A 57164-nucleotide genomic window follows, 5' to 3' on the forward strand; every position below is an offset into this window, starting at 1 on the left:
GGACCGCTCGGATCATCCGTGATCCATGTCTCCGTATTCAAGGACGCATTCACCATGAAGCAGTCTGCTGCCAAGACCCTCGGTGTCGCCGCCCTCGGGGCCGCTTTCGCCGCCGCCGGCGCGGGCGCGGCCGAGGCGGCTCCGCTCGCCCCGGACGCCCTGCCCGTCGTGGGTTCCGTCGCCCACACGCTGCCGGCCGCGAACGTCACCCAGGTGCTGCCCGGCGCCGCCGAGGCCGTCTCCCAGGGGCAGGGTGTGATCGGCGGCGGGCTGAACACCGCGCGCCCCGCCGTGCAGAAGGTGCTCGCCCAGGGGCCGACCGCGCCCGTCGCCGGACTGCTCGGCGGTCTGCCGGTGCAGGGCCTGCCCACCCACGGCCTGGGCCTCAACGGCATCCCGCTCGGCTGACACCCGCCCCGCGCGCCGCTCCCCACGCGCGAGGGCCACACACGACGCCGCCGAGGCCGTCCGGTGCTCTCCGGGACGACCTCGGCGGCGTTTCGCGTGCGCGGAACGCGGCCGGGTGGCTCGCTCACCAAGCGGTGGTGTGGGCCTTGTCCTCGGAGGGCAGCAGGATCCACAGGGCTATGTAGAGCAGGAACTGCGGGCCGGGCAGCAGGCAGGACACCAGGAAGATCACCCGCATCGTCCCCGCCGACATACCGAAACGCCGGGCCAGCGCGGCGCACACGCCGCCGATCATGCGGCCGTGGGTGGGGCGGGCAAGGGCGGTCATGGCGGGCTCCTCCGTCGTCGTCGGCCCGCGACCGGGCCGCCTGCCGGGACGGGCCGATTGCCGCGCCCCCGTCTGTCGTCGTATGCCCAACGGTACGGAGACGAAGGGGGAGAAGCATCACTCTAAGGGGCGATACCGACCCTGGGAATCGTCGGGGTCCGCCCCTGAGAGAACTCCCCGCGCACGCTCGACCCGGCCCCGGCCGGACCCGCGACGCCGGCCCCGGCGACCCGGTCGGCCCCGCGCGCCCCACCGGCCGGATACCCCTCGCGACCACCGGACAGGCCACCCAAGACGGCGTCGGGGACACCCCCGAGGCCGCCGCGCCCGCCCCGGTGTCCGTACCCCTCCTGCGGTACACCGCCGACGCCCAGCCGCCTCCGCAGCCAGGCCCGCCCCGCGGGGACCACCGTCAGGTGGGCCAGCGACACGCCCACCGTGTTCAGCAGCAGCACGTCCACATCCACCACCCGCCCCGGCACCCCCGTCTGCAACAGGGCGATCCCCAGCGAGATCAGGGCACCGGCGGCAGCCGTACGGAACAGGGAAGCGAAAGCGGACACGCTGAGCCGGCCGTCGGCCATGGGCAGCAGGACGCCCAGCGGAGCCAGCAGGGCCAGGCCCTCACCGATGTGGAGCCCCGCCTCGGGCCAGCCCAGCGCCAGGTCGGCGCGCAGCCCGGCCAGCGGGCGGAGGTTGGCGGGGCGCACCCACGGCACGTCCAGGGGCCGCAGCGTCAGCCAGGCGACGAGCGCGAGATGCGCGACGAGGAGGATTGCCCCGGTCACTCGGATGCGGTTCGCGGCGCTGCCGCCGATGGAGCCTTGACGCTGCACGTCCCCCAAGACGCCACGCCGTGCTCGAACGGTTCCGCCTCCGCGCCCCCCGCCCCGGTGAGGCGTGCGCCACACGGGCACCGGGCGGAGCCTCGCCTCAGTTCGACGCGACGGACCCGGACGGGGGCCGGACCCTGCCCGGCTGGTCGCGCACGCCCTCCGTGCACTCGTACCGGCGCGGCGCGGCCGGGGCCGGACCCGCCAGGACCACCGAGCCGTCGCCCTCCGCCGCAGCCGAGTCGGAGAAGGTGCACACCACCTGGGCGAGCGCGGGGGAGCCCAGCCTGTCCGGGGCGGTGCTCAGGCGCAGCGCCTCCTCGGGCTCCGCGCGGCCCGGCCCGGTGACGGTGATGCCGCCCGGTACCCGCGTCTGGTAGCCCGCGGCGCGTTCCCCGGCGGAGGGCGCCGCGGCGAGCTGGTCCAGCAGACCCTGCGCGACCATGACCCGGCGCCGGGCGTCCGGCGTGCCCTCCGGCACCCGCACCGACCGGTCCACGGTCACCAGCGAGGCCCCGCAGAGCAGGAACACCTGCACCGGCACCCCCTCCGGCGACTGGGTGGCCTGCCCGGACCCGGCCGGCGAACAGGGCACCCGCGACGGCGCCCCGCCGAAGTCGGTCGGCACCTCCGTCGGCCGGATGCCACAGCCGGTGAGCAGCGCGCCCAGCAGGGGCAGCGCCAGCAGCCCTCGTACCGCCCGCCCGCTCACGCGCCCTCCCCGCCGCCGCCCCCGGCCAGGGAGTCGCCCTTCTCGTCGCCGCCGGACTCCTCCGTCAGGCGGGAGGCGTCGCGCGGCAGCCGGAGCGTGAAGACCGCGCCGCCGTCGGGGGAGTTGGCGGCCGTGATCTTCCCGCCGTGGATGTGGGCGTTCTCCAGCGCGATGGAGAGGCCGAGCCCGCTGCCCTCCGAACGCGGCCGGGAGGCGCTGGCCTTGTAGAAGCGGTCGAAGACGTGCGGCAGCACCTCCTCGGGGATGCCGGGACCGTGGTCGCGTACCGCGATCAGCAGGTCGTCGCCGTCGATGCGCACCGAGACCCGCACCGGGGAACCGCCGTGCTTGAGGGCGTTGCCGATCAGGTTGGCGAGGATGACGTCCAGGCGGCGCGGGTCGAGCCGGGAGTGGATGCCGCGCTCGGCGTCCAGCTCGACGGCGTCCAGCCAGGCGCGGGCGTCGATGCAGGCGGTGATCTGGTCCGCGATGTCGACGTCGTCCAGGACCAGCCGGGCGGTGCCCGCGTCGAACCGGGTGACCTCCATCAGGTTCTCGACCAGGTCGTTCAGCCGCTTGGTCTCGCTGACCACCAGGCGTACCGCGGGCTCGACCATGGGGTCGATGCCGCCGCCCTCGAACTCCAGCTCGTCCTCCAGCACTTCCGTCACGGCGGTGATGGCGGTCAGCGGGGTGCGCAGTTCGTGCGACATGTCGGCGACGAAGCGGCGGGAGGCCTCGTCACGGGCGGCCATGTCCGCGACCCGCTTCTCCAGCGCCTCGGCCGCGTTGTTGAACGTCCGTGACAGATCGGCGAGTTCGTCGGTGCCGGTGACCCGCAGCCGGGTGTCGAGCCGCCCCTCGCCGAGCCTTCGCGCGGCGACTCCGAGGCGGTGCACGGGTTTCAGTACGGTCGTGGCGGCGGCCTGTGCGAGCAGGGCCGAGCCGATCAGGGCGAGCGCGGTGGCGATACCCAGCGACCAGGCGAGGGAGTTGAGGTCCTTGGCCTCCGGCTCCAGCGACTTCGCCATGTAGCCGGTCGAGCCGCCGTCGACCACCTTCGTCCCGGCCACGAGGAAGGGCGTGCCGTGTTCGGTGACGCGTTGCCAGTACAGGTGGTAGGGCGACTTGTTGGAGCCGGTCGTCTTCTGCCGCTTGTTCACCGCCGCGCGCAGCGACGGGGGCACGTCCTTCAGCGAGAAGCCGCTCAGGCCGCCCGAACCGCCGTACACCGTGCGGCCGTCGGGGTCCCGGGCCACCAGCAGCACGCTGAAGCGCTGGCTGCTGCCCGCCATCTGCCCCGCGGCACGCTGGAGTTCGTCCTGCGTGGGGCGGGTGGGCAGCGCGCCCGCCCGGTTCTGCATCTCCTGCCGGAAGTCGCGCAGCACCGCGTCCTGGGCGCGGGTGAGCACCGCCTCCCGGTTGAGCCAGTACGCGATGCCCGACGCGGAGACGGCGGCCGTCAGCGCGACCAGCCCGAAGACCAGCACCAGCCGCAGCCGCAGACTGGTGAACCGCAGTCCGGCCAGCTTCCTCCCCCGTTCGGCCGTCCAGCGGCCGAATCCCCCGCGCTCGCTCACTGAGGGGCGTCCAGGCGGTAGCCGACACCACGGACCGTGCGGATCAGGGTCGGGGAGGACGGCACGTCCTCCACCTTCGCCCGCAGCCGCTGCACACACGCGTCCACCAGACGTGAGTCGCCCAGGTAGTCGTGCTCCCACACCAGCCGCAGCAACTGCTGCCGGGACAGCGCCTGCCCCGGCCGGCGGCTCAGCTCCAGCAGCAGCCGCAGCTCGGTCGGGGTGAGCTGGAGGTCCTCGCCGTTCTTGGTCACGGTCATCGCGGACCGGTCGATGACGACGCTGCCGAAGGTCGCCGAGTCACTGGACTCGCGCTCCCCGCGCCGCAGCACGGCCCGGATACGGGCGTCCAGCACGCGGCCCTGCACCGGCTTGACCACGTAGTCGTCGGCGCCGGACTCCAGCCCGACCACCACGTCGATGTCGTCGTTGCGCGCGGTCAGCAGGATGATCGGCAACTGGTCGGTGCGCCGGATACGGCGGCACACCTCGAACCCGTCGATGCCCGGCAGCATCACGTCCAGCACGATCAGGTCGGGGCGCTGCTCACGCAGCAGCTTCAGGCCGTCCTCGCCGCTCGCGGCGGTGGCGACCCGGTGCCCCTGGCGCGTCAGGGACAGCTCAAGGGCCGTACGGATGGCGTCGTCGTCCTCGATCAGCAACAGGGAAGGCACGGGCTCATTCTGGCCCATGCACCGCCTGTCGTACGACCCGTGCCACCCCGGGTTCTTCGGCGGCGGACGCGAGCCGGACACGGCGTACCAAAACGGCCCCTTGCCAGCTCCCGCCCGCCGGGAGCGGGTCCGACCCGCCCGCTCCGCCCCCTGTGACAGGTCTGTGACAGTCGGCGGACACGGTGATGAAGGACGGTCGGCAAGCTTTTCGGCAGGCGGGAAAGCACCACCGGCCACGGAGAGCACCGGAAGTCCACGACGGGGAGCGCGAGATGAACACGCCGCACGGCATGAGCACCAGCGCAGTGGTCACGCGTCTGCACGACGCACACCGGGGGGCGGAGAATTCCGGGAAGTCCGGTGCCGGGACCACGCTGCCGGTACGCGGCCGCGAGTCCCAGGGAGTACGGGGGTGCGCCCGCGGCACCGGGCGTCAGCACACCGGTTACATCACGGTGCTCGACGCCCGCACGGGGGAGGGGCACGGGGGAAGCGCGCACGGGGAGGAACCGGGGGAGCGTCGCTCGCTGACGGAGGCGGAGTTCACCGCCTACGTCCAGGAGCGCCGCGCCTCCCTGTACGCGACCGCCTACCACCTGACCGGCGACCGCTTCGAGGCCGAGGACCTGCTGCAGAGCGCGCTGTTCTCGACCTACCGGGCGTGGGAGCGGATCAGCGACAAGGCCGCGGTCGGCGGGTACCTCCGCCGCACCATGACCAACCTGCACATCAGCGCGTGGCGCCGCCGCAAGCTGAACGAGTACCCGACCGAGGAACTGCCGGAGACGCCCGCCGGCACGGACGCGATGCGCGGCACCGAGCTGCGCGCCGTCCTGTGGCAGGCGCTCGCCCGGCTGCCCGAGCCGCAGCGCACCATGCTGGTGCTGCGGTACTACGAGGGCCGTACCGACCCGGAGATCGCCGACATACTCGGCATCAGCGTCGGCACGGTGAAGTCCAGCATCTGGCGCTCGCTGCGGCGCCTGCGCGAGGACGAGGTCCTGAGCTTCGGCCGGGACCACGAGGACGCCTTCGGCGAGCTGGTGGCCTGAAGGACGGGTCCGTCGGGGGACGGACCCACGGGGGAACGGGGGGAACGAGCCGTCACGGCTCGGCCCGAGGGGAAACGGGGAATCGCGGGGGCCCACCGGGGGGAGGGTCCGCGCGGGAACCCGTAAGGGGAGACACGGGGGAACCACGGGGGAAACGGGGGATCACCCGGAGGCGGGGCTGGACGGCTGGGGGGCCGCACAGTCCCGCTTCCGCATGTCCGCGTCCGTCACGCCGCCGTCTGCTGCCGTACCTGCCGGCCCGCGGCGGCCGCCGCCATCCGGCTCAGCGCCTCGTCCCGGCCGCAGGCGTGGGCGCCCAGGGCCACCTGGCGGGACACGATCGAGCGTTCCGCGCGCAGCAGCCGCCAGCCCCGGCGCAGCAGGAACGGCACCGACTTGCGCCCCTCCTTCAGATCGCGCAGGAAGCGGCGCCGGAAGGTGGTGACCGGACCCCGGGTCAGGCACAGCGCGTCCGCCAGCAGTCCGAGTTCACGGCAGCGCTCGACGATCTCCGCGGCGAAGATGCCCTCGGCGATGAACAGCGGGGTACGGCCGATGCTCAGGGTGTCCTCGCCGGTACGGGCGCTCAGCGAGATGTCGTACACCGGCACCGGGGTCGCGCCGGACGCGCACAGGCGGGCGATCGCCGCCAGGGCCACGTCGGCGTCCCAGGACTCCGGATGGTCCCAGTCGATGTCCGAGCTTCCGTCCACCAGCGGCAGGGTGGGGTCGTCGCCCTCCTTGTAGAAGTCGTCGAGGCGCAGCACAGGCAGCCCGGAGAGGGCGGCGACGAGTGACTTGCCCGAACCGGAGGGGCCGCACAGCAGCACCACACGGGCGGGGGACGGGGGATGGATGCTCACGGAACACCAGTTTGACGCATGGTGGCCGTCCTGCCGACCCCGCGGGTCCGCATTGGAGCGCGCGTCACATCTCAACTACCCTACGTGTCGACCGTATTACCCTGCGCACCAGAAGGCGGCACCACCGATGGCCCGACATTCCGCACCCCGGTCCCCCCGTCAGCCCGCCGCACGGCGCGCCCTGATCGCCCTCGCCTCGGCCGGAGCCGCCCTGGCGGCGGGCGCGAGCACGGCCCACGCCGGGACGGCCGCACCGCTGGTGGACGTGCCGCCGCTGCGCTCCGCCGACATCGGCGACATCAACCCGCAGTCCGGGGTGAACGCGCTGTCCACGTCCGTCGGTTACGCCACCGGCACCATCGCCGGCCTCAAGCCCAACCCGCTGGCCGGCACCGGCACCGACCCGCTGAACAACGGCATCGGCACCACCATCGCCGACTTCAAGCCGCTCAACACCCTGGCGCTGACCGCCCCGATCGCCCAGGCCCCGTCCTTCGGCGCGGTCCCGGTCGTCGGGCAGGCCCTGGGGCTCCTCACCCCCAAGGGCTGACCCACGCGAAACCGCGCCGCCCCTTCGAGGTGAAGGGACGGCGCGGCTCTCGTGTGTGCTCAGTACGACGAGCCCGACGCGCCCAGCGCCCCGGTGGGGTGCCAGACCGTCTTGGTCTCCAGGAACGCGGTCATGCGGTCGATGCCGGGAGTCGCCGAGTAATCCACAGGCTGTGGACGCAGGACGCGCTTCAGGTTGTCCGCCGCCGCGATCTCCAGCTCCTTCGCCAGCTCGGCGCCGGCGCCCGCGAGGTCGATCGCGTTGACGTCCTGGTGCGCGGCGAGCGGCGCGCCCAGCTCGGCCGTCGCGCCGGACAGGATGTTGACGACACCGCCCGGCACGTCGGAGGTGGCCAGTACCTCGCCGAGCGACAGGGCGGGCAGCGGGGCCTTCGCGGAGGCGACGACGACCGCGGTGTTGCCGGTGGCGATCACCGGGGCCAGCACCGAGACCAGGCCCAGGAAGGACGAGTCCTGCGGGGCCAGCACGGCGACCACGCCGGTCGGCTCGGGCGAGGAGAGGTTGAAGTACGGGCCCGCGACCGGGTTGGCGCCGCCCACGATCTGGGCGATCTTGTCGGTCCAGCCGGCGTACCAGACCCAGCGGTCGACGGCCGCGTCCACGACGGCGGCGGCCTTCGCCCGGGACAGGCCCTCGGCCTCGGCGACCTCGCGGACGAACTGCTCCTTGCGGCCCTCCAGCATCTCGGCCACCCGGTACAGCACCTGACCGCGGTTGTACGCGGTCGCGCCCGACCAGCCGCCGAAGGCCTTGCGGGCGGCGACGACCGCGTCACGGGCGTCCTTGCGGGACGACTGGGGGGCGTTGGCCAGCCAGTTGCCCTTGGAGTCGGTCACCTCGTACACCCGGCCGCTCTCCGAACGCGGGAACTTCCCGCCGACGTACAGCTTGTAGGTCTTGAAGACCGACAGCCGCGGCTCGGTCTTTTCGGTCTTCTCAGACATCGAGGTACGCCTCCAGGCCGTGGCGGCCGCCCTCGCGGCCGAAGCCCGACTCCTTGTAACCGCCGAAGGGCGAGGTCGGGTCGAACTTGTTGAACGTGTTGGACCAGACGACCCCGGCGCGCAGCTTGCCGGCGACGGCCAGGATGCGGGAGCCCTTCTCGGTCCAGATGCCGGCCGACAGCCCGTACTGGGTGTTGTTGGCCTTGGCTACGGCCTCGTCCGGAGTGCGGAAGGAGAGGACCGACAGCACCGGGCCGAAGATCTCGTCGCGGGCGATGGTGTGCGCCTGGGTGACGTTCGTGAACAGCGTCGGGGCGAACCAGTAACCGGACGACGGGAGCTCGCACGCCGGGGACCAGCGCTCGGCGCCCTCCGCCTCGCCCTGCTCCGCCAGCGCGGTGATCCGGGCCAGCTGCTCGGCGGAGTTGATCGCGCCGATGTCGGTGTTCTTGTCCAGCGGGTCGCCGAGGCGCAGCGTGGACAGGCGGCGCTTGAGCGCGTCGAGCAGCTCGTCCTGGACCGACTCCTGGACCAGCAGCCGCGAGCCCGCGCAGCAGACCTGGCCCTGGTTGAAGAAGATGCCGGTGACGATGCCCTCGACGGCCTGGTCGATCGGGGCGTCGTCGAAGACGATGTTGGCGCCCTTGCCGCCCAGCTCCAGCGTGAGCTTCTTGTCCGTGCCCGCGACCGTGCGGGCGATCTCCTTGCCGACGGCCGTGGAGCCGGTGAAGGCGACCTTGTTCACGTCGGGGTGTCCGACCAGCGCCGCGCCCGCGTCGCCGTAGCCCGGCAGGATGTTGACGACACCCTTGGGCAGGCCCGCCTGGCGGCAGATGTCCGCGAAGAACAGGGCGGACAGCGGGGTGGTCTCGGCCGGCTTGAGGACGACCGTGTTGCCGGTGGCCAGCGCCGGGGCGATCTTCCACGCCAGCATCAGCAGGGGGAAGTTCCAGGGGATGACCTGGCCGGCGACGCCCAGCGGGCGGGGGCTGGCCCCGAAGCCGGCGTGGTCGAGCTTGTCGGCCCAGCCCGCGTAGTAGAAGAAGTGGGCGGCGACCAGGGGGAGGTCCGCGTCGCGGGTCTCCTTGATCGGCTTGCCGTTGTCCAGCGTCTCCAGCACGGCCAGCTCGCGGCTGCGCTCCTGGATGATGCGGGCGATGCGGAACAGGTACTTGGCGCGCTCGGAGCCGGGCAGCGCCGACCACGTGGCGAACGCCTTGCGGGCCGCCTTGACCGCGCGGTCCACGTCCGCCTCGCCGGCCTGGGCGACCTCGGAGAGGACCTCCTCGGTGGCGGGGGAGACGGTCTTGAAGACCTTGCCGTCGGCGGAGTCGGTGAACTCGCCGTCGATGAAGAGGCCGTAGGAGGGGGCGATGTCGACGACGGCGCGGGACTCAGGCGCCGGTGCGTACTCGAAGAGGGAACCCATGGTGATCAGTCCACCGTCACGTAGTCGGGGCCGGAGTAGCGGCCGGTGGCCAGCTTCTGGCGCTGCATCAGCAGGTCGTTCAGCAGCGAGGAGGCGCCGAAGCGGAACCAGTGCTTGTCCAGCCAGTCCTCGCCCGCGGTCTCGTGGACCATGACCAGGAACTTGATCGCGTCCTTGGTCGTCCTGATCCCGCCCGCGGGCTTCACGCCGACCTGGACGCCGGTCCGGTCACGGAAGTCGCGGACCGCCTCCAGCATCAGCAGGGTGTTGGCGGGGGTGGCGTTCACCGCCACCTTGCCGGTGGACGTCTTGATGAAGTCCCCGCCGGCCATCATGCCCAGCCAGCTCGCCCGGCGGATGTTGTCGTACGTCGAGAGCTCGCCGGTCTCCAGGATGACCTTCAGCCGGGCGCTCGTCCCGCAGGCTTCCTTCACGGCCCTGATCTGCTCGTACACCGTGAGGTAGTCACCCGCGAGGAACGCTCCCCGGTCGATGACCATGTCGATCTCGTCGGCCCCGGCGGCGACCGCTTCGCGCACGTCGGCCAGCTTCACGCCGAGGGCGGCGCGGCCGGCCGGGAAGGCGGTGGCGACCGAGGCGACCTTGACGCCGGAACCGGCGACGGCCTCCTTGGCGACGGCCACCATGTCCGGATAGACGCAGACGGCCGCGGTCGTCGGGGTCGTCCGGTCCGTGGGGTCCGGATGGACCGCCTTGGCGCCGAGCGCCCGGACCTTGCCGGGGGTGTCCGCGCCTTCCAGCGTGGTCAGGTCGACCATCGAGATGGCGAGGTCGATGGCGTACGCCTTCGCGGTGGTCTTGATCGAACGGGTACCGAGCGACGCGGCACGCGCCTCCAGGCCGACCGCGTCGACGCCGGGCAGCCCGTGGAGGAAGCTGCGCAGCGTGCTGTCGGACGCGGTGACGTCGGCCAGAGACTGTGCGGGGGACGCGAGGGGGGCACCGCCCTGTTCGAGCGAAGCCGAGGACTTGGGGGAGGGCATGGTCACCAGACGAGCATATCTACGCGCGTAGCGGCTGTATAGCCCCAGGGGTGGGGTTGTGGGGGGTCACACCCGCCCAGGTCACGGATGCGTTCCTGTCTTGGGGCAGGTGGTGGTGGTCGCGTCCCCTTCGTGCAGAATCGGGGCCATGACGACCCCGGACCACCAGTCACCCGCCTCGCGGCCCGTGGTGCCCGCCACCAGGGACCGGATCTACCGTTCGCCGATGGGAATCGCGGGCGGTGTGCTCGTGCTGGCCCTCGTCGTCTGGCTCGGCTGCGACGCGCTGTTCCGCGGCCACGGCCGGGTGCCGTGGCTCGCGCTGGCCGTGATGATCCTGGTCGTGCCACTGGTGACGGCGTTCACCCTGCGCCCGGCGGTCTTCGCCGACCAGGAGCGCCTCCGGGTCCGCAACCCCTTCCGGGTGATCGTCCTGCCCTGGGGCGAAGTGGCCACCCTGCGCTCGGGCTACTCCAACGAGGCGCTGGCCACCTCCGGCGCCAAGGTCCAGCTCTGGGCGATCCCGGTCTCGCTGCGCGCCCGCAAGCGCGCGGCCAACAAGCGGGCGAAGGCGGCGGCACAGGCGGCCCGCGGGGGCGGCGGCCCCTTCGCCGGACCCCGCTTCGGCCTGTTCGGCGGGGACGCGTCCGTCCCCGACGTCGCGGGCGCCCTGGCCCGCGCCGAGACCGACAAGATCATGGACGACCTCCGCGACCTCCACGAACGCCACGGCGAGGCGGACCACGCCCAGGGCGAGATCACCACCCGCTGGTCCTACGAGATCCTGATCCCGGCCCTGGCGGGCGCCGTACTCCTGGCGGTCCTGCTGATCACGGGCTGACCCCGGTCGCGGTCGGCGGCGGACGGAGAGACTCCGGCCGCCGCCGATTTTTGTGCCCCGCTCGCTCCGCGCCCTCCCGTGCGCACCCCATCCGACACCCGAAGGACAGAGGAAGACGGCAGTGAAGACCCGGCGCGGTTGGCGCGCGAACAAGAAGGCGCCGGAGAACCGGTACAGGCTGGGCCTCCTGCGCGCGATGACGGCCGCGGCCCGGCTGTCGCGCGACCGGAGGGCGTGGATCGCCGCCGGTGCCGTCCTGCTGGTCGCGGTGGCGGCCGTCACATGGGTCCGGCTCACCGGACGGCAGGACGGCCCGCCGGACACCCGCGCCCGCCAGTACAAGGAGTTCGACGCCTGCCTGCTGACCGGTGACAAGGGCATCGCGCAGGGCACCGACGCCGCCTCGGCATGGCGCGGCATGCAGCGGGCGTCGCTTCAGACGCGTGCCCGGATCAACTACGTGCCGGTGACGGGCGCCCAGTCGGAGGCCAACACCCAGCCCTTCCTCAACAGCCTGATGCAGCGCCACTGCGGCGTCCTGGTCGCGGTCGGCGCCCCACAGGCGCGAGTCGCCCGAGCGGCGGCCGCCGAACACCCCGAGGTGCGGTTCGTCCTGATCGACGGGGCGTCAACCGCAGCCGGAGGCAAGGCCGGCAACGTCACCGCGGTCGAGCCGGGCGCCTCGCTCCCGGCGGCGGTGGCCGACGCGATCACACAGGCCGTCCGCGCGTCCGGGCAGTGACACCGGCGTGTCGAAGTAAAGATCAGCTAAAGGTGAGAGCCTCGTGTAGATCAGATGATCGATGGTGAGAAAAGCTTACGAAGTTTTGCTGACTTCTTAAGTTAAGGCTCTCCCATGCGTGTTCGCTGGGTCCGTAGCCCTCGCTTGTTCCCGCCGGGCGGTTCCGGCAGACGTCGAGCGAGGGCTACGGCTCTTTCTGTACTTGTCTCTCTCACCTTCATGCTCACCACCGAGACAGCGGCGGCCACCGGCGCCACCCTGCCGGCGCTGAGCATGCCCGAACTCTCCTTCGCCGGCCTGGTGAAGTGGGCCCACAGCTCCCCCCTCGACACACCCGACCAGCAGGGCGGCACCGCGCGGGGCAAGAGCCACCACGCCTCGGCGGCGGCCACCAGCTCCCACCGCGCGGCCGGGCACAAGCCGGGCCGCGGCAAGGGCGAACTCGGCGCCTACCGGCGTCATGTGAGCCAGCCCCAGAAGGCCACCACCAAAGCCCTGGCCTCGGCCAGGAGCTTCGACCCCCGGACCAGCAAGCGGGACGCCAGGAAGTCCACCGCCACCTCGGACTACTTCGTCAACGCCGACGGCTCGACCACCGTCCGCCACTACGACGTACGGGCCAACTTCAAATCGGCGGACGGCACCTGGAAGCCGATCGACACCAGCCTGAAGAAGAGCGGCGACGGCCGGTTCGAGCAGACCGCCAACTCCGTCGACGTCGGCTTCGCCCCGGACGCGGCCGACGACCGGCTGGCCTCGCTCGGCCTCGGCGGCGGCCGTTCGGTCGCGTACTCCCTCGTCGGCGCCCGCGAGACCGAGGCGTTGGAGGACGAGAACGGCACCCTGCTGTACGCGGACGCCCTGCCGGGCACCGACGTGCAGCTGGCGCCGATCGCGGACGGCTTCAAGGAGAACCTCGTCCTGCGCTCCAAGGACGCGGACAACTCCTGGCTGTTCACGCTGGACGCGAAGGGCCTGACCCCGCGGATCGGCAAGAACGGCGACGTCGAGTTCACCGGCGCCGACGGCAAGGTCGCCGCGACCGTCCCGCACGCCTACATGGAGGACTCCCGCGTCGACCGGCGCTCCGGTGACGGTGCCCGGTCCCGGGAGGTCAGGTACGAACTGGCCACCGTGGACGGCGAGCCCGCGCTGCGGATGACCGCCGACCGGGACTGGCTGGACGACCCCGAGCGGGTCTACCCCGTCACCGTCGACCCCACCACGGTCGTGGGTGCCAGCCAGGCGACCTACGTCCAGAACGACTACAGCTCCAACCGCTCGGCGGAGAACCAGATCAAGGTCGGTTCGTACGACTCGGGCACCACCAAGGCGAACTCGTTCCTCCAGTTCTCGTCGCTGGGTTCGACGATCGCCGGCCGGCAGGTCTCCGCCGCCACGCTCAACGTCTGGGCGCTGTGGTCGGCCACCTGCACCCCGGAGGCGTTCTCCGTCTATCCGGTGACCCAGTCGTGGTCCCCGTCGACGACCACCGCCTACCCGGGCCCGGCCTACGGCTCGGCCATCGGCTCCGCCACGCCCGACCCGGGGGCCTCCTGCTCCAACAGCTCCGGCAGCACCGGTGTCGGTGTGAAGATGCCGGTGCCGCTGTCGACGTCCTGGTTCACCCAGGTCGCCGCGGGCGGGCTCAACTACGGCCTGGCGCTGGCCGCGCCGACCGGTGACGGCCTGCACTGGAAGAAGTTCCACTCGGACGACTCGGCGACCTCCGCCTGGCGTCCCTCGCTCGACCTGACCTACGGCACCAATGTCGAGCCGCAGGTCAACGCCTCCTACCCGCCGGAGAACTTCCAGGCCAACACCCTCCAGCCGGAGTTGCTCGTCTACGCGAGCGACGCGGACAAGGCGCCCAACGCGGCGCTGTCCTACAGCTTCGAGGTGTACGACGCCGACTCCGGCAGCACCACGCCCGTCGCCACCTCCGGCGCCCTGACCAAGGGAAGCTGGAAGATACCGGCGGGCAAGCTCAAGTGGTCCAAGAACTACGCCTGGTACGCGGGGGTGAGCGACGGACTCGCCGAGACGACGTACTCCAGCCGCTTCACCACCGCCGTGCCCCAGCCGCCGGTCACCTCGGGCCTCGCCCAGAACACCGACGGCCACGACTTCGACCCGAGCGACGCCAACTACACCACCGACGACTCCGACGCGGACGTCGAGGTGGTCGGCCCCTCGCTGCAGATCGACCGCTCGTACAACAGCATCGACCCCCGGGTCGACGGTGCCTTCGGCGCCGGCTGGTCGACGGTCGCCGACATGAAGGCCGCCGAGGTCAAGAACCCCTCCGGCACCGTCACCAGCGTGATCATCACCTACCCCGGTGGTGAGCAGGTCGCCTTCGGCCGCAACACCGACGGCACCTTCCAGCCCCCGCTCGGCCGGTACGCGCGCCTCCAGCCGGCCACCGGCGGCTACGCGCTGACGGACAAGGACTTCACCGAGTACGCCTTCACCCAGCCCACCGCCAAGGCGGGCACGACGGCGATATCCAGCATCAAGGACTACGCGGGCCGCACGGAGACGTTCACCTACAACACCTCCAAGCAGCTCACGAAGATCACCAACCAGAAGTCGCAGCGCTCGCTCGCGCTGACCTGGGTCACGCCGTCCGGCGCCACCACGGCACACGTCGCCTCGGTGGCGACCGACGCGGCGGTCGCGACGGACTCCTCCACGATCCAGACCTGGAACTACGGCTACAGCGGCGACCAGCTCACCTCGGTCTGCCCGCCCGGCACCCCCACCAAGTGCACCGGCTACGGCTACGCCACCGGCAACCACTACCGCACCACGGTGCTGGACGCCGACCCGTACGCCTACTGGCGGCTCGGTGAGGCGTCCGGTGCCACCGTCGCGGCGGACTCCGTCGACAACAACCAGGGCCGGTACAACGGTCTCTACCACAACGTGACGCTGGGCGGGGCGTCCGTCCTCGCGGGCTCCACCCAGAAGACGGCCGGCTTCAACGGCACCTCCTCCTACGTGGAGATGCCGAGCGCGCCGGGCGCCACGCCGTCCTACATGACCGTCTCGCTGTGGTTCAAGACCACCACCGCGGGCGGTGTCCTCTTCTACTACGGCGACAAGCCGCTGAGCGACTCCGACCCGGTCGCCAACACCAAGAAGAACACGCCCGCCGTGTACGTGGGCACCGACGGCAAGCTGCGCGGCTGCCTGGCCATGACGCCGGGATGCATGTCCACCATCACCTCGACGGCCTCCGTCACCGACGGCCAGTGGCACAACGCCGTGCTCACCGGCATGGCCACCAGCCAGACGCTGTACCTCGACGGGGTCTCCCAGGGTTCGCTGAGCGGCACCATCAACGACTGGGAGCAGCCCTACCTCTCCCTCGGCGCCGGTGTGAACACCGACGGCTGGCCCTCGATGAACCCGAACGACAAGCTCGGGCACTACACGGGCCAGATGGCCGAGGCCGCCGTCTACTCCGAGCCGCTCGACCCCTCGGTGATCACCGCGCAGTACCAGGCCGCCAAGCGGTCCGCCGGTCTGCTGAACAAGATCACCACGCCCGGCGGGAAGACCCAGGCGTCGGTCGTCTACGGCACCACCGACGACCTGGTCAAGCAGGCCACGGACGCCGAGGGCGGCACCTGGAAGCTCAACCCGCCCGTCGTCACCGGCTCCTCGCAGGTCTACCGCTCGGCGGTGATGGGCTCGGCCCCGGCCGGCTACTGGCGGCTCTCCGACACCCTCGGCGCGCAGCAGGCGGCCAACGAGGTGCACACCGGGTTCGGCACCTACAACACCGTCACGCAGGGCGTGGCCGGTCCGTTCGGTGCCGGTGACGTGACCGCGGCGTCCTTCGACGGCACGTCGTCGTATGCCGAGATCCCGTACGCCCCCTGGCACCGCTCGGGCGACCGCGCCGTCGAGCTGTGGTTCAGGACCAGCGCCCCCGGTGTGATCCTCTCCGACCAGGCCAAGGCGCCGTCCGGTACCCCGTCCGGGTCCTGGAACCCGCTGCTGTACGTGGGTACCGACGGCAAGCTGCACGGCCACTGGTGGAGCGCCACCGGTTCCGGCGCCTTCGGCTCCACGGCCGCCGTCACCGACGGCGGCTGGCACCACGCGGTGCTGTCGGCCTCCGGCACCACCCAGACGATGTACCTGGACGGCGCCAAGCAGGCCGACTACACCGGCGCGGTGGGCGACCAGAGCAACACGCGCTCGTTCGTCGGCGCGGGCTTCGCCCGGTCCTGGGACGTCTCTCCCGGTGACCTGAGCTTCTTCGACGGCTCCATCGCGGAGGTCGCCACCTACGGCCACCCGCTGACCGAGGACCAGGTCGAGCAGCACTGGTCGGCGTACAAGGCGTCGTCCGGTGTCGCCCCGGTCCGCACGGTCACGCTGACCGACCCGGCCGACAAGACGCTCAAGTACGTCTACGACGCGGAGATGGGCAACCGTCTGCTGGCCGCGATCGACACCGACGGCAACCGCACGACCTACGGCTACGACACGGGCGGCTTCCTGCACACCGTGACCGACGCCAACGGCAACCGGAGCACGACGGGCTACGACGTGCGCGGCAACACGGTCTCGCGGACCAGTTGCCAGGACACGACGGCGGACAAGTGCGCCACCGAGTACTACACGTACTACCCGGACGCCACGACCGCCTTCCCGGCGATGGACCCGCGCAACGACCTGCTGCTCACCGAGCGGGACGGCCGTTCCTCGAGCCCCACCGACAACACCTACCTCACCAGCTACTCCTACGACACCGGCGGCAACCTGCTGTCGGTCACCGGCCCCCCGGTCCCCGGTAATCCGGGCGGCCGTACCGCCGCCACCACCTACACCACGGCGTCCACCCCGGCCGCCGAGGGCGGCGGAGCCCTGGCACCGGCCGGCCTGACGGACACGGTCACCACACCGGGCGGGCGGACGACGAAGTACACCTACTTCGCCACCGGCGACCTCGCCACGGTCACCGACGCGGCCGGCGCGACGATCGTGTACACCTACGACAAGCTGGGCCGGCAGCTCTCCCGCACGGAGACCTCCGACGCCCAGCCGGCCGGTCTCACCACGACCCAGACGTACGACAAGAACGACCAGGTCGTCACCGAGACCAGCCCCGCCGTCACCAACCGCGTCACCGGCGCGGTGCACCAGGCGAAGACCACCACGGGCTTCGACGACGACGGCAACGTGCTCTCCCAGACGGTGGCCGACGTCCGGGGCGGTGACGCCACCCGGTCGACGTCCATGACGTACGACGCCTACAACCGGCTCGCCTCGCGGACGGACCCCGGCGGCGGCACCACGTCGTTCGAGTACGACGCCTACGGCAACAAGGTGAAGGAGACCGACCCGCTGGGGACGGTCAACACCTACACCTACGACGCCCAGCAGCGGCCGCTCACCACCAGCCTGCTCGACTACACCGGCGACCCGAACAACCCGTCGGCGCCGACCACCCTGGTCCAGGAGTCACGGGCGTACGACCCGGCCGGACGGCTCGCGTCGATCACCGACGCCATGGGCTGGGTGACCGCGTACACCTACACCGACGACGGCCTGTCCGCCTCGGTCACCCGCAAGGACCCGGGAAGCGGCAAGCAGTTCGTCGAGGAGGCCAACACCTACGACCTCGCGGGGAACCTGACCAAGCAGGTCACCGACGACGGCCGGACGACCTCCACCTTCCAGGTGGACGCCGCCGACCGCGTCGCGTCCTCCGTGCTGGACCCGGCCGGAGCCAACCGCAGCACCCAGGTGTCCTACGACCCGGACGACAACGTGGTGTCGCGGACCGAGACCGATCCGGCCACCGGAGACGTCGACCGCACCGACAACCGCTACGACAGCCTGGGCAACATCACGGGCGCCACCACGCACGACGGCACCACGGCGCCGGTCGGCCGGTGGAAGCTGTCGGAGACCAGCGGCCTCGCCGCCCAGGACTCCTCCGGCGGCAACAACAAGGTGACACTGGGCAGTTCGGTCACCCGCTCCACCGACAAGGGCGGTTCCGCCGTCCTCAACGGCACCACCACCGCCTACGGGCAGGCGGACGGCCCGGCGGTCAACACCAGCGGCGACTTCACCGTCTCCGCCTGGGTCAAGCTCGGCTCCACCGCCGCCAACAGCACCTTCCTCGCCCAGGACGGCCAGTTCAACAGCGGTTTCCAGCTCTACTACTCCACGGGCTACGGCTGGACCTTCAACCGCCACTCCACGGACGCCGCCGGCGCCGCGACCGTCCGGACCAACTCCGGCACCGCCGCGGTCAAGACCGGCACCTGGACCCACCTCACGGGTGTGTACGACCAGGCGTCCGCCTCGCTGAAGCTGTACGTCAACGGCACCCAGTCGGGCACCACGACGTCCTTCACCTCACCCTGGGAGGCCACCGGCCCGCTCCAGATCGGCCGGCGCCTGTACAACGGCACCTACGCCGAGAACGCGCAGGGCTCCATCGCCGACGTACAGGTCTACGGCGAGGCGCTGAGCGCCTCCCAGGTGTCCGCCCTTGCGGGCGGCACGCTCCCGGCGGCGGGCAGCTCGGTGCGCTCGACCACCTGGAAGCTGGACCAGCGGGGTCTGCCGACGTCGATGACCGACGCGTCGGGCAACACCACCGACTACGCCTACGACGAGGCGGCTCAGCAGACCACGGTCACCGAGCCCGTCGTCAACGCCGAGAAGAACGGCGGCGCGGCCAGTGCGGTCCGCCCCATCTCGATGACCGGCTACAACACCTTCGGCGAGACGACCGAGACGTCCGACCCGCTCGGCAACGTCACGACCACCGCCTACGACGCGGAGGGCCAGGAGACCTCCACCAAGCTGCCCGACTACACCGCGCCGGGTGCCTCGGCGCCGGTCACCGCCACGTCCTGGAACGAGTACAACAAGCTCGGCCAGGTCACGGCGGAGGTCGACCCGCTGGGCAACCGCAGGACGTACACGTACAGCCAGCTCGGCGACATCGCGTCCGTCACGGACCCGGGCGGCGGCACGTCGACCATGGTCTACGACGCCAACGGCGACCTGCTGTCGTCGCAGACGGCGGGCGGCGCCCGTCAGGAGTCCACCTGGGACTACCTGGGCAACGAGCTGACCAGCACGGACGTCGTGCGTCAGCCGGCCCAGCGGGCGTACACGGCGATCAACGAGTACAACGCGCCGGGCGGTGAGCTCTCCCGGAGGGTGAGCCCGAGCGGGGTCTCGGAGTCGTACAAGTACAACGCCCTCGGCGACGTCACCGAGATGACCGACGGCGCGGGCAACGTCTCCAAGTACACCTACACCATGGACGGCGACGTCCTCACCCAGACGGACGCCGACAACACCAGTACCCGCAACACCTACGACGGGTACGGCCAGCTGGTCGCCACCAGCGACCTGGACGCGAGCGGCGCCGTGCTGCGCACCAGCCGCACGAGCTACGACCGGGCCGGCAACCCGGTGTCGGTGACCGACGCGCGGGGCCACACCACCACCTTCACCATGGACGCCACGAACCTGGTGACCAAGGCGGTGGAGCCGGTCTCCGCGACCGAGTCGATCACCACGTCCTTCGGCTACGACGTGGCGGGCAACCGCACGCGCTACACCGACGGCCGCGGCAACCCGTTCATCACCACCTACAACACCTGGGGTCTGCCCGAGTCCGTCATCGAGCCCTCCACCCCCGACCAGCCGGACGCGGCGGACCGCACCTTCACCACGGTGTACGACGCCAACGGACGGGCGAAGGAGGAGCGTTCACCGGGTGGCGTCGTCGTCACCGACGAGTACGACGCCAAGAGCCGGCTGGTGAAGCAGACCGGTTCCGGCGCCGAGGCCGCGACGGCCGACCACACCTACGCCTACGACTCCGACGACCGCGTCACGGCCGTCGCCGGGGCGGGAGAGGACCGCGACACCTTCACCTACGACGACCGGGGGGCGCTGCTCACGGCGTCCGGACCGTCGGGCAGCTCGTCGTTCGCCTACAACGGCGACGGCGCGATGACGTCCCGCACGGACGCCTCGGGCACGTCGACCTACGGGTACGACACGGCGGGCCGGCTGAAGACGGTCGACGACGGCGTGACCGGATCGACGTCGACGTACAGCTACAACGTCGACAATGCCGTCACCCAGATCGACTACGGCACGGGCAAGTCCAAGCGCACCTTCAGCTACGACTCGCTCCAGCGGCTGACCGGCGACAAGCTCACCTCGCCCAGCGGCAAGGTGCTCGCCTCGCTCACCTTCGGGTGGGACGACAACGACAACCTGACGTCGAAGACGACGACCGGGGTCGCCGGGGCGTCCACCAACACCTACGGCTACGACTGGTCGGACCGGCTGACGTCCTGGAACAACGGGACGACGACCGAGGTCTACGGCTACGACGCCTCGGGCAACCGCACACGCGTCGGCGGTGACACGTACACCTACGACGCCCGCAACCGGCTCACCTCGGACGGCCACAGCACCTACGCGTACACCACGCGGGGCACGCTGCGGACCGTCACCGACGAGGGGGGCACCAACACCCAGGTGAAGTCGGACGCGTTCGGCCGCGTCATCAACGAGGGCGACCGGACGTACACGTACGACGGTCTGGACCGGGTGCTCGACGCGAAGGACGCGGCCGGGTCGAGCGTCTACTCGTTCCGGTACAGCGGTCTGGGCAACGAGGTGGCCTCCGACGGCAGCACCTCCTACAGCCGCAACCCGGACGGTTCGGTGCTCGGGGTGAAGTCGGGCGCGGCAGCCGCGCTCGCCCTGACCGACCTGCACGACGACATGGTGGCGCAGTTCACCGACTCCGGTGAGGCGCTGGCGGGTTCGAGCACGTACACGCCGTTCGGCAAGGTCTCCGCCACGGCGGGGATGCTGGGCAACCTCGGCTACCAGTCCGGCTGGACCGACCCGGCCACGGCCGAGGTCAACATGGCCGCGCGCTGGTACTCGCCGGAGACGGGCCAGTTCAACAGCCGGGACACGGTCGGCAACGACCCGCTGCCGGACTCGGTGAACGCCAACGCCTACGCCTACGCCAACCAGAACCCGATGACGGGCACGGACCCGACGGGGCACTGGTTCAGCTTCCTGAAGAAGGCGTACCACAAGTACAAGAAGAAGGTCGTCAAGAAGGTCAAGTCGGGCTGGAAGAAGGTCACCAAGGCGGTCAAGCACTACAAGGCCGCGGCCAAGAAGCGCCTCAAGCCGTACATCCGCAAGGCGCGCAAGGTGGTCCGGATCGTCCACGACCACTACCAGCGGGTGAAGACCTACGTCAAACGCAAGCTCAAGCCCTACAGACGCTATGCCCACCGGGTCATACAGACCGTCAAACGGAAGGGCCGTGAACTCCACAAGGCAGCGGTCAGCGCGAAGAACAAGCTGGTCGCCAAGGGCAAGAGCGCGCTGAAGAAGGCCGGTCGCGCGGCCACGAGTGCCTACAAGGCGACGAGCAAGTTCGTCAAACAGCATGCGGCGACCATCGCCTCGGTGGCTGTCGGCGTCGCGGTCTTCGCCGGGTGCACGGCGGCCACGTGGGGTGTCGGCGCGGTCGGCTGCGCCGCCCTGGCGGGCGCCGCGGCCAACGGGGTCGGCTACATGCTGAGCGACGGCCCCAAGACCGTCGGCGGGTTCCTCGGTTCGGTGGCCATCGGTGCCGCGACCGGCGCCCTGGGTGGTGCCGCGGGCGGCGCGGCCTCCGGCGCGGTGGGCCGTCTGCTCGCCAACGCCGGCGGCAAGGCGCTCCAGGGCGCGGCCATGGGCGCCGCGGGCGGCGCCGCCGAAGGCGCGGTCGGCTACGGCGTCTCCTGCGCCTCCAGCGAGGAGGGCTGCAGCGCGAGCGGCGCGGCCAAGGCCTCGGCGGTCGGCGCGGTGACGGGCGGCGTCTTCGGCGCGGTGGCGGGCAAGTACGGCCGGAAGTCGGAAGGGGGCGGGGAGAAGCCCAAGGCCACGGGCTGCCCGACCAAGCACAGCTTCACCGGTGCGACCGGCGTCCTCATGGCGAACGCCCTCACGAAGCCGATCTCCCAGGTCAAGGCCGGTGACTACGTCCTGACGGCGGAGCCCGGCAAGAAGGGACTCGAGAAGCACAAGGTCAAGAAGTCGATCGTCACCAAGACCGACCGTGACTACGTCGATGTCGTCATCGCCACCAAGTCGGGTCCGAAGACGATCCAGACGACCAAGCACCACCAGTTCTACGAGGCCGGCCACAACGCCTGGACCCAGGCGGGCAAGCTGAGGCCGGGCCAGAAGCTCCAGAGCGCGGCCGGCAGCCTGGTCACGATCGTCCGCACCAAGGCGTACACCGCGCACCGCGTCACGTACGACCTCAGCGTGGACGGGCTGCACACGTACTATGTGCAGGCGGGGGCAACTCCGATATTGGTGCACAATGCTGACGCAGGTTGTGCCAACAAGCTCAGGAACGCCCTCAATGCTGCCGGTGACATGGAACCGGCAACGCCTCACTCTCCGCACCACATCGTGGCAGGCAATTCACCGAAGGCCGCTGCCGCAAGGGCGCAGCTGGATAAATTCGGAATCGGTGTCAACGATGCCGAGAACGGCGTCTGGCTGCCGCGAAGCAGTTCTTCTCCCAACCCGCAGGGACTCTCGGTACACTCGAAGATTCACACGAATGAGTACTACACATACGTGAATGACTTGATGAGTGGAGCCCGGAACAGGAGTGAAGCGCTTGACGTCATAGGTCACGTCAGACGACAACTGCAAGGTGGCCACTGGCCGTAGGTCGGAGGGTGCCCGCCCGTCGGAGGTCGGCGGGCGGGCACATGTAAGCGTGTGTACCGCTGGACTCGAAAGGTGATCATGTCCGGGAAGCAGCAGGTGGAGTCGGCGGAGGGCGTTGCGCGCCAACTCGTCGAGGGGATGAGTGGCTTCGACCGGTCGCCCTCGGGGCTGACTCGGGTGGTGAGGAAATTCTCGGCGATCGAGTTCGACGTTCCGGATCTCCCCGACGTGGACGGATATCTGTTCCAGTATGGGAACGTCAACTGGTTTCCGGAGCCCACCTTCGCTCTCAGTATCGTCCGACAGCTTGAAGTCGTTGACGCTGCCGGTGAGCACGAGTCCTACATTCAGGTGCAGTTCGAACTCAGGTACCCCTCGGACGACGACCTCGATTCTGTAGGCAGTCATTCGGAGTGGTGGTTCCCCGGTGGTGAGGTGTCGTTCGACACCTGGCTGAATTCAGTGGAGCGAGCTGAGGTTTCGACTCGCCTCGCTGGGAAAACACCTCGCGAATTTGCGATCTGGCAAGAGATGGTTTAGCTGGATCGTTAGGCGCCCCGAGAACGGGAGGCCTCATCGGTTTGATTCCGGTGGGGCCTCTCGGCGTACTTGGCGGTGGCGTCGATGCGGGCGTGGCCGAGGAGTTCTCTGATCAGTAAGAAGCCCTGCCGGGTCAGTTCCGGCAGGGCTTCTCGTACTTCTTATCCACCTGCGAGTGGTCGGCTCAGACCTTGTAATACAGGTCGAACTGCCGGTTGCTGCCCGAGTTGTTCGTGATGCCGAAGCACAGGCGGGGGGCGCCGGCGCCGGTGTAGATGGCCATTCCTTCCGGTTCGCGGGGGTCCGCTGCCGCGTCCGCCTCCGAGTGGGTGCTGGCGATGTAGCCCGTCGTGGGGTTGTTCGCCGTGCCGTTGAGGTCGAAGGACGTGGTGTGGATGGCCCACTTGTCGACGCCGGTCAGGGTGCTGGACGGGGTCGTGGTGCGGGGGTCGCCGTCGAGCATGTAGACGTACTGGCCGTAGGACGTGAAGCCCTGGAAGGTGGCCGGGGTGGTGGGGTCCGGGGTGCCGTCGGCCTTGTACTTGTAGAGCGGGGGCTGCTGGATGCGGGCCAGGGGGGCCGGGAGGGTGCCGGTGCCTGCCGTGGCCGACGCCGCGGCGAGGTCGTACGCCGCGAACCAGTGCGCGGAGCCCAGCGCGTAGCGGATCAGCAGGATGTTGTGGTCCGCGTCCACCGAGGGCGTCATGGAGGTCGCCGCCGGGTCGGGTGAGCCGAAGCGCTGCACGGACGGGTGGCTCGTCCACAGCACGGTCTTGGTGGCGAAGGGGAAGCGGACGAACTCCTGCCCGTACCCGCTGCGCCCCGACCCCGCCTCGGTCCACACGTACGCCGGGTTCCCGCCGCTCGCGGGCTGCACCCCGAGGGACACCCCGTGGCCGAAGCCCAGCAGGTACATGTACCCGTTGACCGCGCCGGTGGCGATGTCGTGCCGGGTCAGACAGAGGTCGCCGGACTCCGCGTGGTCGTCCCCGCCGATGGACGCCGTCACCGCGACCTGGCTGCCCGAGCGGAGGTAGGCGATCTGGCTCGCCCCGGCCACCTGGAGCGTGTAGAAGTGCCCGGCCGCCGAGTCGAAGGCGATGCCCTGGAGCGTGGTCGAACTGTCCTGGTTGGCGACACCGGACAGCCAGCGCGTGGAGCCGGCGGCGACGTCGATCAGCGCGGTCCCGCCCGGCACGCTCGCGGGGTTGTCCACGGGCGCGGCCTCCGCCGCCTGGGCGGGCAGCCCCAGCCCGGCGGCGGCACCGGCGGCGAGGCCGGTGCCGCCCCGGATCAGACTGCGACGCGTCATGTTCATGGTCATGACGCGGACCCTAGCGGCCGGAGAGGTTCCCCCGTCAGATCCCCGCGGCCTCCGACAGATCCCGCTTGATCGCAGCCAGCAGTTCCGCCGCCCGCGCCCGCGAAGCCGGAAGAGCGGAACGGTCCGCGACCGGGACCACCACCTCCAGGTAGCACTTCAGCTTGGGCTCGGTGCCGCTCGGGCGGACGATGACGCGGGCGCCGTCGAGGGCGTAGCGCAGGCCGTCCGTGGGCGGGAGAGCGGCCGTACCGCGGGTGAGGTCCTCCGCCGAGGTGACCGGGAGGCCCGCCAGGGAGGCCGGCGGGTGCTCGCGCAGCCGGCGCATCGCGTCCGCGATGACCGACAGGTCCTCCACCCGTACCGAGAGCTGGTCCGTGGCGTGCAGACCGTGCTCCAGCGCGAGGTCGTCGAGGAGGTCGAGCAGGGTCCGCCCGGACTCCTTCAGCTCCGACGCCAGCTCGGTGACGAGCAGGGCCGCCGTGATGCCGTCCTTGTCCCGCACGCCCTCGGGGTCCACGCAGTAGCCGAGCGCCTCCTCGTACCCGTACCGCAGGCCCTCCACGCGGGCGATCCACTTGAAGCCCGTCAGGGTCTCCTCGTGGCCGAGCCCGGCCTTCCCGGCGATCCGGCCCAGCAGGGACGAGGAGACGATGGACTCCGCGAAGGTGCCCGTGACGCCCCGGCCCACCAGGTGCGCGGCGAGCAGCGCGCCCACCTCGTCACCGCGCAGCATCCGCCAGTCGCCGCCGTCGCGTACGGCCACCGCGCAGCGGTCCGCGTCCGGGTCGTTGGCGATCACGAGGTCGGGCTCGGTGACGGTCGCCCGCTCGAAGGCGAGGTCCATCGCGCCGGGCTCCTCCGGGTTGGGGAAGGCCACGGTCGGGAAGTCCGGGTCGGGCTCGCCCTGTTCGGCCACGAGCACCGGCTCCGGGAACCCGGCCCGCGCGAACGCCGCGAGCAGCACGTCCTTGCCGACGCCGTGCATCGCCGTGTAGACGGTACGGGCCGTGCGGGCCGACCCCTCGGCCAGCACCGCGTCCGTACGCGCCAGATACGCGTCCAGTACCTCGTCGCCCAGCACCTCCCAGCCCGCCTCGGGCCGGGGCACGTCGGCGAGCGAGCGCACCGCGTCGATCTCGGCGGCGATCTCCGCGTCCGCGGGCGGCACGATCTGGGAGCCGTCGCCGAGGTACACCTTGTAGCCGTTGTCGCGCGGCGGATTGTGGCTTGCGGTGACCTCCACACCCGCGACCGCGCCCAGGTGCCGTATGGCGAAGGCGAGGACCGGGGTGGGCAGCGGGCGGGGCAGCACGGCGGCGCGCAGTCCGGCACCGGTGATCACGGCGGCGGTGTCCCGCGCGAAGTCGGCCGACTTGTGCCGGGCGTCGTAGCCGACGACCACCAGGCCGCCCGTCTCGCCCTTGGCCTTCAGGTACGCGGCGAGGCCGGCGGCGGCGCGGATGACGACGGCGCGGTTCATCCGCATCGGGCCCGCGCCCAGCTCGCCGCGCAGCCCGGCGGTGCCGAACTGGAGCGTGCCGCTGAACCGGGCGGTCAGTTCCGCCGTGTCCCCGGCTTCGATGAGCTTCGCCAGCTCCTCGCGGGTCTCGGCGTCGGGGTCCTCGGCCAGCCACGTCTGGGCCCGTGCGATCACTTCGTCCTGCACCTCGGGTGAACCTCTCTCTCGATTCCGTCCGCTGCCGCCGTCGGGCTACAGCCGGTTCAGCACCTGGCCGAGCAGCTGGCCCATGCGCGCCGCCGAGTCGCGGCCCGCCTGGAGGACCTCCTCGTGGTTCAGCGGCTCGCCGGTCATGCCGGCGGCGAGGTTGGTGACCAGGGAGATGCCCAGCACCTCGGCACCGGCCTCGCGCGCGGCGATGGCCTCCAGCACCGTGGACATGCCGACCAGATCCGCGCCGATCACGCGGGCCATGCGGATCTCGGCCGGGGTCTCGTAGTGCGGGCCGGGGAACTGCGCGTAGACGCCCTCCTCCAGGGAGGGGTCGATCTCCTTGCACAGGGCGCGCAGGCGCGGCGAGTACAGGTCGGTGAGGTCGACGAAGTTGGCGCCGACGATCGGGGAGGTGGCCGTCAGGTTCAGGTGGTCGCTGATCAGCACCGGCTGGCCGGGGCGCATGCCCTCGCGCAGGCCGCCGCAGCCGTTGGTCAGCACGATGGTCTTGCAGCCGGCGGCGACGGCGGTGCGCACCCCGTGCGCGACGGCGGCGACGCCACGGCCCTCGTAGTAGTGGGTGCGGCCCAGGAAGACCAGGGCGCGCTTGTCACCGAAGGTGTACGAGCGGATCTTGCCGCCGTGCCCCTCGACGGCCGGCGGCGGGAAGCCGGGCAGCTCGGTGACCTGGAACTCGGCGTCGGGCTCGCCCAGGGCGTCCACGGCCGGTGCCCAGCCGGAGCCCATCACGAGGGCGACGTCGTGGGTCTCGGCGCCGGTGAGTTCGCGCAGGCGCGCGGCGGCGGCGTCGGCGGCGGCGTGCGGGTCGCCCTGGCGGTCGTCCGGAAGGAGAGATGCGTTCACGCGGACGAGGGTAGCCGGTGTTCTCCTACGCGCGTAGATGACAGAGCCCACAGGAATGCGATCGTTGTCATGCCGATTTCGACAAAGGGTGGGCAAAACGGCTGCGCCTGGTTGACCTGGGGTGCCTCACACGCCGTGCGGCGCTGTGAAAACTCCGCTCCCACCAGCCCGTATCGGCGCATGTGCCCCCGCCGCGCCCGCTTCCGGCCGGGTGCGGGACAATGGGGTACGTGACTCGGATCGTGATCATCGGTGGCGGACCCGGCGGATACGAGGCGGCGCTGACGGCCGCCCAGCTCGGCGCGGAGGTGACCGTCGTGGACTGCGACGGTCTGGGCGGGGCGTCGGTGCTGACCGACTGCGTGCCCTCGAAGACCCTCATCGCCACGGCCGAGGTGATGACCACCTTCGACTCCTCCTACGAGGAGCTGGGCATCATCGTCGCCGACGACACCCCGCACATCGAGCAGGCGGCCCGCGTGGTCGGCGTGGACCTCGGCAAGGTCAACCGCCGGGTGAAGCGGCTCGCGCTCGCCCAGTCCCACGACATCACCGCCTCCGTCACCCGCGCCGGTGCCCGTGTCATGCGCGGCCGGGGCCGCCTGGAGGGCATGCAGGCCCTCGACGGCTCCCGCAAGGTCGTCGTCACCGCCGCCGACGGCACCGAGGAGACCCTCACCGCCGACGCCGTGCTCATCGCCACCGGCGGCCACCCGCGCGAGCTGCCCGACGCCCAGCCGGACGGCGAGCGCATCCTGAACTGGACCCAGGTCTACGACCTCACCGAGCTGCCCGAAGAGCTGATCGTGGTCGGCTCCGGCGTCACCGGTGCCGAGTTCGCCGGTGCCTACCAGGCGCTCGGCTCCAAGGTCACCCTGGTCTCCTCGCGCGACCGCGTGCTGCCCGGCGAGGACCCGGACGCCGCCGCCGTGCTGGAGGACGTCTTCCGCCGCCGGGGCATGAACGTGATGGCCCGCTCCCGCGCCCAGTCCGCCAAGCGGGTCGGCGACCGGGTCGAGGTCACCCTCGCCGACGGCCGCGTGATCACCGGCACGCACTGCCTGATGGCGGTCGGCGCGATCCCGAACAGCGCGGGCCTGGGCCTGGAGGAGGCCGGGGTCAAGCTGCGCGACTCCGGGCACATCTGGACCGACAGGGTCTCCCGCACCAGCGCGCCCGGCGTGTACGCGGCCGGCGACGTGACCGGCGTCTTCGCGCTGGCCTCCGTCGCGGCGATGCAGGGCCGGATCGCGGTCTACCACTTCCTCGGCGACGCGGTGGCCCCGCTCGACCTCAAGACGGTCTCCTCCAACGTCTTCACCGACCCCGAGATCGCCACCGTCGGCTACAGCCAGGCGGACGTGGACGCGGGCAAGATCGACGCGCGGGTGGTGAAGCTGCCGCTGCTGCGCAACCCGCGCGCGAAGATGCAGGGCATCCGGGACGGCTTCGTCAAGATCTTCTGCCGGCCGGGCACCGGGATCGTGGTCGGCGGTGTGGTCGTCGCGCCGCGCGCCTCGGAACTCATCCACCCCATCTCGATCGCGGTCGACAACAACCTGACGGTCGAGCAGATCGCCAAGGCGTTCACGGTCTACCCGTCGCTGTCCGGCTCGATCGCCGAGGTGGCCCGGCAGTTGCAGACCCGCAAGGCGGGCGGCGCGGGCTGACCGGCGGGGTCCGGGCGGCCCATGCGGGCGGCATAGTCGGCCGGTAGGTCCCTATATCACTTCCAGGGTCCGGTTGCGAACAACTTCTGCTATTCGGCGCAAACTGCTGAAAGCAGACGGTCGTTGGGGTTACTGTCAGTTTCGTGTTCGCTGCAGAACGTCGTCAACTGATCCTCGAAATGGTGCGAGCGAACGGGGCCGTGTCGCTCCGTGAACTCGCCCGCGTCGTCCAGACCTCCGAAGTGACCGTACGGCGGGACGTGCGCGCGCTGGAGGCAGAAGGACTCCTCGACCGCCGGCATGGCGGTGCGGTACTGCCGGGTGGATTCACGCGAGAATCCGGCTTTCCGCAGAAATCCCATCTCGCGACCGCGGAGAAGACGGCCATCGCCGACGTCGCCGCGGGGCTGGTCGAAGAGGGCGAGGCCATCGTGGTCGGCGCCGGGACGACCACCCAGGAGCTGGCCCGCAGACTGGCCCGGGTACCGGGCCTCACCGTGGTCACCAACTCCTTGCTGGTGGCGCAGGCGCTGGCCCATGCCAACCGGGTGGAGGTCGTCATGACCGGCGGCACCCTCCGGGGCTCCAACTACGCCCTGGTCGGCTCCGGCGCCGAGCAGTCCCTCCAGGGGCTGCGCGTCTCCAAGGCGTTCCTCTCGGGGAGCGGCCTGACCGCGGAGCGCGGGCTGTCCACGTCCAACATGCTGTCGGCCTCCGTGGACCGGGCCCTGGTCCAGGCCGCCTCCGAGGTCGTGGTCCTCGCCGACCACACCAAGCTGGGCACGGACACCATGTTCCGTACGGTGCCCACCGAGGCGATCACCCGCCTGGTCACCGACGAGCCCCCGGGTCACGACGACCGCGCCGCCACCGAGCTCCAGGCCCTGGCCGACCAGGGCGTGCAGATCACGGTGGCCGGAGCGGCGGGCGCCCCGGCCCCGGACCAGCCCCAGGCCCCCCGCGGCCAGCGCTCCTCCCAGCTCCCCGGCCCTCGTCGGGGCCAGGTCCCCGGCTCAGCCCTCCGCGGAGTCCTCAACGACCAGCCCACCGACCGCGCGAGGGTGGCGGACCTGCGCCGCAGGTAGCGCCTCGACGGGGCGTCACGGCCGACGGGGGCGCCGGTGCCGTCACGGGCGCCCTCCCTGGGGAACCGTTCCTTCGGCCGGTGCCGTGCCGAGCGTGCCCTTCGAGGGCTGCTGGGCGTAAGCCGACGCCCGGCGGACCGTGTCCGGTCGCCGGGCGTCGGATCGATGACGTCGGGTCAGTCCTTGATCTCGCAGATCGGGGCGCCCGAGGTGATGGAGGCGCCCACCTCGGCGAGGAGGCCCTTGACGGTGCCGGCTCGGTGGGCGTTGAGGGGCTGTTCCATCTTCATGGCCTCCAGGACGACGATGAGGTCGCCCTCCTGGACGGTCTGGCCCTCTTCGACGGCCACCTTGACGATGGTGCCCTGCATCGGGGAGGCGAGGGTGTCGCCGGAGGCCACGGGGCCGGACTTCTTGGCCGCGCGGCGCTTGGGCTTGGCGCCCGCCGCGAGGCCGGTGCGGGCCAGGGACATGCCGAGCGACGACGGGAGGGAGACCTCCAGGCGCTTGCCGCCGACCTCGACCACGACCGTCTCCCGGCCCAGCTCCTCGTCCGCGTCCGCGTCGGCGGGGGCGGTGAAGGGCTTGATCTCGTTGACGAACTCGGTCTCGATCCAGCGGGTGTGGACCGTGAAGGGGTCCTCGGAGCCGGTCAGCTCCGGCGCGAAGGCCGCGTCCCGGACCACCACACGGTGGAACGGGATGGCCGTGGCCATGCCCTCGACCTGGAACTCGTCCAGCGCCCGGGCGGCGCGCTCCAGCGCCTCCTTGCGGGTGCGGCCGGTCACGACCAGCTTGGCCAGCAGGGAGTCCCACGCCGGGCCGATGACCGAGCCGGCCTCCACGCCCGCGTCCAGCCGGACACCGGGGCCCGCCGGAGGGTCGAAGCGGGTGACCGTACCGGGGGCGGGCAGGAAGCCCCGGCCCGGGTCCTCGCCGTTGATGCGGAACTCGAAGGAGTGCCCGCGCAGCTCGGGGTCGCCGTAGCCCAGCTCCTCGCCGTCGGCGATGCGGAACATCTCGCGGACCAGGTCGATCCCGGCGACCTCCTCGGTCACGGGGTGCTCGACCTGGAGGCGGGTGTTGACCTCCAGGAAGGAGATCGTGCCGTCCTGGCCGACCAGGAACTCACAGGTGCCGGCGCCCTCGTAGCCCGCCTCCTTGAGGATGGCCTTGGACGCCCGGTACAGCTCCTCCACCTGGGCCTCGGAGAGGAACGGCGCCGGGGCCTCCTCCACGAGCTTCTGGTGGCGGCGCTGGAGCGAGCAGTCACGGGTGGAGACGACGACCACGTTGCCGTGCTTGTCGGCCAGGCACTGGGTCTCCACGTGCCGGGGACGGTCGAGGTAGCGCTCCACGAAGCACTCGCCCCGGCCGAAGGCGGCGACGGCCTCGCGGACCGCCGAGTCGTACAGCTCCGGCACCTCTTCGAGGGTGCGGGCGACCTTCAGGCCGCGACCGCCACCGCCGAAGGCGGCCTTGATCGCGATCGGCAGGCCGTGCTCCTTGGCGAAGGCCACGACCTCGTCCGCGCCCGACACCGGGTCCGGCGTACCGGCGACCAGCGGGGCACCCGCGCGCTGCGCGATGTGCCGGGCGGCGACCTTGTCACCGAGGTCCCGGATCGCCTGCGGCGGCGGGCCGATCCAGGTCAGACCAGCGTCCAGCACGGCCTGGGCGAACTCGGCGTTCTCCGAGAGGAAGCCGTAGCCGGGGTGAATCGCGTCCGCGCCGGACTCCCGCGCGGCGTTCAGGACCTTCTCGATGTCCAGGTAACTGGTGGCCGGGGTGTCACCGCCCAGGGCGAACGCCTCATCCGCGGCCCGGACGTGCAGAGCGTCCCGATCCGGGTCGGCGTACACGGCCACGCTTGCGATGCCTGCGTCCCGGCAGGCCCGCGCCACACGGACAGCGATTTCGCCACGGTTGGCGATGAGCACCTTGCGCACGATTGAGGCTCCCTCCTTGAAACAAGCCGAGTTTAGGGACAGCCGACACGGCACATCGACCCGTCCCCAATGGTGAGCTTGCCCACACGGAGCGTGATGCGTGGCCCGCTCGACCCGCGAAAGCCCTTGTCGCACCACGGTACGCAGGACTCCACCGGAAAACCCTAGCCCCGCCATGTGGCCAAGGTCTCTGTGAGAGCGTGCTGCGGGCCACGCGGTTTCTTTGTGGAGTCCCTACGAATGGCCCAATGATTCTTTGCCGCCGACCGGGGTCTTGTCCCCTGTCCTACCCGTTAGTAGCGTTCGCGCTGACCCGGCGTACTGCCGGTAACAGGCGATCCGCGCGGGGGCGGCGGCGAAGGTGGGGTGGGGCCGGTGGTGCGCAGACCGGTGGCATGGATCGTGACGGTCGTCCTGCTGGCCGAGGCGGTCGGCATCGCGGCGGTGAACTGGCTGCTCGGCATGGTCGCGGACAACCAGCGGATGTCCCTGGCCGGGCTCGACCCCGACGTGATGGCGACGTCCTCGAAGGTGGGAGCCGTGGTCTTCGGGCTCTACTTCGCCTTCTGCGCCCTGGTGGCCCTGCTGGTCGCCGTGCGCGACCGCGCCCCGGCCGGCCTCGGCCGCGTCCTGCTGATCAGCGCCGCCGTGGTGAACGGCCTGCTGGGCGCGGTCGCCTGGGGCCTGGTGGGCCCGGGGGCGTTCCTGGCGATGATGGTGGTGCTCGCCCTGCTGGTGCTGCTGCTGGTGACGTACGACCGTCCGCGTGACGCGGGCGCCCGCCCGGCCGGCGACACGCCCGGCGCGGGGGGCGCCCCGGAGGCCGCCCCGGAACCGGAGCCCACGTCCACCCCTACGGGTGACCCTCAGAGCCGTACGGCCGACACCCCGGACATCACTCGGACGGCGCCCACAACTCCGTGATCCCGACACCCAGTTCGCCGAGCAGCTTGCGGACGAGGGGGAGGCTGATGCCGATCACGTTGCCGTGGTCGCCCTCGATGCCCTCGATGAAGGGGGCCGAGCGGCCGTCCAGGGTGAAGGCGCCGGCGACGTGGAGGGGCTCGCCGGAGGCGACGTAGCGGGCCACCTCCTCGTCCGTGGGCTCGCCGAAGCGGACCACGGTGGAGGCGGTCGCGGAGACGTACCGCTTGGCGGCGGTGTCCCAGACGCAGTGACCGGTCTGGAGGACCCCGGCGCGGCCGCGCATCGCCTTCCAGCGGGCGGTGGCCTCCTCGGTGCCGGCGGGCTTGCCGAGCGCCTGCCCGTCCAGCTCCAGCACCGAGTCGCAGCCGATCACCAGCGCGCCCTGCACCTCGGGCCGGGCCGCCACCACGGACGCCTTGGCCTCGGCGAGGGCGAGGGCCAGCTCGGCCGGGGTGGGGGCGGTGACGGCGTCCTCGTCGAACCCGCTGACGATCACCTCGGGCGCCAGCCCGGCCTGCCGCAGCAGACCCAGCCGGGCGGGGGACTGGGAGGCGAGAACGAGGCGGCGCCGCTGGTCTGTCATGCGATCAGCCTAACGCCGGACCTCACCTCGCCCGAGCCCTCACCTCAGCCCGATGACGATCATCGCCAGCACCATGGCCAGGGCCATGAAGAGGCCGAGCCGCCTGAGCTTCTCCTCCATGTGACGGAGTTCCTCGGGCGGCTCGTCCTCGGGGTCTGACCACAGCATGGCTCCAGCGTGGGGCGCGGCCCGGCCCCCGCGCCTGAGTACCCGTACTCAGGTTCCGGTTCAGCTAGGGCCAGTAGGTCCGGGACCAGGACGCCGGCCCCGGCGGGGGCAGGCGACGGGCGGCGATGCGCGCCGGGTCCGACCACGCGTCGCGCGGCCCCTCCGCGCCGGACGGCGGCTCGGCCGCCGCCACGGCGCGGGCGCGGACCACCGCCAGGGCGGCGGCCAGCTCCTCCGGGGTCGGGTTGCCTCGTACGACCTTGATGTTCATGACGGCTCCCGTCGGCGCTGTCCTACAGGGGGATGTTGCCGTGCTTCTTCGGAGGGAGGGATTCCCGCTTGGTACGGAGCTGACGCAGCCCCCGGACGATGTGCCCGCGGGTGTCCGACGGCATGATCACCGCGTCCACGTAGCCGCGCTCGGCCGCCACGTACGGGTTGAGCAGCGCGTCCTCGTACTCCTGGACCAGCCGCGCCCGCGTCTCCTCGCCCGTGCCGGCGGTCTCCGCCTCGGCGATGGTGCGGCGGTGCAGGATGTTGACCGCGCCCTGCGCGCCCATCACCGCGATCTGCGCGGTCGGCCAGGCCAGGTTGAGGTCGGCGCCCAGGTGCTTGGAGCCCATCACGTCGTACGCGCCGCCGAACGCCTTGCGGGTGATGACGGTGATCAGCGGGACGGTGGCCTCGGCGTAGGCGTAGATCAGCTTGGCGCCGCGCCGGATGATGCCGTCCAGCTCCTGGTCCACGCCGGGCAGGAAGCCGGGCACGTCCACGAAGGTCAGCACCGGGATGTTGAACGCGTCGCAGGTCCGCACGAACCGGGCGGCCTTCTCGGACGCCTTGATGTCCAGGCATCCCGCGAACTGCATCGGCTGGTTGGCGACCAGACCCACCGGGTGCCCCTCGACCCGGCCGAAGCCGGTGAGGATGTTCGGCGCGAACAGAGCCTGCGTCTCGAAGAACTCCCCGTCGTCCAGCACGTGTTCGAGCACGGTGTGCATGTCGTACGGCTGGTTCGCGCTGTCCGGTACGAGGGTGTCCAGCTCGCGGTCCTCGTCGCTCAGGCCGAGGTCCGCCTCCTCCGCGTAGACCGGGGCCTCGCTGAGGTTGTTGGACGGCAGGTACGACAGCAACTGCTTGACGTACTCGATCGCGTCCTTCTCGTCGCCCGCCATGTGGTGGGCCACGCCGGAGTTGGTGTTGTGGGTGCGGGCGCCGCCCAGCTCCTCGAAGCCGACGTCCTCACCGGTCACCGTCTTGATCACGTCGGGGCCGGTGATGAACATGTGCGAGGTCTGGTCGACCATCACCGTGAAGTCGGTGATCGCCGGGGAGTAGACCGCGCCGCCCGCGCACGGGCCGACGACCAGGCTGATCTGCGGGATCACTCCGGAGGCGTGGGTGTTGCGGCGGAAGATCTCGCCGTACGCGCCCAGCGAGGCGACGCCCTCCTGGATGCGGGCGCCACCGGAGTCGTTGATGCCGATGACCGGGCAGCCGGTCTTCAGCGCGAAGTCCATGACCTTGACGATCTTCTGGCCGTACACCTCGCCGAGGGCGCCGCCGAAGACGGTGAAGTCCTGGGAGAACACGGCCACGGGGCGGCCGTCCACCGTGCCGTACCCGGTGACGACACCGTCGCCGTACGGGCGGTTCGACTCCAGGCCGAAGTTGGTGGACCGGTGGCGGGCGAATTCGTCCAGCTCGACGAACGAATCCTCGTCCAGGAGGAGTTCGATGCGTTCACGGGCCGTCAGTTTGCCCTTGGCGTGCTGCTTCTCCACCGCGCGTTCCGAGCCGGCGTGCGTCGCCTCGTGGATGCGCCGCTGGAGATCCGCGAGCTTCCCGGCGGTCGTGTGGATGTCGGTGTCGTGACGCTCTTCCGGCTCGGACATCGGGATGCGGCTCCCTGCCTGCTCAAAAGGGGGGACGATTACTCATCCGTAGCGTAGTGCGGGCCCCACCTCTCAGGAGTGCGGTCTTTCCCACACCTAGGGTTACTTGCATGACGCCGCACAATGCCTCAGGTCCCAGCCGCTGGTCCGACCTGGACCGTCCGCCGCTCAACGTGACCGCGCTGCGCCGCGGGCTCCTCCACGAGGGCGGACTGTGGACCTCGGTCGACGTCGTCCAGCGCACCGGCTCCACCAACTCCGACCTCGTCGCCCGCGCGGGCTCCGGTGCGGCGGCCGAGGGCGCGGTGCTGGTCGCGGAGGAGCAGACGGCCGGACGCGGGCGGCTGGACCGGCGCTGGACGGCGCCGCCGCGCTCGGGCCTCTTCTTCTCCGTCCTGCTGCGCCCCGCCGAGGTCCCCCTGGAGCGCTGGGGCTGGCTGCCGCTGCTGACCGGCGTCGCCGTGGCCACCGGCCTGTCCCGCGCGGCCGGGGTCGACACGGCCCTGAAGTGGCCGAACGACCTGCTGGTCACCGTCGGCGGCGAGGAGCGCAAGGCGGGCGGCATCCTGGCCGAGCGGGCCGGCGAGGACGGCGTGGTGGTCGGCGTCGGCCTCAACGTCTCCCTGCGCGCCGACGAACTCCCCGTCCCGCAGGCGGGCTCGCTGGCGCTGGCCGACGCGGTGTCCACCGACCGCGACACCCTGCTCCGCTCGGTGCTGCGCTCCCTGGAGACCTGGTACGGCCGCTGGCGCTCGGCCGGCGGCGACCCCGTCACCAGCACCCTCCAGGAGACCTACGCGGCCGGCTGCGCGACCCTCGGCCGCCAGGTCCGGGCGGAGCTGCCCGGGGACCGGGCGCTGGTGGGCGAGGCGGTGGCTCTCGACGGCGACGGACGCCTGGTCATCGCCACGGCGGAGGGCGGTCGGGAGGCCGTGGGAGCGGGGGACATCGTGCATCTGCGCCCGGCGTAGCGGGCGGTGTCCGGCGGCGGGTCGGGCGTTCCCGGCCCCGGAAAGCGGGCAGAGGGGCGTGGGGACACCGGGCCGCGCCCCCGCCGTGCGCGGTGCGCGCCGGGCGGTGCTTCCGGGGGGTGAAGGGTGCGTCCGGGTGGGCGGTCCCGGCGGAGTGAGCTGGCGCACACCTGCCGTAGAGTTGAGGCCGGTCGGACCTGACCGCGGCAGATCGGAAGGGCAGCAGGCGTGAGCGTCGACGACACGGGCTCCGGCGCGGGCGCGGAGGGCCGGGTGGACCCCGATGCCCCCGACCCCGGCGACGACCCGCTCGCCCTCCGCCTCGAACAGCTCATCCTCGGCGCCGAGCGCCGCTACACCCCCTTCCAGGCCGCCCGCAGCGCCGGTGTCTCCATGGAGCTGGCGTCCCGCTTCTGGCGGGCGATGGGCTTCGCCGACATAGGCCAGGCGAAGGCGCTCACCGAGGCCGACGTACTCGCCCTGCGGCGGCTGGCCGGTTTGGTCGAGGCGGGGCTGCTCAGCGAGGCCATGGCGGTGCAGGTGGCGCGCTCCACCGGGCAGACCACCGCCCGGTTGGCCGAATGGCAGATCGATTCCTTCCTGGAGGGGCTGACCGAGCCCCCCGAGCCGGGCATGACCCGCACCGAGGTCACGTACCCGATCATCGAGCTGCTCCTGCCCGAGCTGGAGGAGTTCCTCGTCTACGTCTGGCGCCGCCAGCTCGCCGCGTCCGCGGGGCGGGTGGTGCAGAACGTGGACGACGCGGAGATGGTCGACCGGCGGCTCGCCGTCGCCTTCGCCGACCTCGTCGGCTTCACCCGGCTCACCCGGCGGATGGAGGAGGAGGAACTCGGCGAACTGGTCGAGGCGTTCGAGACCACCGCGGCCGACCTGGTGGCCGCGCGCGGAGGCCGGCTCATCAAGACCCTGGGCGACGAGGTCCTCTACGTCGCCGACGACGCGGCCACCGCCGCGGACATCGCCCTCCGCCTGGTCGAGACGCTCTCCCACGACGAGACGATGCCCGAGCTGCGGGTCGGCATGGCCTTCGGCACGGTCACCACGCGCATGGGCGACGTCTTCGGCACGACCGTGAACCTCGCCTCCCGGCTGACCTCGATCGCTCCCCGCGACGCCGTCCTCGTCGACAGCGCCTTCGCGGAGGAGCTCGTCCGCACGGGCGTCGCCCCCGCCTCGGAGGCCGAGGCGGCCGAGGCCGCGGCGACGGCCGAGAAGGAGGGCGAGACCCCTCCCGACTACCGCTTCGCCCTCCAGCCCATGTGGCAGCGCTCGGTGCGTGGCCTGGGCATGGTCGAGCCGTGGCTGCTCGCGCGGCGCGGCGAGACGGGCTGAGGGCTGCTCCTACCGCAGTTCCAGACACACACCGAGTACGGGCACGCACAGGCCCTTGCCGTCCGGCGTGGGCGCTGAGGCGCTCGCCGCGGGGGCCGGTGTCGTCGGTGCCGGTGTGAACGACGGCGCGGGCGCCGGCGGGGTCGCGGCGGGGGCTTCGGGAGCGGTGGAGGTCCTCGGCACGACAGCTGGCGGGGTCTCGCCGGGCGGCGCGGCGGGCGGAGCGCTCGCTTCGGCACGGGGGCCGGCGGGAGTGCCGTCCGCGCCGCCGGGCGCGGGCCGCGTGGACCGCGTGGGCCGTGGGGCGGAGAGCGGGGCGGCCTTCGACGCCGGCGGTACGGCGACGACGGTGGCAGAGACCCCGGCCGAGGGCTCGGCACCGAGCCTGACCGGATGCCGTGGTTCGGCCTCGGCGGTGCCGGGCCCGGAATCGGGAGCGACCCGCACGAGACTCAGTACGGCCACGGCGAGGGCGACCGCCACCCCGAGCAGCAGCACGACCCGGGCCCGCCCGCGCCGATGCCTGCCGTGGCGCAGGGCGGCCAGGGCACGCCGGGTCCGAGAGGCCGGGGGCAGGGGCATTTCCGCTGGGGAAGCGGCCGGAACCGCGCCCCTCTCCGGCCGGTCCGCGGCGGGAGCGGGCTCCCTCCGGCCCGCGCGCGCGCGCTCGCCGGCCCCGGCGCCCTTCGTGCCCGCACCCGGCGCCGGTGGCAGGCCGTCCCCCTCGCCCCGCCCGGCCTCGCCCGTCCGTGGTTGCCCGACCCCCGTCCGCACCCGGAAGGACACCCCCGGGTGCTTCGTCGGGTCGGTCGGGATGCGGGCCGCCGAACTCAGGGGAACCGATTCCGCGGGGAAGGGGGGCGGGGGCTGGACTCTGCGTGGCATGGGCTCCGCTCCTTCCCGGTGTGTGCTGGGGGCGTCAGCCGTGGGGGACGTTAGGCGCTCGTGTGGGTGGTGGGGGCGGAGTCGGGAGGGGGGTCACCCGAACGGGTGGGGCCGGGGCTTTTCCGGGGAGCGGGTCTGCTGGGATGATCGGCGGCACAGTCAGTTAACCCGCGTTAACCGGAGGGCGTCATGGGCGAGGAGCGGTACGGGGAGTTCGTGCTGGTGCGGAGGCACGGGCACGTGGCCGAGCTGGTGCTGGACCGGCCGAAGGCCATGAACGCCGTGTCGACGGAGATGGCCCGTTCGCTCGCGGCGGCCTGCGCGGCACTGGGTGCGGACCAGGACGCCCGCGTGGTCGTACTGACGTCCTCCAGCGAACGCGCGTTCTGCGTCGGCGCGGACCTGAAGGAGCGGAACTCGTTCACCGACGCGGACCTCGTCCGGCAGCGCCCGGTCGCGCGCGCGGCGTACACCGGTGTGCTGGAGCTGCCGGTGCCGGCCATCGCGGCGGTGCACGGCTTCGCGCTGGGCGGCGGCTTCGAACTGGCGCTGGCCTGCGACCTGATCGTGGCGGACGAGACGGCCGTGGTCGGGCTGCCCGAGGTGTCCGTGGGCGTGATCCCCGGCGGGGGCGGTACGCAGTTGCTGCCGAGGCGCGTCGGCGCGGCCCGCGCGGCCGAGCTGATCTTCACCGCGCGCCGGCTTCCGGCTCCGGAGGCGGCCGGCCTCGGCCTGGTCGACCAGCTCACCGAGGCGGGCCGCGACCGCGAGGAGGCGCTCGCGCTGGCCGCGAGGATCGCCCAGAACTCCCCGGTGGGCCTGCGGTCGGCCAAGCGGGCCCTCCGGCTGGGCCAGGGCCTGGACCTGCGGGCCGGTCTGGAGGTCGAGGACGCGGCCTGGCGGGCGACGGCCTTCTCCGGGGACCGCGCCGAGGGAGTCGCCGCCTTCAACGAGAAGCGCGCCCCCGAGTGGCCCGGCGAGTGAGCGTGCGGTGACCACCTGATCGCCCGCGCCGATGCCCCTGATGTGCCCATTCGTCCCTAACCTGGGGTGATGGGTGAGGATGATCGGCTCGCTGCCGTGGTGGGGCTGGCGCAGGGGATGGCGGCCGCGCACACCGCGCCGGAGTCCTGGCGGGCGGCGGCGCTCGGTGCCTGCCGGGCGCTGGCCGGGAACTTCGCCGCGCTCTCGGTGTGGGAGCGCGAGCGCGGCCGCCTGAGGGTGCTGGTGAACGTGGGCAAGCGTGCCGAGGACGAGGAGGAGTTCCCGGAGGCGGAGGCGTACCCGGTCCATCAGTTCCCGGAGATCACCGAGTTCCTGCACGAGCGCTGGGCCGGGGGCGGTGGCCCCAACGCCTGGGTGGAGACCGCGCGGGGCCCGGCCGCCGGCACCCCCGGCTACATCCACCAGCGGGTCGCCGCCCTGCGCCGCCGGGGGAGGGGCTGCTGCGTGGTCGCGCCCGTGGTGCTGCACGGCCGGGCCTGGGGCGAGCTGTACGTGGCCCGCGCGACGGGGACACCGGTCTTCGACCGGGGCGACGCCGACTTCGCGACCGTGCTGGCGGCGGTCGTCGCGGCCGGGCTCGCGCAGACCGAGCGGCTGGAGGAGGCCCGCCGCCTCGCCTTCACCGACGCCCTCACCGGCCTGGCCAACCGCCGCGCGGTCGACGTGCGGCTGGAGGAGGCGGTGGAGCGGCACCGGGCGGACGGGGCGGTGGTCAGCCTCGTGGTCTGCGACCTGAACGGGCTGAAGAAGGTCAACGACACCCAGGGGCACGAGGTCGGGGACCGGCTGCTGGAGCGGTTCGGGTCGGTGCTGTCGCTGTGCGGCGCGATGCTGCCGGGCGCGCTCGCGGCACGGCTCGGCGGGGACGAGTTCTGTCTGCTGGCGCTCGGGCCGTCGGCCGAGGACGTGGTCGGCGCGGCCGTGGAGCTGTGCCGCCGGGCGGGCGCGCTGGAGCTGGGCGAGGGGGTGGCCTGCGGGGTCGCGTCCACCGGGCACGACATCGGCCCCGTGCACGACGCCCGGCGGCTGTTCCGCCTGGCCGACGCCGCGCAGTACCGCGCCAAGGCCGAGCGCGCCGGGCTGCCCGTGGTGGCCGGCCGGGAGGGCCCGGACGACCCGGTCGTACGGCTGGCGGACGAGACACCGCCGCCCGCGAAGAACGAGCGCCGCCGCTTCCGGGGCCGCCGCGCCAGGGATCGGTAAGGGGCGCTGACCCAATCCACTAGTGACACCGCCGCATTCAATGCGTACGCTCCTGAATATGGATATGCACTCTGTGGTGGTGGGGACCACCGGTGTCACCGCGCACGACGTCCTCGCCGTCGCGCGCGCCGGGGCCCGCGTGGAACTGTCGGAGGAGGCCGTGGCCGCGCTGGCCGCGGCCCGCGAGATCGTGGACGCGCTGGCCGCCAAACCCGAGCCGGTCTACGGCGTCTCCACCGGCTTCGGCGCGCTGGCGACCCGGCACATCAGCCCCGAGCTGCGGGCGCAGCTCCAGCGCAACATCGTCCGCTCGCACGCCGCCGGCATGGGCCCGCGCGTCGAGCGCGAGGTCGTCCGGGCGCTGATGTTCCTGCGCCTGAAGACGGTCTGCTCCGGGCACACCGGCGTACGCCCCGAGGTCGCGCAGACCATGGCGGACGTGCTCAACGCCGGAATCACCCCGGTCGTGCACGAATACGGCTCCCTCGGCTGCTCCGGCGACCTCGCCCCGCTCTCGCACTGCGCGCTGGCCCTGATGGGCGAGGGTGACGCCGAGGGCCCCGACGGGGTCGTACGCCCGGCCGGTGAGCTGCTGCGCGAGCACGGCATCGAGCCGGTCGAGCTGCGCGAGAAGGAGGGCCTGGCCCTCCTCAACGGCACCGACGGCATGCTCGGCATGCTGATCATGGCCCTCGCCGACCTCGGCTCCCTCTACACCTCGGCCGACATCACCGCCGCCCTCAGCCTGGAGGGGCTGCTCGGCACGGACAAGGTCCTCGCGCCCGAGCTGCACGCCATCCGCCCGCACCCCGGCCAGGCCGCCTCCGCCGCCAACATGCTGGCGGTGCTCAAGGGCTCCCAGCTCACCGGGCACCACCAGGACGACGCGCCCCGCGTCCAGGACGCCTACTCGGTGCGCTGCGCCCCGCAGGTCGCCGGGGCCGGCCGCGACACCCTGGCGCACGCCCGCCTGGTCGCCGAGCGCGAGCTGGCCGCCGCCGTCGACAACCCGGTGGTGCTGCCCGACGGCAGGGTCGAGTCCAACGGCAACTTCCACGGGGCGCCGGTCGCCTACGTCCTGGACTTCCTCGCCATCGCCGCCGCCGACCTCGGCTCCATCGCCGAGCGCCGTACCGACCGGCTGCTGGACAAGAACCGCAGCCACGGCCTGCCGCCGTTCCTCGCGGACGACGCGGGCGTGGACTCCGGCCTGATGATCGCCCAGTACACGCAGGCCGCGCTGGTCAGCGAGCTGAAGCGACTCGCCGTACCGGCGTCCGCGGACTCCATCCCGTCCTCCGCGATGCAGGAGGACCACGTCTCCATGGGCTGGTCGGCCGCGCGCAAGCTGCGTACCGCCGTGGACAACCTGACCCGGGTCATCGCGGTCGAGCTGTACGCCGCCGCCCGCGCCGTCGAGCTGCGGGAGGGGCTGGAGCCCGCGCCCGCCTCGCGTGCGGTGATCGAGGCCGCGCGGGCCGCCGGGGTGGGCGGTCCGGGCCCGGACCGGTTCCTGGCGCCCGACCTGGCCGCCGCCGACGCCTTCGTGCGCGGGGGCGGGCTGGTGGCGGCCGCCGAGACGGTCACCGGACCGCTGCGCTAGCCGCCGCCGGGGGCCTCACCTACGGGTGGGGCCCCTTCGGGATTCCGGTTCTAGAACTCCAGCCGTTCCCGGCGCACCGAATACACCACGAAGCCCGCGCCCACGGCGAGGAACAGGGTGCCGGAGACCACGTACGGCGTGGTGTCGAAGCTTCCCGTGTCCGCCAGCCGGGTCGGGTCGGAGGCGGTCTGGCCGGCCAGGCCGGACACCGTGGTGACCTGCTCGGTGATCCCCGAGTCCGGGTTCTGGGAGTCCGCCGACCCGGAGACCGCCGTACCGGCGGCGGTGGCGCCCGTGGAGGGGCCGTCCTGCGAGGCGTTGGCGGACGGGACGAACCACAGGGCGCACAGCAGCGTGCCCGCGGCGGTGGCGGTCAGCAACGGACGGCGAGCGGATGCCACGGAATATCGATCCCCTTGTGACGCTGGCGAATTGGCCGTGCGGAGCGATGTTAGTGAAAATCGCGGGTCACAGGAAAGTCACGACAGGTTTCAGTTCTAGGCTCGCCCCATGGACGCTGAAGAGACATCACGATTTGTACGCCTTCGAGTGGAGCTGGTCCTCGAGGTGCTCGACGACGACGAGCTGACCAAGGCCGCGCTGCGCCGCATCGCCACCGATCCGGAGCTCCCCGACGCGGAGCGGGCGCACGCCGAGGGTGCTGTGACGGAAGACACCGCCGAGGCGCTGGCCTATCTCGTCGACCCGTTCGACCTGGTCAGCGAGGTGCCCGGCGTGGAGCTCGCGCAGGCGTCCTGGTCCAGCGAGCACTCCGAGTACGACGCGGACTCGCCTGATTGGGACCTCGGCGAGGATGATGAGGACGACGACGAACCGGCCGACGACGCGGACGGCCGGAACGAGCGGTAGGCGACCCGGCGGCTTCGGCCGCGGGATTCGGGGCACGGATGACCCGGACGGCAACCGCCGTCCGGGTTTTCTCGTCTCACAAGTGGCGCACGGAGGACCGCGCACCGCCCGTCCCGAGGACGGGACGTGGTGTTCCCCACAGAACCCCTGTCCGGGGAACGGGGAGGCGCGGCCGTGGCGTTGAGAGAGTTCAACGGGGATTCTCGGGGTTCTGGCGGATTCGGCAACGATGGAGAAACGTGTGATGACGGACAGTAAGCGGCGCAAGGGCCTGACGGTCGCGTCCGCACTGCTCGGTGGTGTGCTCGTGCTCACGGGCTGTTCCGGCGGCGGTGACGCCAGCGCGTCCGACGGCGGTGAGAGCTCGCAGGCGAAGGCCGACGAGGCGGCGGCGCAGAAGTCCTCCGAGGCGCAGATCACGATCACGCCGAAGGACGGCTCCAACAACGCCTCCATCAACAACTCGGCCGCGGTCAAGGTCGCCAAGGGCACCCTGACCGGCGTGAGCATGACCACCGCGGACGGCAAGCCGGTCGAGGGCACGCTCTCCGCCGACAAGCTGAGCTGGAAGCCGACCACCCAGCTGGAGCGGTCGACCACCTACAAGCTCGCCGCCGAGGCCAAGGACTCCGACGGCCGCGTGGCCCACGAGAACGCGTCCTTCACCACGGTCTCCCCGTCCAACAGCTTCATAGGCAACTTCACCCCGGACAACGGCAGCACCGTCGGGGTGGGCATGCCCGTGTCGATCAACTTCGACAAGGCGATCACCGACAAGGCCGCCGTGCAGAAGGGGATCACCGTCTCCTCCTCCAGCGGTCAGGAGGTCGTCGGTCACTGGTTCAACGCCAACCGGATCGACTTCCGCCCCGAGACGTACTGGAAGGAGAACTCCACCGTCACGCTGAAGCTGGCGCTCGACGGTGTCGAGGGCGCCGACGGCGTCTACGGCGTCCAGCAGAAGACGGTCACCTTCCACGTCGGCCGCAACCAGGTCTCCTACGTCGACGCCAAGACCAAGCAGATGAAGGTCACGCAGGACGGCAAGGTCGTCAAGCAGATCCCGATCTCCGCCGGTTCCCCGGAGAACAAGACCTACGCCGGCACCATGGTCATGTCCGAGAAGTTCGAGCAGACCCGGATGAACGGCGCGACCGTCGGCTTCACGGACGACGACGGCAAGGGCGAGTACGACATCAAGGACGTGCCGCACGCCATCCGCCTCACCGGCTCCGGCACCTTCCTGCACGGCAACTACTGGGGCGCGAAGTCCATCTTCGGCAGCGAGAACACCAGCCACGGCTGTGTGGGCCTCTCCGACACCAAGGGCGCCAAGGACCCGAACACCCCGGCCGCCTGGGTGTTCAACCACTCCCTCGTCGGTGACGTGGTGGTCATCAAGAACACCGGTGACAAGACCGTCGCCCCGGACAACGGCCTCAACGGCTGGAACATGGACTGGGCGCAGTGGAAGGCCGGTTCGGCCGTCTGATCCCGCGGCGAGACCCCTGAGCGCAAAGTGCCGCCCCTCTTCGTGAGGGGCGGCACTTTCGTCTCAGAGGGTCGGCACCGCCGCCGCGCCCCAGCTGGCCAGCAGGCGAAGCGACTCGGCCGAGGCGGAGTCCGGTTCGGCGTGGTAGACGATCAGGTTGAGGTCCGCGTCGCCGGTCACCCGCAACCCCTCGAAGCCGAGGGCGAGTTCACCGACCAGCGGATGCCGCAGCCGCTTCACGCCGTAGAACTGCTCCTTCACGTCGTGCGTGGCCCACAGACGGCCGAACTCCTCGCTCTTGACGGAGAGTTCGCCGACCAGCGCGGCCAGCCGGGCGTCGTCGGGGAAGCGTCCGGCGTCCATGCGCAGCCCGCAGACGATGTCGATCGCCTTCTGCTCCCAGTCGACGAACAGCTCGCGGTACTCCGGGCAGAGGAACACCAGCCGGGCCCAGGTGCGGTCCTCGGGCGCGAGCCCGCCCCAGTCGCCGAACAGCGCGGTCGCCATCCGGTTCCAGGCCAGGATCTCCGTGCGCCGCCCCGTGATGTACGCCGGGACCGCGTCCATCGAGGCCAGCAGGTGCTGGAGCGCGGTGCGCACCTGGGGGCGGCGGGCCGACGGGCGCTTCTTGTGCGGGGCGGGCTTGGCCAGGTGGGTCAGGTGCGCGTGCTCGGCGTCGGTCAGGCGCAGGGCGCGGGCGATGGAGTCCAGCACCTCCGCCGACACGTTCCGCCCGTTGCCCTGCTCCAGCCGCGTGTAGTACGCCACCGACACCCCGGCCAGCTGCGCCAGCTCCTCCCGGCGCAGCCCCGGCACCCGGCGGCGCCGGCCGAAGACGGGCAGGCCCACGTCCTCCGGCTTGAGCCGGGCCCGGCGGCTGCGCAGGAACTCGCTCAGCTCGGCCCGCCGGTCCAGCGGGCGGCCCACGGCCGCCTCGGGCTGTTCGTCCATGCCCCCAGTATCGAGGGCGGCGACGGGACGTACGCCCCGGAGCCTGACCCCGCCAGTGGTAGGAACAGCGGTCGTACGCAAAGCCGTGACCTGGGTGGGAACGGAAGATGGGGGCACGCTGGGGGAGTGCCCGGTCGAGACCGTGTCCGGGCCACGGCGAAGTTGAGGAGAACCCGGCATGACCACTGTTGCTGCGTACGCCGCCCCCGCCCCCAAGGCACCCCTGGAGCGGACCACGATCGAGCGGCGGCCGGTCGGCGACCACGACGTCCTGATCGACATCAAGTTCGCGGGGATCTGCCACTCCGACATCCACCAGGCCCGCGACGGCTGGAGCGAGGGCATCTTCCCGATGGTGCCCGGCCACGAGATCGCCGGTGTGGTCACCGAGGTCGGTCCCGAGGTCACCAAGTTCTCGGTGGGCGACCGGGTGGGCGTCGGCTGCATGGTCGACTCCTGCCGCGAGTGCGACAACTGCAAGGCCGGCCTGGAGCAGTACTGCACCGGCACCGGCACCGTCTGGACGTACAACGCCGTCGGCAAGGACGGCGAGCCCACCTACGGCGGCTACTCCGAGCAGATCGTCGTCGACGAGGGCTTCGTCGTCCGCGTCCCCGACGCGCTGGGCCTGGACGTGGCCGCGCCGCTGCTGTGCGCGGGCATCACCACGTACTCCCCGCTCAAGCACTGGGGTGTCGGTCCCGGCAAGAAGGTCGCCGTGGTGGGCTTCGGCGGACTCGGCCACGTCGGCGTGAAGCTGGCCCACGCGATGGGGGCCGAGGTCACCGTCCTCTCGCAGTCCCTGCGCAAGAAGGACGACGGCCTGCGGCTCGGCGCCGACCACTACTACGCCACCAGCGACCCGGAGACCTTCGAGAAGCTGGCCGGCACCTTCGACGTCATCCTGAACACCGTCTCGGCCCCGCTGGACTTCGCGGCCTACATGTCCCTGCTGCGCCTGGACGGCGCCATGGTCAACGTCGGCCTCCCGGAGGAGCCGGTCCAGGTCACCCTCCAGTCCATCTTCGGCAACCGCCGCAACCTCACCACCTCCAACATCGGCGGCATCCCCGAGACCCAGGAGATGCTCGACTTCTGCGCCGAGCACGGAGTGGGCGCCGAGATCGAGCTGATCGGGGCGGGCGAGATCAACGACGCCTACGAGCGGGTGACCGCCAGCGACGTGCGGTACCGCTTCGTGATCGACACGGCGACGATCTGACGTCCCGGGGCATGGAAAAGGGCCGCCCGGCCGGTGCCGGGCGGCCCTTCCTGTGTGATCAGCCCCGGGGGCCTGTGTGATCAGCCCTGGGCGGGGGCGACGCCGATCGGGCAGGAGACGCCCGTGCCGCCGATCCCGCAGTACCCGGCGGGGTTCTTGTCCAGGTACTGCTGGTGGTAGGCCTCGGCCGGGTAGAAGGGCCGGCCCTCGGCGGGGAGGATCTCCGTGGTGATCGTGCCGTGCCCGGAGCCGGTGAGCACCTTCTGGTACGCGGCGCGGGACGCCTCGGCGGCGGCCGCCTGCTCGGGGGTGTGGGTGTAGATCGCGGAGCGGTACTGGGTGCCCACGTCGTTGCCCTGGCGGAAGCCCTGGGTGGGGTCGTGGGACTCCCAGAAGGTCTTGAGCAGCTGCTCGTAGGAGATGACCTTCGGGTCGTAGACCACGCGGACCGCCTCGGTGTGGCCGGTCAGGCCCGAGCACGTCTCCTCGTAGGTCGGGTTCTCGGTGTAGCCGCCCTGGTAGCCCACGAGCGTGGTGTAGATCCCCGCCGGGAGCTCCCAGAACTTGCGCTCCGCGCCCCAGAAGCAGCCCAGCCCGAAGTCGGCGACCTCGAACCCCTCGGGGTAGGGGCCGGAAAGCGGGTTGCCGAGCACGGTGTGCCGGGCGGGGACCTCGAAGGCGGGCACGTCCCGCCCCGCGAGCGCCTGCTCGGGGGTGGGGAGCTGCGGTGTGCGGCCGAACAGCATGGGGTCTCCCTGGTCGGTCTCGGTGCGGACGGGCACTGGCTACAACGACTCGGCCGCCCCGGACATTCCGGTTCGGGCCGCCGCGCCGGCCTCCAGTACGGCGGTGTCGCGGACCCGGCAGAAGTACTCCGCCTTGTCGTTCCGGTACCGCCACGGCAGTGCGTCCACATGGCCGTCGACCAGCCGGAAGTGCTCCACGGCCGCCTCGTTGCGGCCCTGGAGGTGCAGGTAGTAGGCGAGCAGGTGGCGCAGTTCCGGCAGGCGCGGGTGCCCCGGGTCCGCGGCGGCCGCGTCCTTCAGGGCCGCCTCGACCCGCGCCACCATCTCCGGGGTGTTGTCGGCGGCGGTGTCGTCGGAGTCGTCGTGCTCGAAGTGCGCGATCAGCGGCAGCGCCGTCAGCAGGCTCCCGGCGGGCGCCCCGGCGGCGGCCCGCTCCGCGAACTCGGTGGCCAGCCGCTCGGAGCCGCGCCACTTGGCGCACCAGTACTGCAGGGCCGAGAAGTGCGCCTCGTAGTGGTGCGGGGCGCGGGCCGTGATCTCGGTCCACAGGTCGTCCATCCTGGCGTTCGGGTAACCGAGGCCGAGGGCCAGCCAGATCTCCGCGACGTACGGCGTCGGGTCGTCCGGGTTCAGCGCCGCCGCCCGCGCGACCTCCTCACGGGCCTGAAGCAGTGTGCGGTGGAACCCTTCGAACTGCTCACGGGTGGTGTACTGCGCCCGCTGTCCGCCCCGCACCCGCCAGGCCAGGATCACCGCGCTGCGGGCCCGGACCACGGCCGCGTCCGGGTCCTCGGGGCGCTCGGCCTCCCAGGCCAGCAGCCAGGTGTCGTCGTCGGCCGCCGTGTCGGCCAGCCGGAAGGTGAGCAGCGACCGGCGCTCCCAGTCCCGGCCGACGGCCGCCATCAGGTCGGCCGCGGGGCGCCAGTCGCCGCCCCGGACCGCGGCGAGGGCGGCCGTCGCCTCCGGGGCCGGCGCGCCCGCCCAGTCGGTGTTCTGCCGCTCGGGGGGCAGCAGGCCGAGCGCGGCCGAGGCGGCGGCCTTCCCGGCGGCGGTCGCGGCGGCCTCCTCGGCCTCCAGAGCGGCCTCGGCGTTGCCGGAGAAGAACTCCTTCAGGAACACCTTGGCCATCCAGGCCGCGAAGAGCACGAAGGGGAGCGCGAGGGCGGCCAGTATCCAGAGCAGGACGGTCATGTGCGGGCGGGGTCCGTTCGGGTCGGGGGTGTTCGGGCGGCTCAGGCGGGCTGGACGGCCGTCGGCGGGAGGAGGGCGCGCAGCGGGGCGGTGTCGGGCACGTCGGCCAGGGCCGCGTCCAAGGCCGCCTTCAGCGCGTCCTCGGGGGCCGTCCCGGCGCCGCCGGACGCGCCGGGCAGCCGCGGAACCGCCGCGCGGGACCAGGAGAACTCCCAGCTCAGCAGCGAACGCGCGCTGAACTCGGCCAGCACCATCGTGCGCAGCGAGTCGCCCAGCGCGGGCCGCACGAACTGGCGGAACGCCCGCCCCTTCGCCGCGGCCGCCTCCTCGGACAGCGGCAGCCGCTCCGCCACCCGCCACAGCCGGCCCTCGTCGATGGTGTCGAGCATGTCCGCCAGGGTCGCGGGGCGCCCGCTGTACGCGGTCAGCGCGCGGTGCAGCGGGGTCCGCGCGGTGGTGACGCCCTCCGTCATGGCGGCGTTCAGCAGTTCCGGCCAGTCGGCGGCGCGCCGGAAGCCGAGCGCCTCGGCGGTCAGGACGGCTTCCTCCAGCGCGGTCTGGGTGTGCTCGGGGTCGGTGAGCAGGGCCAGCGCCGGTGCGTCGCCCTCGGCGCCGCGTCCGTCGGCGGGCAGCGCCTCGACACGGCGCACCCGCTCGGCCATCGGCGGATGGGAGTCGTACCGGGACTCCGGCTCCTCGGGCAGCCCGGTGCGCAGCTTCACCAGCTCACCCGCGCGGGCCGTCAGCAACGCGCCGAAGCCGCCGAAGAACTGACCGCGCGGCGGCAGCGTCCGGGCCGGCAGGCCGAGGGTGGCGTAGGAGTCGAGGTAGAAGCCGTGGGCCGCCGAGAGGACCGGGATCTCGCGCAGCGCGGAGGCGGTGGCGTCGCGTCCGGCGATCCGGGCGGCGGCCAGGTCGGCGGCGAACTCCTGCCCGCGCGCGGTGCTCAGCGAGGCCCGCAGGCAGACCCCGGCGTACCAGGTGTAGAGCCGCGCCATCCCCCGGTACAGCGCGCCGGTGTGCCGGGTGTCCACCTCGCGGGCCTTCTTGCCCTTGGCGATCCGCTTGGCGGCGGTCCGCTCCTGGCGCTCCCGCTCCTCGGCCACCTTGCCGTCGGCGGTGGCGTGCAACTCCTCGACGACGCGGCCGATCCGCGCCCGGCCGCGCACCACGATCGCGGAGAGCCGGGTGTCGCCGGCGGTGAAGTGCCCGAACTCGTGGCCGAGGACGGCGCGCAACTCGGCCTCGCTCAGCCCGGTCAGCAGCGGCACGCCGAGGGTGAGGGTGCGCGGTCCGGGCCGCAGGCCGAGCAGCTTGGCGTCCTCGCGCACGGAGGCGTTCACCTCGGGGGTGAGCAGGATGCGGACCGGGGCGTGGGTGCCGCTCGCGGCGGCCACCTCGCGCACCAGCGCCCACAGCCGCGGCTCGTCGGCCTCGCCGACCTCGACGGCGGCGGGGTCCTCGGCCGCCGGGACGCGCAGCATGAACGTGCCGCGTACGACGGGGACGGCGAGCAGCACCGTGACGATGACGATCTTGACGGCCCCGATGCCGTGCAGCCCCCAGTGGTACAGGGCGACGTCGGCACCGGCCAGCGCCGCCAGCAGAACGAGGCTGATCAGATAGAAGCCGGACAGCAGGACGAGGGCACGCAGCGCGCGCAGGGTTGCGCCCATCGGAAAGGATCCCCCCACAGGAAACCGGGCGAGCCGGAGCAAGACGAACAGCAAGACGGACGAGGCGCACACCGCCGTACGGTGCCGCCGCCCGAGTGTGGGGGTCTCGGGGCCGGGCGAAGCAGGGGCAAGGCCCAGGGCATGCGGAGTATGCCCCACCGCAGGTCAGCGGGGCAATACCTGGTCCCAGGGCGGCCGGGTGGCCGGTGTCAGGACGTCAGCCCGGCAGGGTCGCCGGGTTGCCGCCGTTGGCCTCGTAGCCCGCGACCGCCAGGGCCCGGTAGACCGCGAACGCCTCGGCCGGGTCCTCGGAGAGGCTCCACGGCAGGGCGCCGACATGACCGTCCACGTGCACCAGCTGGTCCATGGCCTCGGCCCAGCGCTCGGCCCGCACCAGGAAGAACACCAGCAGATGCCGTACGTGCGCCAGCATGGGGTCGTCCGGCCGGGCGGAGTGCACCGCGTGCAGCGCGCCGTGTATCGCCCGGACCACGACCTCGCTGCGGTGGAACCCCGCGACCAGGTTCACCTCCGGCAGATGCTCGAAGACCGCGAACAACGGCAGCGCGGCCAGCAGCGACCCCTCGGGCGCGCGGGCGGCGGCGGCCTCGGCGAAGGCGTACGCCTCCTCGCGCGAGCCGTGCCACTTCTCGCAGGTGTAGTGCAGCGCGGCCAGATGGGCGCCCATGTGGTGCGGGGCGAGGCCGAGGATCTTCCCCCACAGCTCGTCGAACTCCGGCCGGGACCATCCGAGGCCGCGCGCCACGGACAGCATCACGAGGTGCGGCACCGGGTCGCCGGGGGCGGCGAGCGCGGCCCGCTCACACGCGTCGCGCGCCTCCTCCATGATGATCCGGAAGTCGTCCGTGCCCGGCACCGACGTCCGCCACGCCTGCTGCGCCAGGAACTCGGCGTGCACCGCGGCGCCGCCCGGGTCCTTCGGCTGCTCGGCCCGCCACACCCGCAGCCACTGGCCGCCCGGTGTCTCGTGCACCCCGCCCGGCCGCTCGCGCAGCTCCAGCGAGGCCGCCCCGGCGAACGCCTGAACCCGCTGCCAGCGCCGCTCGCCCTCCGCCTCCGTGCCCGCGAGGAGCTGGGAGGCGGCGCGGTAGTCACCGGTGCGGCCGACCAGGTCCAGCACGTCCAGCAGGTCCTGGTCCGGGCCCGGCATGCGCACGTCCAGCTCCTCCTGGCGCAGGAAGCCGTACCGCTCGGGGTCGGCGGCGTCCGGATGGCCCGGATGCACGCGCTCGATCCCGCCGCGCCCGCGCCGGATGAGCGGGAGCAGCGCGAAGGCCAGCAGGGCCAGCGCCAGGAGCAGCCAGAGAGTCGCCATGCGTCAAGCGAACCAGATCCCGCCGACACTTGGCCAACCCCTGCCCCGCGCCTGTGGAAAACTCCGCCGGCCCCCCGCTCCGAGCCCGGCGTCCGCCATCACCCCCGCGAGCGCATTACGCTCGGTGCACATGAGCGACAGGCACATCAGCGAGCACTTCGAGACTCTGGCGATCCACGCGGGCAACACCGCCGATCCCCTCACCGGCGCGGTCGTCCCGCCCATCTACCAGGTCTCGACCTACAAGCAGGACGGCGTGGGCGGACTGCGCGGCGGCTACGAGTACAGCCGCAGCGCCAACCCGACCAGGACGGCGCTGGAGGAGAACCTCGCGGCGCTGGAGGGCGGCCGCCGCGGTTTCGCGTTCGCCTCCGGCCTCGCCGCCGAGGACACCCTGCTGCGTACGCTGCTCAGCCCCGGCGACCACGTGGTCATCCCCAACGACGCCTACGGCGGCACCTTCCGGCTCTTCGCCAAGGTCGCCTCCCGCTGGGGCGTGGAGTGGTCCGTGGCCGACACCAGCGACCCGTCCGCCGTGCGGGCCGCGATGACCCCGCGCACCAAGGCCGTCTGGGTGGAGACCCCCTCCAACCCGCTGCTCGGCATCACCGACATCGCCGCCGTGGCCCAGGTCGCGCACGCGGGCGGGGCGAAGCTGGTCGTGGACAACACCTTCGCCACCCCCTACCTCCAGCAGCCGCTGGCGCTCGGCGCGGACGTCGTCGTGCACTCGCTGACCAAGTACATGGGCGGCCACTCCGACGTGGTCGGCGGTGCGCTGATCGTCGCCGACGAGGGACTGGGCGAGGAGATCGGCTTCCACCAGAACTCGATGGGCGCCGTCGCCGGCCCCTTCGACTCCTGGCTGGTGCTGCGCGGCACCAAGACCCTCGCGGTACGCATGGACCGGCACAGCGAGAACGCCACCAAGGTCGCCGACATGCTGTCCCGGCACCCGCGCGTCAGCAGCGTGCTCTACCCGGGCCTGCCCGAGCACCCCGGCCACGAGGTCGCCGCCAAGCAGATGCGGGCGTTCGGCGGCATGATCTCCTTCCGGGTCACCGACGGCGAGGAGGCGGCCGTCTCGGTGTGCGACCGCACCCAGATCTTCACCCTCGGCGAGTCCCTGGGCGGCGTGGAGTCCCTCATCGAGCACCCCGGCCGGATGACGCACGCCTCCGTCGCCGGTTCGCTGCTGGAGGTCCCCTCCGACCTGGTCCGTCTCTCCGTCGGCATCGAGAACGCGGACGACCTGGTCGAGGACCTCAAGCAGGCGCTCGACAAGTAAGCGGCATCCCGGCCTGCCAGCCGGACACGGGCGGGGTCGTCAGCGACGGCGGCTCCGCCCACGGCCTGGTCAGCGCGGCCCAGGTGAGGAAGGCGGCCGCCGCCGCGCACAGCACCAGCCACAGCAGCCGCCGCCCGGTGCGCCGCAGCCGTAGCAGCCGGGCGCCCCGGCGCACCGCCTCGCCGGGCAGCTCCGGCGGCACGCCCACCGGCACCGCCTCCATCAGCCGCCGCACCGCGGCCTCCCGCTCCGGCCGGATCACGGCTGGAGCCGTCTCAGGAGCGGGCCGCCCGCGCGCGGGACGGCTCCGGGCGGCGGATGCAGCACTGTGGCCGTCGCCCGGTCGCAGAGCGCGCGGACCCGGTCGGCGGGCAGGCCCAGCAGGGCCGCGGTCTGCTCGTCGGCCAGCCCCTCGTAGAGGCGCAGCACCAGGACCAGCCGTTCGCGCGGACTCAGCGCGGCGAGCGGGCCGTGCGGGCGGGAGCGGTGCCAGACCCCGTGCGCGAAGTGGGTCGCCAGATGCCCGCGGGCGCGGTCGTAGGGGTCGTCGCCGGGCGGGTGGTCCCAGTGGGCGTAGGTGTGGGCGAGCGCCCGGGTCAGCAGGCGCCGCGCCCGCGGGTTGGCGTCGGGCGCCTCGGCGGTGAGCAGCGTGGCCGTGTGCAGCAGCCGGCCCGCCGCGCCCGCGACGAACCCTCCGAACTCCTGTGCCCTGCGGGCGTCCCGCACGTCCCGCCGATCGCGCACCCCGCCTCCCCCCAGCGCACCCTGCGGCGCGAGAAGAACCTCCGGGACCCCGGCACGCGGGGCCCGGTCTCATATGAGGCCCGAGGCGGCCCGGGGGTCAAGAGCCGCGTCGGGGCCGCCTTCAGGAGGCGGCGGGCGGCTGCGGCTGGACGGCCATGCGCGCGGACAGCGCGGTGTTGAACCGGCTGAGCAGATCGCAGAAGCTCTCGCGCTCGGCCGGTGTCCACTCCCCGGTCAGCTCGGCCATCAACTGGCGTCTGGAAGCCCGTACTTCCGCCAGCCGCGTGGCCCCGCGCGGGGACAGCTGGAGCACCACCGCGCGCCCGTCCTCGGGGTGCGAGGTGCGCTTGACCAGGCCCGCGTCCACCAGCGGGGCCACCTGCCGGGTCACCGTGGAGGAGTCGATGCCCATGCTCGCGGCGAGCGCCTTGACGCCCATCGGGCCCTCGTTGTCGAGGCGGTTGAGCAGCAGATAGGCGGCGCGGTCCATGGAGTTGCGCACCTGCCCGACCCCGCCGAGCCGCGTCTGTTCGGCGCGGCGCGCGAACACCGCCACCTCGTGCTGGAGGGTGTCCAGCAGACCGCTGTCACCGACGGTTGTCATGTCCATCGACATATCAGGTGTTGTGGGCATGGCCGGAGGCTCGCTTCAGAGAGTGGCTGCTGGGTTGGGGGACAGGGTACGCGGCCCGGCGGCGGCCCGTACGGGGGCTGGGGAAACCGGTGCGCGCGGGCGCGGGGGCGGGCGCCGCACGCGCGCCCGGACTGCGAGACTTGGGGCATGAGCTACCGCACGGCCCACCCCTTGCGCTCCGTGACCCTCGACGACGTGCGCGGAGCACAGAAGATGCTCTCGGGGGTGGCCCGCACGACCGCCCTGGAGAGCAGCAGGCACCTCTCCCGCACGGTGGGCGCGCCGGTGCACCTGAAGTGCGAGAACCTCCAGCGGACGGGCTCGTTCAAGCTCCGCGGCGCCTACGTGCGCATCGCCGGGCTGCTGCCGGAGGAGCGGGCCGCCGGAGTGGTCGCCGCCAGCGCCGGGAACCACGCCCAGGGCGTCGCGCTCGCCTCCTCCCTGCTGGGCGTGGACTCCACCGTCTTCATGCCGCAGGGCGCCCCGCTGCCCAAGGTGAGCGCCACGCGCGAGTACGGCGCCCAGGTGCGCCTGCACGGCCAGGTCGTGGACGAGGCGCTCGCGGCGGCCGAGGAGTACGCGGCCAGGACGGGCGCGGTGTTCATCCACCCCTTCGACCACCCCGACATCATCGCGGGCCAGGGCACGGTCGGGCTGGAGATCCTGGAGCAGTGCCCGGAGGTCGGCACGATCGTCGTCGGCATGGGCGGTGGGGGGCTCGCGGCCGGGATCGCCGTGGCGGTGAAGTCGGTACGGCCCGACGTGCGGATCATCGGGGTGCAGGCCGAGGGCGCCGCCGCCTACCCGCCCTCACTGGCCGCCGGGTATCCGGTGACCGTGGGCAGCCCGACGACGATGGCCGACGGGATCAAGGTCGGTACGCCCGGCCCGGTGCCGTTCGGGCTCGTGGAGGAGCTGGTCGACGAGGTGCGCACGGTCAGCGAGGACCAGCTCTCGGCCGCGCTGCTGCTGTGCCTGGAGCGGGCCAAGCTGGTGGTGGAACCGGCGGGCGCCAGCCCGGTCGCCGCGCTGCTGGCCGACCCCGGCGGCTTCTCGGGGCCGGTGGTCGCGGTGCTGTCCGGCGGCAATGTCGATCCGGTGCTGCTCCAGCGGGTGCTGCGGCACGGCATGGCCGCGCAGGGGCGCTACCTCGCGGTCCGGCTGCGGCTCACCGACCGCCCCGGCGCCCTCGCGACCCTGCTCGGCGTGCTCTCGGCCGCCGACGCCAACGTGCTCGACGTCAGCCACATCCGCACCGACCCGCGCCTCGGCCTCAGCGAGGCGGAGGTGGAACTGCACCTGGAGACCCAGGGCCCCGCCCACCGCGCCGAAGTGACCACCGCGCTGCGGGAGTCGGGGTACGTGATCATCGACTGAGGCCCCCGGTGCCGCGAGGGCACCGGGGGCCGGTCGGGAGAAGAAGCCGGGGTCAGCCCGAGTACGGCTCGGCCTTGAGGATCTTCACCGTGGCCTTCTTGCCGTTCGGCAGCTCGTACTCCGCGTCCTCGCCGACCTTGTGGCCGATCACGCCCGAGCCGAGCGGGGACTGCGGCGAGTACGTCTCGACGTCGGAACTGGCGTACTCGCGAGAGGCGAGCAGGAAGGTCATCGTGTCGTCCTCGTCGCCGTCGAAGGCGATCGTGACGACCATGCCCGGAGCAACGGTCCCGTCGGTGGAGACAGGGGCCTCGCCCACCTGGGCGTTCTCCAGGAGCTGGGTGAGCTGGCGCACGCGCAGCTCCTGCTTGCCCTGCTCCTCCTTGGCCGCGTGGTACCCGCCGTTCTCGCGCAGGTCGCCCTCCTCGCGCGCAGCCGCGATCTTGGCCGCGATCTCCGTGCGCGCAGGACCAGTAAGGTACTCAAGCTCGTCCTTGAGCTTGTTGTACGCCTCCTGGGTCAGCCAGGTGACGTTCTCGCTGGTCTGGGTCACAGGGTGCTCCTCGTCGGTACTGGGGATACAAAGCATCGCCCTACCCAGAAGCATGTTCTCTCTTGGATGGGCGAAACCACGAGCCTAACAATTCAGGGGCGAAAGGGGGAGGACATAAGCCATCAGAATCGCATCGGAGCAGGTCACGCCGTACGCGTTCCGGGTGAGACCTCAGCCCGCGTGGCAGCCCAGCAGTTCGGCGGTGCCGCCCTTGGCGGTCGTACGCAGCGTGACGACCCGGTCGACCCGCGTGTCCGGCCCGGAGAAGCGGAAGTCGGCCCGGCCGACCTCGGCCCCGTCGGCCGACTGGGAGCGCAGCGTGCAGTAGCCGTCGACGCCGGCGTCCCGGTGGACCTCCAGGTGCACCCGGACCGCGTGGTCGGTGGCCTGGAAGGTGATGACCTGGGCGCTGATCTCGTTCTTGGCGACGTAGTGGTAGGCGAAGTAGCCGACCAGCGCGAGCAGGGCCGCGCCCAGCACCGCGCCGAGGATCTTGAGGCGGTGGTCGGCACGCTCGTCCGAGGAGCGGCCGTAGCGGCCCTCGGGCAGCCGCGTGCTCGCCGTAGCCATGATCGTCCTCTCCGCGGAATTATTCGCCCCCCGATTCGGTCACTATAGAAGCCTGCCGCCCGCCCTCCGACC

General features: G+C 72.1%; 48 protein-coding genes and 1 pseudogene. 20 read left to right on the forward strand and 29 right to left on the reverse strand.

Features of this window, described 5'->3' with window-relative positions; genetic code table 11:
* Nucleotides 1-54: 54 nt before the first annotated feature.
* Nucleotides 55-408: an ATP-binding protein gene (locus tag EV284_RS07935; protein ID WP_130331741.1), complete on the forward strand. Its 354-nt coding sequence runs from the start codon at nucleotides 55-57 to the stop codon at nucleotides 406-408.
* 124 nt (nucleotides 409-532) lie between these two features.
* On the opposite strand, the gene EV284_RS07940 is transcribed toward EV284_RS07935, so the two are convergent.
* The 5 genes and pseudogenes from EV284_RS07940 to afsQ1 form a co-directional block, all read right to left on the reverse strand.
* Nucleotides 533-736, reverse strand: coding sequence for a PspC domain-containing protein (locus EV284_RS07940; RefSeq protein ID WP_130331743.1), 204 nt, complete (start codon nucleotides 734-736; stop codon nucleotides 533-535).
* A 374-nt stretch (nucleotides 737-1110) separates the two neighbouring features.
* Nucleotides 1111-1572: pseudogene (locus EV284_RS33190) on the reverse strand (VanZ family protein); the annotation flags it as partial.
* A gap of 97 nt (nucleotides 1573-1669) precedes the next feature.
* Complete coding sequence (locus EV284_RS07950) at nucleotides 1670-2281, reverse strand: hypothetical protein (protein WP_130331747.1); 612 nt, start codon at nucleotides 2279-2281, stop codon at nucleotides 1670-1672.
* Nucleotides 2278-3861, reverse strand: coding sequence for a HAMP domain-containing sensor histidine kinase (locus tag EV284_RS07955; RefSeq protein ID WP_165425479.1), 1584 nt, complete (start codon nucleotides 3859-3861; stop codon nucleotides 2278-2280). Before EV284_RS07955 ends, EV284_RS07950 begins: the two co-directional genes overlap by 4 nt.
* Nucleotides 3858-4535, reverse strand: coding sequence for a two-component system response regulator AfsQ1 (gene afsQ1, locus EV284_RS07960; RefSeq protein WP_158707462.1), 678 nt, complete (start codon nucleotides 4533-4535; stop codon nucleotides 3858-3860). Before afsQ1 ends, EV284_RS07955 begins: the two co-directional genes overlap by 4 nt.
* Before the next feature lie 272 nt (nucleotides 4536-4807).
* Here afsQ1 and EV284_RS07965 point away from each other — a divergent pair, with 272 nt between their 5' ends.
* The gene (locus tag EV284_RS07965; RefSeq protein ID WP_130331749.1) at nucleotides 4808-5587 is read left to right on the forward strand and encodes a SigE family RNA polymerase sigma factor; all 780 of its coding nucleotides are present in this window, start codon (nucleotides 4808-4810) and stop codon (nucleotides 5585-5587) included.
* A 227-nt stretch (nucleotides 5588-5814) separates the two neighbouring features.
* Here the strand turns inward: EV284_RS07965 and EV284_RS07970 are convergent, their stop codons facing one another.
* The gene (locus EV284_RS07970) at nucleotides 5815-6450 is read right to left on the reverse strand and encodes a uridine kinase (protein WP_242625622.1); all 636 of its coding nucleotides are present in this window, start codon (nucleotides 6448-6450) and stop codon (nucleotides 5815-5817) included.
* A gap of 127 nt (nucleotides 6451-6577) precedes the next feature.
* Between EV284_RS07970 and EV284_RS07975 the strand changes: the two genes are divergently transcribed.
* Nucleotides 6578-7000 (forward strand): hypothetical protein, encoded by a 423-nt coding sequence (locus tag EV284_RS07975; RefSeq protein WP_130331751.1) that lies wholly within the window; start codon nucleotides 6578-6580, stop codon nucleotides 6998-7000.
* Between the two features lie 59 nt (nucleotides 7001-7059).
* Here the strand turns inward: EV284_RS07975 and EV284_RS07980 are convergent, their stop codons facing one another.
* From EV284_RS07980 to deoC, 3 genes are read right to left on the reverse strand one after another with little or no spacing between them, the layout of a single operon-like run.
* The gene (locus EV284_RS07980) at nucleotides 7060-7965 is read right to left on the reverse strand and encodes an aldehyde dehydrogenase family protein (RefSeq protein ID WP_130331753.1); all 906 of its coding nucleotides are present in this window, start codon (nucleotides 7963-7965) and stop codon (nucleotides 7060-7062) included.
* On the reverse strand, nucleotides 7958-9394 hold the full coding sequence (locus EV284_RS07985; protein WP_130331755.1) for an aldehyde dehydrogenase family protein: 1437 nt from the start codon (nucleotides 9392-9394) through the stop codon (nucleotides 7958-7960). The genes EV284_RS07980 and EV284_RS07985 overlap by 8 nt, the downstream gene beginning before the upstream one ends.
* A gap of 5 nt (nucleotides 9395-9399) precedes the next feature.
* Nucleotides 9400-10398: a deoxyribose-phosphate aldolase gene (deoC, locus tag EV284_RS07990; RefSeq protein ID WP_207229002.1), complete on the reverse strand. Its 999-nt coding sequence runs from the start codon at nucleotides 10396-10398 to the stop codon at nucleotides 9400-9402.
* Between the two features lie 148 nt (nucleotides 10399-10546).
* Between deoC and EV284_RS07995 the strand changes: the two genes are divergently transcribed.
* The 4 genes from EV284_RS07995 to EV284_RS08010 all read left to right on the forward strand — a co-directional run bounded on the left by EV284_RS07995 (nucleotide 10547) and on the right by EV284_RS08010 (nucleotide 23285).
* A complete protein-coding gene (locus EV284_RS07995) occupies nucleotides 10547-11239 on the forward strand; it encodes a PH domain-containing protein (protein ID WP_130331757.1) in 693 nt (230 codons plus the stop codon).
* Nucleotides 11240-11360: 121 nt separating this feature from the next.
* Complete coding sequence (locus EV284_RS08000; protein WP_242625623.1) at nucleotides 11361-11981, forward strand: BMP family ABC transporter substrate-binding protein; 621 nt, start codon at nucleotides 11361-11363, stop codon at nucleotides 11979-11981.
* Between the two features lie 219 nt (nucleotides 11982-12200).
* Entirely contained in the window at nucleotides 12201-22745 is a 10545-nt protein-coding gene (locus EV284_RS33520) for a LamG-like jellyroll fold domain-containing protein (protein WP_278045812.1), read from the forward strand.
* A 78-nt stretch (nucleotides 22746-22823) separates the two neighbouring features.
* Nucleotides 22824-23285 (forward strand): hypothetical protein, encoded by a 462-nt coding sequence (locus tag EV284_RS08010; RefSeq protein ID WP_130331761.1) that lies wholly within the window; start codon nucleotides 22824-22826, stop codon nucleotides 23283-23285.
* A gap of 184 nt (nucleotides 23286-23469) precedes the next feature.
* Here the strand turns inward: EV284_RS08010 and EV284_RS08015 are convergent, their stop codons facing one another.
* Genes EV284_RS08015 through EV284_RS08025 form a run of 3 tightly spaced genes read right to left on the reverse strand, consistent with a single transcriptional unit; the run spans nucleotide 23470 to nucleotide 27145 of the window.
* Nucleotides 23470-24609, reverse strand: a complete 1140-nt coding sequence (locus tag EV284_RS08015) for a hypothetical protein (protein WP_130331763.1) — start codon at nucleotides 24607-24609, stop codon at nucleotides 23470-23472.
* A gap of 34 nt (nucleotides 24610-24643) precedes the next feature.
* Entirely contained in the window at nucleotides 24644-26275 is a 1632-nt protein-coding gene (locus EV284_RS08020) for a phospho-sugar mutase (protein WP_130331765.1), read from the reverse strand.
* Between the two features lie 45 nt (nucleotides 26276-26320).
* Nucleotides 26321-27145, reverse strand: a complete 825-nt coding sequence (locus tag EV284_RS08025) for a purine-nucleoside phosphorylase (RefSeq protein ID WP_086694722.1) — start codon at nucleotides 27143-27145, stop codon at nucleotides 26321-26323.
* Between the two features lie 221 nt (nucleotides 27146-27366).
* Here EV284_RS08025 and EV284_RS08030 point away from each other — a divergent pair, with 221 nt between their 5' ends.
* A complete protein-coding gene (locus tag EV284_RS08030; protein ID WP_130331767.1) occupies nucleotides 27367-28815 on the forward strand; it encodes an NAD(P)H-quinone dehydrogenase in 1449 nt (482 codons plus the stop codon).
* Between the two features lie 143 nt (nucleotides 28816-28958).
* Nucleotides 28959-29900: a DeoR/GlpR family DNA-binding transcription regulator gene (locus EV284_RS08035; RefSeq protein ID WP_130331769.1), complete on the forward strand. Its 942-nt coding sequence runs from the start codon at nucleotides 28959-28961 to the stop codon at nucleotides 29898-29900.
* Nucleotides 29901-30076: 176 nt separating this feature from the next.
* On the opposite strand, the gene EV284_RS08040 is transcribed toward EV284_RS08035, so the two are convergent.
* Nucleotides 30077-31849 carry a biotin carboxylase N-terminal domain-containing protein gene (locus EV284_RS08040; RefSeq protein ID WP_130331771.1) on the reverse strand — a complete coding sequence of 591 codons (1773 nt, stop codon included), beginning with the start codon at nucleotides 31847-31849 and terminating at the stop codon, nucleotides 30077-30079.
* 375 nt (nucleotides 31850-32224) lie between these two features.
* On the opposite strand from EV284_RS08040, the gene EV284_RS08045 reads away from it, so the two are divergent.
* Nucleotides 32225-32773, forward strand: a complete 549-nt coding sequence (locus tag EV284_RS08045) for a hypothetical protein (RefSeq protein WP_242625624.1) — start codon at nucleotides 32225-32227, stop codon at nucleotides 32771-32773.
* On the opposite strand, the gene EV284_RS08050 is transcribed toward EV284_RS08045, so the two are convergent.
* The 4 genes from EV284_RS08050 to EV284_RS08060 all read right to left on the reverse strand — a co-directional run bounded on the left by EV284_RS08050 (nucleotide 32745) and on the right by EV284_RS08060 (nucleotide 35422).
* Nucleotides 32745-33359 carry a nucleoside triphosphate pyrophosphatase gene (locus EV284_RS08050; RefSeq protein WP_130331773.1) on the reverse strand — a complete coding sequence of 205 codons (615 nt, stop codon included), beginning with the start codon at nucleotides 33357-33359 and terminating at the stop codon, nucleotides 32745-32747. The two genes, EV284_RS08045 and EV284_RS08050, sit on opposite strands and share 29 nt — an antisense overlap.
* A 39-nt stretch (nucleotides 33360-33398) precedes the next feature.
* Nucleotides 33399-33527, reverse strand: a complete 129-nt coding sequence (locus tag EV284_RS33525; RefSeq protein WP_267881259.1) for a hypothetical protein — start codon at nucleotides 33525-33527, stop codon at nucleotides 33399-33401.
* Between the two features lie 64 nt (nucleotides 33528-33591).
* The gene (locus EV284_RS08055) at nucleotides 33592-33798 is read right to left on the reverse strand and encodes an acyl-CoA carboxylase epsilon subunit (RefSeq protein WP_130331775.1); all 207 of its coding nucleotides are present in this window, start codon (nucleotides 33796-33798) and stop codon (nucleotides 33592-33594) included.
* A gap of 22 nt (nucleotides 33799-33820) precedes the next feature.
* A complete protein-coding gene (locus EV284_RS08060) occupies nucleotides 33821-35422 on the reverse strand; it encodes an acyl-CoA carboxylase subunit beta (RefSeq protein WP_130331777.1) in 1602 nt (533 codons plus the stop codon).
* A gap of 110 nt (nucleotides 35423-35532) precedes the next feature.
* Here EV284_RS08060 and EV284_RS08065 point away from each other — a divergent pair, with 110 nt between their 5' ends.
* Nucleotides 35533-36393: a biotin--[acetyl-CoA-carboxylase] ligase gene (locus EV284_RS08065; protein ID WP_130331779.1), complete on the forward strand. Its 861-nt coding sequence runs from the start codon at nucleotides 35533-35535 to the stop codon at nucleotides 36391-36393.
* A gap of 228 nt (nucleotides 36394-36621) precedes the next feature.
* Nucleotides 36622-37746: an adenylate/guanylate cyclase domain-containing protein gene (locus EV284_RS08070; protein WP_130331781.1), complete on the forward strand. Its 1125-nt coding sequence runs from the start codon at nucleotides 36622-36624 to the stop codon at nucleotides 37744-37746.
* 9 nt (nucleotides 37747-37755) lie between these two features.
* On the opposite strand, the gene EV284_RS08075 is transcribed toward EV284_RS08070, so the two are convergent.
* Nucleotides 37756-38328 carry a hypothetical protein gene (locus tag EV284_RS08075; RefSeq protein ID WP_130331783.1) on the reverse strand — a complete coding sequence of 191 codons (573 nt, stop codon included), beginning with the start codon at nucleotides 38326-38328 and terminating at the stop codon, nucleotides 37756-37758.
* Between the two features lie 492 nt (nucleotides 38329-38820).
* Here EV284_RS08075 and EV284_RS08080 point away from each other — a divergent pair, with 492 nt between their 5' ends.
* The 3 genes from EV284_RS08080 (at nucleotide 38821) to hutH (ending at nucleotide 42442) form a co-directional block, all read left to right on the forward strand.
* Nucleotides 38821-39615, forward strand: coding sequence for an enoyl-CoA hydratase-related protein (locus tag EV284_RS08080; protein ID WP_130331785.1), 795 nt, complete (start codon nucleotides 38821-38823; stop codon nucleotides 39613-39615).
* Nucleotides 39616-39684: 69 nt separating this feature from the next.
* Nucleotides 39685-40839, forward strand: coding sequence for a GGDEF domain-containing protein (locus EV284_RS08085; protein ID WP_130331787.1), 1155 nt, complete (start codon nucleotides 39685-39687; stop codon nucleotides 40837-40839).
* Between the two features lie 64 nt (nucleotides 40840-40903).
* Nucleotides 40904-42442 (forward strand): histidine ammonia-lyase, encoded by a 1539-nt coding sequence (gene hutH / locus EV284_RS08090; protein ID WP_130332952.1) that lies wholly within the window; start codon nucleotides 40904-40906, stop codon nucleotides 42440-42442.
* A gap of 50 nt (nucleotides 42443-42492) precedes the next feature.
* Here hutH and EV284_RS08095 read toward each other — a convergent pair whose 3' ends face one another.
* On the reverse strand, nucleotides 42493-42843 hold the full coding sequence (locus EV284_RS08095; protein ID WP_130331789.1) for a hypothetical protein: 351 nt from the start codon (nucleotides 42841-42843) through the stop codon (nucleotides 42493-42495).
* A 109-nt stretch (nucleotides 42844-42952) separates the two neighbouring features.
* Between EV284_RS08095 and EV284_RS08100 the strand changes: the two genes are divergently transcribed.
* Nucleotides 42953-43312: a hypothetical protein gene (locus tag EV284_RS08100; RefSeq protein WP_130331791.1), complete on the forward strand. Its 360-nt coding sequence runs from the start codon at nucleotides 42953-42955 to the stop codon at nucleotides 43310-43312.
* Between the two features lie 229 nt (nucleotides 43313-43541).
* Nucleotides 43542-44804 (forward strand): Ig-like domain-containing protein, encoded by a 1263-nt coding sequence (locus tag EV284_RS08105; RefSeq protein WP_207228967.1) that lies wholly within the window; start codon nucleotides 43542-43544, stop codon nucleotides 44802-44804.
* Nucleotides 44805-44867: 63 nt separating this feature from the next.
* On the opposite strand, the gene EV284_RS08110 is transcribed toward EV284_RS08105, so the two are convergent.
* On the reverse strand, nucleotides 44868-45755 hold the full coding sequence (locus EV284_RS08110) for a helix-turn-helix transcriptional regulator (protein ID WP_130331794.1): 888 nt from the start codon (nucleotides 45753-45755) through the stop codon (nucleotides 44868-44870).
* Between the two features lie 178 nt (nucleotides 45756-45933).
* Here EV284_RS08110 and EV284_RS08115 point away from each other — a divergent pair, with 178 nt between their 5' ends.
* The gene (locus EV284_RS08115; protein ID WP_130331796.1) at nucleotides 45934-46977 is read left to right on the forward strand and encodes an NAD(P)-dependent alcohol dehydrogenase; all 1044 of its coding nucleotides are present in this window, start codon (nucleotides 45934-45936) and stop codon (nucleotides 46975-46977) included.
* An 80-nt stretch (nucleotides 46978-47057) separates the two neighbouring features.
* Here EV284_RS08115 and msrA read toward each other — a convergent pair whose 3' ends face one another.
* The 4 genes from msrA to EV284_RS08135 form a co-directional block, all read right to left on the reverse strand.
* The gene (msrA, locus tag EV284_RS08120) at nucleotides 47058-47723 is read right to left on the reverse strand and encodes a peptide-methionine (S)-S-oxide reductase MsrA (protein ID WP_130331798.1); all 666 of its coding nucleotides are present in this window, start codon (nucleotides 47721-47723) and stop codon (nucleotides 47058-47060) included.
* A gap of 39 nt (nucleotides 47724-47762) precedes the next feature.
* Entirely contained in the window at nucleotides 47763-48914 is a 1152-nt protein-coding gene (locus tag EV284_RS08125; protein WP_130331800.1) for a hypothetical protein, read from the reverse strand.
* Between the two features lie 41 nt (nucleotides 48915-48955).
* Nucleotides 48956-50590 carry a M48 family metallopeptidase gene (locus EV284_RS08130; protein WP_130331802.1) on the reverse strand — a complete coding sequence of 545 codons (1635 nt, stop codon included), beginning with the start codon at nucleotides 50588-50590 and terminating at the stop codon, nucleotides 48956-48958.
* Nucleotides 50591-50807: 217 nt separating this feature from the next.
* On the reverse strand, nucleotides 50808-51926 hold the full coding sequence (locus tag EV284_RS08135; RefSeq protein ID WP_130331804.1) for a hypothetical protein: 1119 nt from the start codon (nucleotides 51924-51926) through the stop codon (nucleotides 50808-50810).
* A 130-nt stretch (nucleotides 51927-52056) separates the two neighbouring features.
* Here EV284_RS08135 and EV284_RS08140 point away from each other — a divergent pair, with 130 nt between their 5' ends.
* A complete protein-coding gene (locus tag EV284_RS08140; protein WP_130331806.1) occupies nucleotides 52057-53214 on the forward strand; it encodes a cystathionine gamma-synthase in 1158 nt (385 codons plus the stop codon).
* On the opposite strand, the gene EV284_RS32950 is transcribed toward EV284_RS08140, so the two are convergent.
* From EV284_RS32950 to EV284_RS08155, 3 genes are all read right to left on the reverse strand, one after another.
* Complete coding sequence (locus EV284_RS32950) at nucleotides 53192-53476, reverse strand: hypothetical protein (protein ID WP_130331808.1); 285 nt, start codon at nucleotides 53474-53476, stop codon at nucleotides 53192-53194. The genes EV284_RS08140 and EV284_RS32950 overlap by 23 nt on opposite strands.
* Nucleotides 53473-53958 carry a sigma factor-like helix-turn-helix DNA-binding protein gene (locus EV284_RS32955; RefSeq protein WP_207228968.1) on the reverse strand — a complete coding sequence of 162 codons (486 nt, stop codon included), beginning with the start codon at nucleotides 53956-53958 and terminating at the stop codon, nucleotides 53473-53475. Before EV284_RS32955 ends, EV284_RS32950 begins: the two co-directional genes overlap by 4 nt.
* A gap of 121 nt (nucleotides 53959-54079) precedes the next feature.
* Nucleotides 54080-54574, reverse strand: coding sequence for a MarR family transcriptional regulator (locus EV284_RS08155; RefSeq protein ID WP_207229003.1), 495 nt, complete (start codon nucleotides 54572-54574; stop codon nucleotides 54080-54082).
* A gap of 165 nt (nucleotides 54575-54739) precedes the next feature.
* On the opposite strand from EV284_RS08155, the gene ilvA reads away from it, so the two are divergent.
* Nucleotides 54740-55969: a threonine ammonia-lyase gene (gene ilvA / locus EV284_RS08160; RefSeq protein WP_130331812.1), complete on the forward strand. Its 1230-nt coding sequence runs from the start codon at nucleotides 54740-54742 to the stop codon at nucleotides 55967-55969.
* A 52-nt stretch (nucleotides 55970-56021) separates the two neighbouring features.
* On the opposite strand, the gene greA is transcribed toward ilvA, so the two are convergent.
* Nucleotides 56022-56522, reverse strand: coding sequence for a transcription elongation factor GreA (gene greA, locus EV284_RS08165; protein WP_130331814.1), 501 nt, complete (start codon nucleotides 56520-56522; stop codon nucleotides 56022-56024).
* A 171-nt stretch (nucleotides 56523-56693) separates the two neighbouring features.
* Nucleotides 56694-57092, reverse strand: coding sequence for a DUF4307 domain-containing protein (locus tag EV284_RS08170; RefSeq protein ID WP_130331816.1), 399 nt, complete (start codon nucleotides 57090-57092; stop codon nucleotides 56694-56696).
* Nucleotides 57093-57164 lie beyond the last annotated feature (72 nt).

The organism is Streptomyces sp. BK022, from assembly GCF_004217355.1.
Classification (GTDB): domain Bacteria; phylum Actinomycetota; class Actinomycetes; order Streptomycetales; family Streptomycetaceae; genus Streptomyces; species Streptomyces griseoluteus.

What these genes read in the sequence shown, in the direction of transcription:
- EV284_RS07935 (WP_130331741.1), top strand. Translation starts at nt 55, where the DNA reads ATGAAGCAGTCTGCTGCCAAGACCCTCGGTGTCGCCGCCCTCGGGGCC.
- EV284_RS07965 (WP_130331749.1), top strand. Translation starts at nt 4,808, where the DNA reads ATGAACACGCCGCACGGCATGAGCACCAGCGCAGTGGTCACGCGTCTG.
- EV284_RS08115 (WP_130331796.1), top strand. Translation starts at nt 45,934, where the DNA reads ATGACCACTGTTGCTGCGTACGCCGCCCCCGCCCCCAAGGCACCCCTG.
- EV284_RS08075 (WP_130331783.1), bottom strand. Translation starts at nt 38,328, where the DNA reads ATGCCCCTGCCCCCGGCCTCTCGGACCCGGCGTGCCCTGGCCGCCCTG.
- EV284_RS08030 (WP_130331767.1), top strand. Translation starts at nt 27,367, where the DNA reads ATGGGGTACGTGACTCGGATCGTGATCATCGGTGGCGGACCCGGCGGA.
- EV284_RS08135 (WP_130331804.1), bottom strand. Translation starts at nt 51,926, where the DNA reads ATGGCGACTCTCTGGCTGCTCCTGGCGCTGGCCCTGCTGGCCTTCGCG.
- EV284_RS08140 (WP_130331806.1), top strand. Translation starts at nt 52,057, where the DNA reads ATGAGCGACAGGCACATCAGCGAGCACTTCGAGACTCTGGCGATCCAC.
- EV284_RS07995 (WP_130331757.1), top strand. Translation starts at nt 10,547, where the DNA reads ATGACGACCCCGGACCACCAGTCACCCGCCTCGCGGCCCGTGGTGCCC.
- EV284_RS08110 (WP_130331794.1), bottom strand. Translation starts at nt 45,755, where the DNA reads ATGGACGAACAGCCCGAGGCGGCCGTGGGCCGCCCGCTGGACCGGCGG.
- EV284_RS08170 (WP_130331816.1), bottom strand. Translation starts at nt 57,092, where the DNA reads ATGGCTACGGCGAGCACGCGGCTGCCCGAGGGCCGCTACGGCCGCTCC.
- EV284_RS08055 (WP_130331775.1), bottom strand. Translation starts at nt 33,798, where the DNA reads ATGAACATCAAGGTCGTACGAGGCAACCCGACCCCGGAGGAGCTGGCC.
- EV284_RS08130 (WP_130331802.1), bottom strand. Translation starts at nt 50,590, where the DNA reads ATGGGCGCAACCCTGCGCGCGCTGCGTGCCCTCGTCCTGCTGTCCGGC.
- deoC (WP_207229002.1), bottom strand. Translation starts at nt 10,398, where the DNA reads ATGCCCTCCCCCAAGTCCTCGGCTTCGCTCGAACAGGGCGGTGCCCCC.
- EV284_RS08010 (WP_130331761.1), top strand. Translation starts at nt 22,824, where the DNA reads ATGTCCGGGAAGCAGCAGGTGGAGTCGGCGGAGGGCGTTGCGCGCCAA.
- EV284_RS08100 (WP_130331791.1), top strand. Translation starts at nt 42,953, where the DNA reads ATGGACGCTGAAGAGACATCACGATTTGTACGCCTTCGAGTGGAGCTG.
- EV284_RS08065 (WP_130331779.1), top strand. Translation starts at nt 35,533, where the DNA reads ATGACGCCGCACAATGCCTCAGGTCCCAGCCGCTGGTCCGACCTGGAC.
- EV284_RS08085 (WP_130331787.1), top strand. Translation starts at nt 39,685, where the DNA reads ATGGGTGAGGATGATCGGCTCGCTGCCGTGGTGGGGCTGGCGCAGGGG.
- EV284_RS07975 (WP_130331751.1), top strand. Translation starts at nt 6,578, where the DNA reads ATGGCCCGACATTCCGCACCCCGGTCCCCCCGTCAGCCCGCCGCACGG.
- EV284_RS07940 (WP_130331743.1), bottom strand. Translation starts at nt 736, where the DNA reads ATGACCGCCCTTGCCCGCCCCACCCACGGCCGCATGATCGGCGGCGTG.
- msrA (WP_130331798.1), bottom strand. Translation starts at nt 47,723, where the DNA reads ATGCTGTTCGGCCGCACACCGCAGCTCCCCACCCCCGAGCAGGCGCTC.
- ilvA (WP_130331812.1), top strand. Translation starts at nt 54,740, where the DNA reads ATGAGCTACCGCACGGCCCACCCCTTGCGCTCCGTGACCCTCGACGAC.
- EV284_RS33520 (WP_278045812.1), top strand. Translation starts at nt 12,201, where the DNA reads ATGCTCACCACCGAGACAGCGGCGGCCACCGGCGCCACCCTGCCGGCG.
- EV284_RS07980 (WP_130331753.1), bottom strand. Translation starts at nt 7,965, where the DNA reads ATGTCTGAGAAGACCGAAAAGACCGAGCCGCGGCTGTCGGTCTTCAAG.
- EV284_RS08080 (WP_130331785.1), top strand. Translation starts at nt 38,821, where the DNA reads ATGGGCGAGGAGCGGTACGGGGAGTTCGTGCTGGTGCGGAGGCACGGG.
- EV284_RS08155 (WP_207229003.1), bottom strand. Translation starts at nt 54,574, where the DNA reads ATGTCGATGGACATGACAACCGTCGGTGACAGCGGTCTGCTGGACACC.
- hutH (WP_130332952.1), top strand. Translation starts at nt 40,904, where the DNA reads ATGCACTCTGTGGTGGTGGGGACCACCGGTGTCACCGCGCACGACGTC.
- EV284_RS08105 (WP_207228967.1), top strand. Translation starts at nt 43,542, where the DNA reads ATGGAGAAACGTGTGATGACGGACAGTAAGCGGCGCAAGGGCCTGACG.
- EV284_RS07985 (WP_130331755.1), bottom strand. Translation starts at nt 9,394, where the DNA reads ATGGGTTCCCTCTTCGAGTACGCACCGGCGCCTGAGTCCCGCGCCGTC.
- EV284_RS08050 (WP_130331773.1), bottom strand. Translation starts at nt 33,359, where the DNA reads ATGACAGACCAGCGGCGCCGCCTCGTTCTCGCCTCCCAGTCCCCCGCC.
- EV284_RS08060 (WP_130331777.1), bottom strand. Translation starts at nt 35,422, where the DNA reads ATGTCCGAGCCGGAAGAGCGTCACGACACCGACATCCACACGACCGCC.
- EV284_RS33525 (WP_267881259.1), bottom strand. Translation starts at nt 33,527, where the DNA reads ATGCTGTGGTCAGACCCCGAGGACGAGCCGCCCGAGGAACTCCGTCAC.
- EV284_RS08125 (WP_130331800.1), bottom strand. Translation starts at nt 48,914, where the DNA reads ATGACCGTCCTGCTCTGGATACTGGCCGCCCTCGCGCTCCCCTTCGTG.
- EV284_RS08015 (WP_130331763.1), bottom strand. Translation starts at nt 24,609, where the DNA reads ATGACCATGAACATGACGCGTCGCAGTCTGATCCGGGGCGGCACCGGC.